Raw genomic sequence first — 41,369 nt, 5'->3', positions numbered from 1 at the left:
TAACCCTAGCGACAAATATACTCACACTGTGAAAAGCCGCGAGTCTTACGACTTGGGTCTGAACTACGAAAACTCTGGCTTCTTCGGTCGCTATGCTGGTTCTTATGCTAAACGTGCTGACTTGACTTCTGATTACTTGAAAGTATTCAACCGCAACACTACTTTGGCTGCTGGTACTTACAAAGATCACCAAGCTCACCGCCTGACTGCTGGTTACGATGCTAACAACCTGATGGTTGCTGTTGTAGGTCAATACGAAGGCTTCAAAGCTGACGTAGTTGGTGCTAAGAAAAACGAACGTACTGAAGTTGGTGCAACTGCTGCTTACCGCTTCGGTAACGTGACTCCTCGTGTTTCTTACGCTCACGGTTTCAAAGCTAAAGAAGAAGGCGTGAAAAAAGAGAACAGCGTGTACAACCAAGTTATCGTTGGTGCTGACTACGACTTCTCTAAACGTACTTCTGCCCTGTTGTCTGCTGGTTGGTTGAAAGAAGGTAAAGGCGACAACAAATACGAGAAAACTGCTGGTACTGTTGGCCTGCGTCACAAATTCTAATCTGATTTAAGATTAGTCTGAAAAAGGAGCCTGTTTTATACAGGCTCTTTTTGTTTTTATAGGGAATGTATTTTGTCATTGTAGGGGCAGGTTAAAGTATTTTCGATATTTTTTCAGACGGCCTATGGGAATCTAAGTCAGATTATATTCTATTAAATATATGCTAAATAAAATATTGGAAATTGTTTTGAGTATTATTATAAATAAGTTAACAATATAAAGATGGTCATTGGACTAAGTTGATTTTCCTATATTTCATGTCTACTAATAAAAGATTTATTTTTATAGTTCTAAAGTATTATTAGCATGTAGAATTTGGTTTTAAGATTTGTAAATTTGATTTTAATCAAATTATTGCCGATAGATGATTCATATAATATAAGTGTTTAGAGTATCGATATATCGGGAATAACCATGTCCTGTCTTAAAATGAAGTGCTTAAGTGGCATTTGGAAACGAATCCTTGTGCTGTTTGCTGTATTTTCTATGATGATAGTAAGCCTACCTGCTTACGCAGAGCGCTTGCCTGATTTTTTGGCAAAAATTCAGCCTTCTGAAATTTTTCCTGGTGCTGATCGCTACGGCAAACCGGAAGGTAAGCCTTTGGTTGCTCGTGTATATAAAGGCGAAGAGCAACTTGGCTTGGTTTATATCACGACTGATGTGGTTAATACGCGCGGTTATTCGAGTAAGCCGATTGATACGATGGTTGCATTGGCCAATGATGGCACTATTGCCGGAGCAAAATTGGTTGAGCATCATGAACCAATTATGCTGATTGGTATTCCGCAATCCCGTGTTGATAAATTCATTGATAAATATATTGGCTTAAATTTTATTAAAAATCCTCCGCAGCCTGGCGTGGCTCCTGGTGATATCATCAGTGGTGCGACTGTAACGTTAATGGTGATTAACGACAGTATTCAGCGTTCTGTCAAATCGGTTATTCATCAATATCATTTGGGTACGGATAAAGCGACTCAAGCCGGTGCTGCTGCCGCTTCTGGTGAACAAGCTGCAAATGAGCCTGCGGTTCAAACCCGTCCCCGTCGTGCTGTGAATTCTGATAAACAAGATATTCAGTCTTGGAATGCACTGTTAGAACAAAAAGCTGTTGGTCATCTGCATATTTCTGTTGACGATATCAACAAATTGTTTGAAAAAGGCGGTAAAGCAGGTGTTACAGACCATGCAGAGCAGGGCGATGGTAACGATACATTCGTTGATTTATATGTTGCTTTGGTCAGCCAACCTTCTATCGGTAAAAGCCTTTTGGGTGAAGCCGGTTGGAATAATCTGCAAAAACGTTTGCAACCAGGTCAACAGGCTATTATGGTTGCCGGTGAAGGTCGATACTCTTGGAAAGGCTCAGGCTATGTGCGTGGCGGTATCTTCGACCGTATCGAAATGATTCAGGGCGATACCAGCTTCCGTTTTACCGATGCACAACATGAGCGTGTAGTTGCTTTGGCAGCGGAAGGTGCACCTGCATTTAAAGAGGTCTCTTGGTTTACCATCCCGGAAGGTGTGGAATTTGATGCTGCCGAGCCATGGCGTTTACAACTGATGATTCAACGTGTGTTGAGCGTTAACGATAAAGCTTTTGTGAATGCAGATTTGGATTACGAATTGCCAAAAGGCTACTATGTCGATGATCCAAAAGCGCCACCTGTTGAAATCAGCGCGCCGGTTGAGCAAGTTGCGGCTGCAGCTTCAGTTCCTGAAAGTACGGGTATTGCCGAAGATGCGACTGCTGGTGATGATGGTGTTTCCAACCAACTTTGGAAACAGGTTTGGAAAGCCAAGCAAGGTCAAATTATTGTTGTCGGTATTGCTTTGACAATTCTTCTGTTGGTATTCCTGTTCCAAGACTGGATTGTACGTTACGAAAAATGGTATGACCGTTTCCGCCTCTGCTTCCTGACATTTACCCTGGTTTATATTGGTTGGTATGCGCAAGCGCAATTATCGGTTGTCAATACGCTGACCTTATTCTCCGCAGTTTTGACTGAATTCCACTGGGAATTCTTCCTGATGGATCCGCTGGTGTTCATCCTGTGGCTCTTTACAGCGGCGACCATGCTGTTGTGGAACAGGGGTACGTTCTGCGGCTGGCTGTGTCCTTTCGGTTCATTGCAGGAATTGACCAATCGTGTTGCTAAAAAATTGGGCGTAAAACAAATTACTGTGCCACATTTATTGCATACGCGCCTGACAGCCATTAAATATGTTATCTTCTTCGGTTTGTTGGCTATTTCCCTGTACGATTTGGGCACAGCTGAAAAATTTGCAGAAGTTGAACCTTTCAAAACCGCAATCATTCTGAAGTTTATGCGCGAATGGTGGTTTGTATTGTTTGCTGCAGCTTTGTTGATTGCCGGTTTGTTTATCGAACGTTTCTTCTGTCGTTATCTGTGTCCTTTGGGTGCGGGTATCGCATTGCCGGGTCGCTTCCGTGTGTTTGACTGGCTACGTCGCTATAAAATGTGTGGCAACCCTTGTCAGATTTGTACACATGAATGTCCGGTACAGGCCATTGCGCCAGAAGGTGATATTCATCCGAACGAATGTATCCAATGCCTGCACTGCCAGGTAATGTATCACCACGATACGCGTTGTCCTCAAGTAGTGGCAACGAATAAGAAAAAACAAAGACAAGCGGCGGCAAAATCTGAGCAGCACGATGCGGTAGCAACGCAAAATGCTCAAGAACAAGTTGTTCGGTTTGTTAAAAAAGAATCAGCAATTAGTGTTGATAAGTAGTTATTTATAAAATAAAAGAGGGCTGTATCGGCAGCCCGACTTAGAAATTTTTTCATCGGCAGGCCGTCTGAAAAAATCGGCCGCCGGATTTTATCCAAGGAGTGTCGTATGTCAGACGAAAAATTAGAACAAAACGGCTTAAGCCGTCGTTCATTCTTAGGTACTGCCGCTGCTTCCGGTGCAGGTATTGCCGGTGCCGGTTTGTTGGGCTTGGCCGGTTGCTCTAACGGTGAGGGTGATAAAGCTGCCGCTTCTGGCGCAGCTCCTGCTGAAAAAGCAGCTGCTCATTCTGCCGAGCCGGGCAAAATGACTTCCGAAGTGGGGCCAGGTGAACTTGACCAATACTACGGTTTCCTGTCAGGCGGTCAATCAGGCGAAATGCGTTTGATCGGTTTGCCATCTATGCGCGAACTGATGCGTATCCCTGTATTCAATATGGACAGCGCTACCGGTTGGGGTCGTACCAACGAGAGCCTGAGCGTTTTGAACGGAAACATTACGCCGGAAACCCGTAAATTCTTGCAAGACAGCGGTCTGCGTTGCTACCCTAACGGCGACTTGCACCACCCACACTTGTCTTTCACCGACCAAACTTACGATGGTCGTTATGCTTACGCCAACGATAAAGCGAACACCCGTGTTTGCCGCGTCCGCTTGGATGTAATGAAAACCGATAAAATCATCGATATTCCTAATGCTTCCGGTATCCACGGTCTGCGTCCGCAACGTTATCCGAAAACCGGTTACGTTTTTGCCAACGGCGAACACATTGTTCCAGTTGACGGCGTAGGTAAATGGGATGATGCGAAAACTTGGAATGCCGTTTATACCGCAATTGACGGCGAAACCATGGAAATCGCATGGCAAGTTTTGGTAGACGGTAACTTGGACAACGGCGATGCCGACTACCAAGGTAAATACTCTTTCTCTACCTGCTATAACTCTGAACGCGCTCTGACTGTACAAGGTGCTTCTTCCAACGAGCAAGACTGGTGTGTAGTATTTAACCTGGCCGCCATCGAAGAAGGCATCAAAAAAGGCGACTTCAAAGAAGTTAACGGCGTGAAAATGTTGGACGGCCGTGCAGAAGCCAACTCTCCATACACCCGCTACATCCCTGTGCCTAACTCTCCTCACGGTTGTAACGCAAGCCCTGACGGCAAATACATCATGCTCAACGGTAAACTGTCTCCAACCGTTACCGTATTGGATGTCAGCAAACTGGACGATTTGTTTGCAGGCAAAATCAAAGAGCGCGATGTTGTTGTAGCCGAGCCTCAACTGGGTCTTGGCCCATTACACACTGCATTTGACGGTCGCGGCAATGCTTATACGACATTGTTTATCGACAGCCAAATGGTGAAATGGAACATCGACGATGCGATCAAAGCCTACAAAGGCGAGAAAATTGATCCGATCAAACAAAAACTGGACGTTCACTATCAACCTGGCCACAACCACACTACCATGGGCGAAACCAAAGAGGCCGACGGTAAATGGTTGGTGTCTTTGAACAAATTCTCCAAAGACCGTTTCCTGAACGCAGGTCCTCTGAAACCTGAGTGTGACCAATTGATCGACATCTCCGGCGACGAAATGCGTCTGGTTCACGACAACCCGACTTTTGCAGAACCACATGACTTCTGTCTGGTTTCCGCTTCCAAAGTGAACCCAAGCAAAACTTGGGACCGCAAAGACCCATGGTTCTGGAAAGATGCTTTGGAACAAGCGCAAAAAGACGGTGTTGAGCTGGAAAAAGCCGCTAAAGTCGTACGCGAAGGCAACAAAGTACGCGTGTACATGACTGCCGTTGCGCCTGCATTCAGTATCCCTCAATTTGAAGTGAACCAAGGTGACGAAGTGACCGTATACGTAACCAACGTTGAGACCATTGAGGACTTGACTCACGGCTTCACTTTGGAAGGCTACGGTATCGCTATGGAGATTGGCCCGCAAGCGACATCTTCTGTAACCTTCAAAGCAGTCCGTCCAGGCGTACACTGGTACTACTGCCAATGGTTCTGCCACGCATTGCATATGGAAATGTCTGGCCAAATGATTGTTAAACCAAAATAATTTTGGTTTGATGATTTAATCCTCCAGGCCGTCTGAAAAGACATTCTTTCAGACGGCCTTTATAGCAAAGCTGTTTGACAGTCAGTATGGCAATGAGATATAAGCCATTATCAGACAGCTTTGCTATAACACCAAAATACCTGTTTCCGCATCGGTTTATCATGCGGCAAGCAGGCCGTCTGAAACAGAGATATGATTATGACGCACACACAAATCCATCGTTCCAAATGGCAACGTGCCGCACTCGTATTGCTGCTTGGCAGCATGGTTCAGACGGCCTTTGCCGCAGTCATTAACGTATCCGCACAAGACAATCTCAATGATGCTTTGGCGCGCGCCCAAGCCGGCGATACGCTCAAGCTTGCCTCCGGTACATACAAGACCAAACTCTATATCGACAAACCGATTACCATTGAAGGTCCGGCCGACCGCTCCGCCAAGATTGTTGGCGACAGGAGCGGGCGTACCATTGCCGTTCATGCGCCTGACGTGACTCTGCGCAATCTGACAGTTTCCAATTCAGGCTTGAGCCTGCCGGCCATGGATGCAGGGATTTACCTCGAGGAAACGGCTCCGCGTGCATTGGTTGAACACAATAATGTCTTGGACAACTCTGTCGGCGTGTACATCCATGGCGCGGCAGAATCGATGGTGCGCGAAAATAAGATTGTCGGAGAAGCCACATTGCGCGTGAATGAGCGCGGTAATGGCGTAACAGTTTGGAATGCGCCGGGTGCGCAAGTGGTCGATAACGATATTTCCAAAGGCCGTGACGGTATTTTTTCAAATACCAGTACCCATAATACCTACAAAGGCAACCGTTTTAGCGACTTACGCTTTGCCGTCCATTATATGTACACCAATGACAGCGAAGTCAGCAACAATATCTCCGTCGGCAACAACATGGGTTATGTGCTGATGTTTTCCGAACGCCTGAAAGTGTATGGCAACATTGCCGTTGGCAGCCGCGACCAAGGCATTATGCTCAACTACGTCAATTATTCCGAAATTCACGATAATGTGATCAACAAGGCAGGCAAATGCGTGTTTGCCTACAATGCCAACTACAATAAAATTTTCGACAACCATTTTGAAAACTGTCAAATCGGTATTCACTTTACCGCGGCCATTGAAGGCACAAGCCTGTCCAATAATTCGTTTATCAACAACGAAAGCCAAGTCAAATACGTCAGCACCCGTTTCCTTGATTGGGGAGAGGGCGGCCGAGGCAATTATTGGAGCGACAACAGCACATTCGACCTTGATGGCGATGGTTTTGGCGACAATGCCTATCGACCGAACGGTATTATCGACCAAATTATTTGGCGCGCCCCCGTGTCCCGTCTGTTGATGAACAGTCCTGCTGTCAGCATTGTCAAATGGGCGCAATCGCAGTTCCCCGCTATTTTGCCGGGCGGCGTCATCGACAGTAAGCCATTGATGAAACCGATCAGCAACAAAACAAGCACCAAATACGAAGCCATGAAGGATGAGCTGTTGCACGAAGCCAGTACGCGCCAATCCGATTGGAGCGATGCCGAAAACGGATCTTTGAATTAAACATGTTTTCAGACGGCCTTTTGAATGAGGCCGTCTGAAACAGCACAAAGGAATTATTCATGACCAACCACGTCGAATTAAGAAACGTGACCAAACAATTCGGCAGTCAAAAAGCCGTCAACCAAGTCGATTTAGTCCTCAAAGCAGGCGAAAGCGTCGGCATGGCAGGGCATAACGGTGCAGGCAAATCCACCATCATGAAGCTGATACTCGGCCTGATTACACCGACCGAAGGCGAAGTCATGTTGCTGGGCGAGCGTACCGGCAGCAAGGCAGGCGCACTGCTTCGCAGCCAAATCGGTTACCTGCCTGAAACCGTCGCGCTTCATCCTTCATTGACCGGCATTGAAACCATGGATTTCTATGCCAAGCTGAAAAAACAGCCCTTGAGTAAAAACCGTGAGTTGTTGGAACGCGTCGGCATTTCTCAAGCGGCACGCCGCCGTGTCGGCACTTACTCCAAAGGTATGCGCCAGCGTCTCGCTTTGGCACAAGCCTTGTTGGGCGAGCCTAAAGTCTTATTGTTTGACGAACCGACCACAGGCCTTGACCCGGCTTCACGCCAAATGTTTTACGAAGTCGTGCGCGAGCTGAATGGACGCGGTGCAACCGTATTGCTCAGCACGCACGCGCTTGCAGAACTCGATGGCCACGCCGACCGCATTATCGTCATGAAAAACGGTGTGAAAGTTGCCGATGGCAGCATGGATGAGTTGCATGTTCAAAGTGGTTTGCCGTTGACCGTCAATGTCCGTTTGAAAGAAGCGCGTCCGTTGAGCGAGCGTTGGCAGCCGCTTTCAGACGGCCTGTCGTATAAAGCGCAATGTAAAGCCGAAGAGCGTATGGGACTTTTGAGCGAATTGGGTGATTTGGGCAACCTTGCCTATATCGATATCCATACCCCGACACTTGACGATATGTACGCACAATTCTTAAAAAGGGAAGACGTATGAACCCCGTTTGGATTATTACCGGCAAAGAAGTCCGCGACAGCCTGCGCAACCGTTGGGTACTCGCTGCCGCGCTCCTGCTTGCCGCGCTTGCCCTGTCATTGGGTTTCCTGGGCAGCTCGCCCACCGGTACTGTCAAAGTCGATCCGTTGACCGTTACCGTTGTCAGCCTCTCCAGCCTATCGATTTTCCTGATTCCGCTGATTGCGATGTTGCTCTCTTATGATGCATTGATTGGCGAAATCGAACGCGGTACGATGGCACTGTTGTTGAGCTATCCGATTTCGCGTAACCAAATCCTTGCCGGCAAATTTATCGGCCATCTCATCATCCTTGCCCTTGCCACCACGGCAGGCTACGGATTGGCCGGCATTACCCTCCAGCTTGCCAACGGCGGCTTTGACCTTACCGCATGGAAACCTTTCGCCCTTCTGATTGTTGCTAGTGTGATTCTTGGCGCAGCCTTTTTGTCTATGGGATATTTGATCAGCGCGAAAGTCAAAGAACGCGGTACTGCCGCCGGTATCGCCATCGGCGTATGGCTGTTTTTTGTGGTGATTTTCGATATGGCGCTTTTGGGTGTTTTGGTTGCCGATACCGAACAAGTCATTACCGCGCCTGTCGTAGAAACCATTCTCTTGTTCAATCCTTCCGACATTTACCGTCTGCTCAACCTGACCGGTTATGAAAACACCGCGATGTACGCAGGTATGGCCGGTTTGAGCGATCAAATCAGCCTGACTATGCCGGTTTTGCTGACGGCGCAGGTATTATGGGTTATCATTCCTTTGGTCTTAGCCGCCTGGATTTTCGGAAAGAGACAAATATGAGAAAAATATTATTTACAGCATTCACCATCCTTGCTTTATCTGCTTGTAGCAGAGAGGAAAATACTCCTCCGCCTACGCCCCAACGAATCAGCGACAGCGCAGTCGGTCATTACTGCAGCATGAATTTGACTGAACATAACGGCCCTAAAGCGCAAATCTTCTTGAACGGCAAACCTGACAAACCGGTTTGGTTTTCCACCATCAAGCAGATGTTCGGCTACACTAAACTGCCTGAAGAGCCCAAAGGCATTCATGCTATCTATGTTACCGATATGGGCAAAGTCAAAGATTGGGAAAAACCCAATGCCGACGCCGAATGGATAGATGCGAAAAAAGCCTATTACGTCATCGAAAGTAGCTTTATCGGCGGCATGGGTGCGGAAGACGCGCTTCCGTTTGCCGACAAGGCTCAGGCTGAAAAATTCGCCAAAGAGAAAGGCGGCAGAGTAGTCGGTTTTGCAGAGATGCCCGACGAATACATTTTTAAATAAAACAACCAATAAAGGCCGTCTGAAACAGTTTCAGACGGCCTTTGTGTTGGAAGCACCGATTGCTGATTTAATGAATGCGGCTTTCAATATAAAGATAAAAAATCTAAGGAATACTTTATGTCCACCCTTTTAACGCGCCGCCGTTTCCTTGCCATCGCCGCCACACTTGCCGCAGGTGTCGGCATTCCCTTTGCCATCAGCCGCAAAACCAATCAACCGACTCATCCGGCCAGCCAGAATCAAGAAGAGCAGCCAGTTATTTGGAGAGGCATTGCTTTGGGTTCGGGTGCGGAATTGCGGTTGTTCGGCATTGAGCGCAAGCAGGCGGAAATATTGGTCAACAAAGTATTGGCGGAAGTCTCACGATTGGAAAAAATCTTCAGCCTGTATCGTGACGACAGCCTGATCAGCCGTTTAAACCGAGAAGGCCGTCTGAAAAATCCACCATCCGATTTTTTGCAGCTGCTCAGCATCAGCCGAGATATCCATCAGCTAACGCAGGGTGCATTTGATCCCAGCATTCAGCCTTTGTGGAATCTGTATGCCGACCATTTTAGACGAAACCCCAAAACCGAAACGCCGCCATCCGAACGCAGTATCAAAGACACGCTCAAATTAGTGGATTTCAACAAAGTCGATTTTGATACCAAAGAAATCCGTTTTGCCCAAAAAGGCATGGGCTTGTCGCTCAACGGCATTGCGCAGGGCTATATCACTGATAAAGTAGTCGAATTGTTGAAGCAGCAAGGCATTACCCAGGCATTGATTGATATGGGGGAGATTTACGGCTTTGATAATGCCAACCGGCGCGAGTGGAATGTCAGCATTCGCAATCCCGACCAAGAAGACCAAATCCTGACCACCATTGCCATGAAAAACCAAGCCTTTGCCACATCGGGCGGCTACGGCACGGTAATGGACGAAGCTGGCAAATTTACCCATCTTTTTGATCCGCGTACAGGCGGAAGCCAGCCGCGTTATAAAAGCATGAGCGTCATGGCGGAGAGTGCGGCGGTTGCCGATGCCTTTTCTACCGCATTCTCCATTATGGATGAAGCAGCCATCCGTACTGCGGCTCAAGTTAAAAAGGCACAGGTTTGGCTGGTGATGCCGAATAATGAATTGAAGAAGATTGGAAGTTGAGGAGAAGGGCAGCCTTGCCTGTGATTTTGACTATGTGCATAGGGCAGGGAAGGTTCGATTACTGAAATAATGGAGGATAAAAAAAGAAGGGCTGCCCAAGGGGGCAACCCTGAAACTCTTGCAGCTGGGAGTAATTAGCAAGAGATTACGACACTTAAAACAAAAATTCACTCATTTCAAAGCATGAAGCTTTAATATCTAAGCAATACGGTTTCAACCGCTCAAACCCCTTCGATACGGAGAAACACAACATACATGGGAAAATCCGACAAAGTGGTTTGAAGCAATTCAGATGAACGGTCTGTAATGCAGATAACCGGATGTCTTTAGATGAACGGTATAATATCAGGATAAACGGAACATTACTAGTGAATATTATAAAAAATTAGAATAATTCATTTAGTAATTGATTTTATTGAATAAAAATATGACTTTTTATTGAACTTTTTTACAACATATTGATTTGGTTTTAAAAAGGGAATTATGTAAGTATTTGGCGTTAATCAAAAAACTTGTTTTGAGCTTTGGGAATAGATAATCAATAGAAAAAGGCCGTCTGAATGTTCAGACGGCCTTTTTTCAAAAAGTTACTTATTTGGTTGCAGAAGCAGTAGAAGCAGCTTCGGCTTGAGCGCCTGCAGCTGCGTTTTCACCCCATGCAGCAGGATATTTGTAACCGGCAAAGCGTTTTTGTGAGTAAGCTTTGAACTCGTCAGAGTTGTAGGCTTCAGTTACATCTTTCAGCCATTGGCTGTCTTTATCGGCAGTGCGGACGGCAGACCAGTTAACGTAGGCAAAGCTTGGCTCTTGGAACAGGGCTTCAGTCAGTTTCATGCCGCTGCTCATGGCGTAGTTGCCGTTAACGACGGCAAAGTCAACGTCGGCACGGCTGCGTGGCAGTTGGGCGGCTTCAAGTTCTACGATTTGGATGTTTTTTGGATTTTCGGCAATATCGTTTTTAGAAGCAGTCAGCGGATCAACGTCGGCTTTCAGTTTAATCCAGCCCAATTCGTTCAACATAACCAATGCACGGGCAAAGTTGGACGGGTCGTTAGGTGCAGAAACGCTGACGCCGTCTTTCACTTCGTCCAAAGATTTCAGTTTGCCAGGGTACAGGCCCAAAGGTGCGGTCGGTACTTGGAAGGCTTCAACGATGTCCAGCTTGTGTTCTTTTTTGAAGTCATCCAGATAAGGTTTGTGTTGGAAGATGTTGATGTCCAACTCGCCTTCAGCCAAAGCAAGGTTAGGGCGCACATAGTCGGTGAACTCGATCAGTTTGACTTTATAGCCTTTTTTCTCCAAAGCCGGTTGGATTTGGTCTTTTACCATATCGCCGAAGTCACCGACGGTTGTACCGAAGACGATTTCTTTTTTCTCTGCACCGTTGTCGGCAGAAGAAGCGGCAGAAGCAGCAGGCGCGCTGTCTTTTTGACCGCCGCAGGCAGCCAGTACGATAGCTAGCGCAGCGGCTGAAAGGGTTTTGAAGAATGTGTTGATTTGCATATTTTGCTCCTGATGGATGATAAAACGGTTTCAGACGGCCTCAAGCTGCCGCCGTCAAAAAAGAGGGATTGTAAATCTATTTTGGAAATATGAGGACGTTTTTTGTAAATTTATTTGGAATATATGCCCTAAATAGATAACAGGCCGTCTGAAAAATAGTAAGTCCATTTCAGACGGCCTGGTTTGTTTAACGTTTATCCAGTTTGCGTGCCAATCTGTTGCCGATACCTTGAATCAGGATAACGAGTAAAACCAGGATGGCGACGATGAAGATGATGACTTCCATTTGATAGCGGTAGTAGCCGTAACGGATGGCAAGGTCGCCCAAGCCGCCGCCGCCAATCATACCTGCCGCCGCGCTGTACGATAGAAGGCCGATAGCCAGTACGGTAATGCTGGAAACCATACCTGCGCGCGCTTCATTCAAAAGCACTTTGCAGATGATGCTCATGGGTGAGGCTCCCATTGCGGAGGCTGCTTCAATCACGCCTCTGGGTACTTCGCGCAGGTTTTGCTCGACCAGACGGGCGAAGTAGAACAAGCCGGATACGCTCAGTACCAATGAGGCGGCAACCGGGCCGATGGTCGTGCCGATGATGGCGCGTGTAATAGGAATCATGGCAATCATCAGGATGACGAAAGGGAATGCGCGCATCAGGTTGACCAGATTGTCCAAAAACAAATTCAGCTGTTTGTTGTAGTGCAACTGATGACTTGACGTCACAAACAGCAATACGCCCAAAATCGTACCGAAGATAACGGCGAAAGTAGTCGATAGGCCGACCATAATAAAGGTTTCGCCCAAGGCTTGGATAATTTCGCCCTTCATGCTGACGATGGTCTCAACAGCACTTTCAAATGTTAAATCTGTCATATTAGTCCTCTCGAATCAGCTCTTGCCCAATTTCGGATTGGGCATGGATTTGGTTGCCGTGTACTTCAACGATTTCCAGCAGACGGCCTTTATCCAAGAGGGCGGCACGGTCACACAGGCGGCGGATAACGCTCATTTCGTGGGTAACGATGACGATGGTTACGTTGAAACGTCGGTTGATGTCTTCCAAACACTTCAAAACGCTGCGCGTAGTGGCAGGGTCGAGGGCGGAAGTGGGTTCGTCGGCGAGGATGACTTGAGGTTGCGGCGCTAACGCACGGGCAATGCCGACACGTTGTTTTTGACCGCCGGAAAGTTGGGACGGGTAATGGTTGGCGCGGTCTTGCAAGTCGACGATTTCCAAACATTCTTCAACACGCGCTTGGATTTTTTTAGACGGCCATTTGGCAATTTCTAAAGGAAAAGCGACGTTTTCGGCAACGGTACGGTTGCTCAATAGGTTGAACTGTTGGAATACCATGCCGATGTTTTGTCTGGCGTGGCGCAGTTGCGTGGCGTTGAGCGCGGTCAGCTCTTGGCCGTATACGCTGACGGTACCTGTATCCGGACGTTCCAATAAGTTAATCAGACGCAGTAGGGTGGATTTGCCTGCACCGGAGTAGCCCATCAGGCCAAAGATTTCACCCTGTTTGATTTCGAGGCTGGTCGGCTCGACAGCGACAAAGTCTTTTTTGTCGCGTGTTTGATAGTGTTTGGAGACGTGATCCAGAATAATCATGGTTTATCCGTGTTTTCTTTAATTCGTGTGGCCATCAGGGTGTGCAGACGGCGGTTGTCGGCGCGTGCGACGGTAAATTGCAGGCTGCCGATGATGACTTTTTCGCCGCGTACGGGCAGGTGCCCCAATTCTTGAATGACCAGGCCACCGATGGTGTCGGCTTCTTCGCTGCTATATTCCGTGCCGAAAAAGGCGTTGATGTCTTCGATTTCGGTTGCGGCGTGGATGCGCCAGCGTTCGGAAGAAACGGCGTGGATATTGTCGGCGCTGTCGTCTTCGTCAAACTCGTCTTCGATGTCGCCGACGATTTGCTCGATGATGTCTTCAAAGGTTACCAGGCCGGATGTGCCGCCGTATTCGTCAATGACAATCGCCATGTGGTTGCGTTGTTCGCGGAACTCTTTTAAAAGGGCGGTTAAAGATTTGCCTTCGGGTACGAAAACGGCAGGGCGCAAGACGGATTTCAGGTGGAACTGCTCGGGGTTGAACATATATTTGAGCAGGTCTTTGGCGTGCAAAATGCCCAAAACTTCGTCTTTGTCTTCGCCGATGACGGGGAAACGCGAATGGGCGGTTTCGATGATGTAGGCCGTGATGCGCTCGATGCTGTCGTTTTCTTTCAATACGTTCATGCGGCTGCGCGTAATCATGGCATCGCGCACTTCCAGCTCGGCAAAGTCCAATACTTTTTCCAGCCGGGTCAGTGTGTCGGCATCAAAAACTTCCTGCTCGTGCGCTTGGCGCAGCAGGGTCAATACGTCTTCGGCGGAATCGGGCTCGCCGGCAAGTCGGGAGATTAGGCGTTCGAAAAACTTGGGTTTCGACTGCGTACCGTCCATTTTAATATTCGTCCTCTTGGTAGGGGTTGGGGAAGCCTGCCGCCAGCATCAGGCGGATTTCTTCGGCTTCCATTATTTCGGCTTCATCGTCTTCGATGTGGTCGTAGCCCATCAGGTGTAAAGTACCGTGTATGGTCAGGTGGGCAAAATGCTGCTTGGGTGTTTTGCCTTGTTCGGCGGCTTCTTTTAAAACCACTTGCGGGCAAATTACTAAATCGCCATACAGGCCGTCTGAAAACTGGTCGGGCAGGATTTCACCTTCGTTGAGCGCAAAACTCAATACATTGGTGGCGTAATCTTTGCCGCGGTAGTCGCGGTTGTAGGCGCGGGCTTCTTCTTCGTCCAGAAGAATCAGGCTGATGTCAGCGCGGCGGTATTCGTTTTTCAAAGCAGACCACGCCCAGCGGTAAAAATCGCGTTCGCTCGGAAGGTTGGCGGCGGAAGAGGCGTTTTCAAAGTTCAGATGAAAACGTTGCCGCTGTAAGGATAAAAAAGGATATTGTTTGGCGCGTTTCATGTTGTCCGGAAAATTTGGTTTTTAGGCGTAAATATAACATATTCACCCCCATGCCGTCTGAAAAACCGCCCAAAATATGATAGACTTCATGCCGTTTTCCATCTTTCAGGCAACCATTATGAACCCGAAAAAACTCGTTATCGCCAGTCGCGAAAGCCTGCTTGCCATGTGGCAGGCAAAACATATCCAAGGCCGTCTGAAAGCCCTGTATCCCGATTGCGAAGTCGAGATTTTGGGCATGACCACGCGCGGCGACCAGATTTTGGACAGAACTTTGTCAAAAGTCGGCGGTAAAGGCTTGTTTGTCAAAGAGTTGGAACAGGCTTTGTATGACGGTCGGGCCGACTTGGCCGTGCATTCTATTAAAGACGTACCGATGGATTTGCCTGAAGGTTTTGCGCTTGCAGCCATCGGCGAACGCGCCAATCCGTTTGACGCGTTTGTGTCCAACCAATACGCGCGTTTGGAAGAAATGCCCAAAGGCGCCATCGTTGGTACATCCAGCCTGCGCCGCGAAGCCCAGTTGCGTGCGCGCTATCCGCATTTGGTTATCAAACCTTTGCGCGGCAATGTGCAAACCCGTTTGTCCAAACTCGATAACGGCGAATACGATGCGATTATCTTGGCCGCCGCCGGTTTGCAGCGTCTGGAATTGGACGAACGCATCCGCATGATTTTGTCGGAATCCGACAGCCTGCCTGCCGCCGGACAAGGCGCATTGGGTATTGAAATTGCAGCGCATCGCGAAGATTTGTACGAAGTCTTAAAGCCGTTAAACCACGATACCACACACGCCTGCGTTACGGCCGAACGTGCGTTGGCGCGCGCTTTGGGTGGAAGCTGCCAAGTGCCGCTGGCCGCATATTGTACTGAAGAAAACGGCTTACTGACCTTGCGCGGCTTGGTCGGTCATCCTGACGGTTCAGTCATTTTGCAGGCAGACGCGCAAGCCCCTGCCGAATACGCCGATGCCTTGGGTCGCGCTGTCGCCAAAAAACTGGCAGATGATGGTGCGGAAGAATTGATTGCCGCCGTATTGCAAGAACAGGCTTAAAACAGCATAGATTATTTAAAAAGGCCGTCTGAAACTTTCAGACGGCCTTTGTTTTGTTGATGCTTAAGGATTCATAATCCGCGCAACCAAAGCTTTTTCTTTGCCCTGCATGTTGGGGATTTTGACTTGAATGCCGTTGCCTGGGGCAACATCGACAGGCTGGCCTTTGCGGGTCATTTGTTCCAATTTGATGGTTTGGTTGCCGCTCGGGTGGATGATTTCGAGTGAATCGCCGATAGCAAAGCGGTTTTTGACTTCGATGGTCGCCCAGCCATTTTCATCGATTTCGGTAACGTGGCCGACATATTGGCTTTGTTTGGCGATGGAGTGGCCGGTCAGGTAGTTTTGGTAATCCTGAGTTTGGTGGCGCTCGAGGAAGCCGCTGGTGTAGCCGCGGTTGGCAAGGCCTTCGAGTTCGCTCAACAGACTGTAATCAAACGGACGGCCTGCAACGGCATCATCAATTGCTTTGCGGTAGGACTGGGCCACGCGTGCAACATAATAGAGCGACTTGGTACGGCCTTCGACTTTGAGGCTGTCCACGCCGATTTTGGCCAGTTTTTCAACCACTTCAATGCCGCGAAGGTCTTTGGAGTTCATGATGTAGGTGCCGTGCTCGTCTTCCATAATCGGCATCATTTCGCCGGGGCGGTTGGACTCTTCAATCAGGAAAACTTTGTCGGCGTAGGGGTGGCGTTTTTGACCATTGATGCCTTCAAAGTTTTGGTTGGCTTCTTCTTGGGCTTTTTCAAAGTTAAAACCTTGCAGAAGCTGGGCATCGCCTGCATCGCTTTCAGTGGCGTTGTGAACCTTGTAATCCCAACGGCAGGAGTTGGTGCAGGTGCCTTGGTTGGGGTCGCGGTGGTTAAAATAGCCGGAGAGCAGGCAACGGCCGGAGTAGGCGATGCACAATGCGCCGTGAATGAAGACTTCGAGTTCGATATCGGGGCATTCTTGGCGGATTTCGGCAATTTCTTCCATGCTCAATTCGCGCGACAGAATAATGCGTTCGACACCGATGTTTTGCCAGAATTTTACGCCCCAGTAGTTGGTGGTGTTTGCTTGAACGGATAGGTGGATCGGCATTTCCGGCCATTTTTCGCGCACGGTCATGATCAAACCCGGATCCGCCATAATCAGCGCGTCAGGTTTCATGGCAATCAAGGGCTCCATATCGGAAACGAAGGTTTTGAGTTTGGAGTTGTGCGGTAGCGTATTGACGGTCAGGAAGAATTTTTTGTTGCGCTCGTGCGCTTCTTTAATGCCTTGCTCGAGAACGTCGAGTTTGGCAAATTCGTTGTTGCGGGCGCGCAGGGAGTAACGCGGGCTGCCGGCGTAAACGGCGTCTGCGCCGTAGTCGTAGGCGGCGCGCATACGTTCGAGGCCACCTGCAGGCAATAAGAGTTCGGGTGCTTTCATGTTTTATGCTTTTTAAAATGTTTTCAGACGGCCCTCAAGGAAAGAGGGAAGGCCGTCTGAAAGATGTTTGAAGAATGGGCGGATTATCCGCTGTTTTTGTGTTTCGGTCAATTTTGTGTCGGGTTTGCGCTTTGTTTTTTATACGGAAAATGTCCTATCAGAGAATAACTAATGGCAGACGGTAAAAGATGTTAGCATTAAGGCTAAGAAGTTGAATGCATATAACTTAACGGTTGAAAATGACCATACTTACTTCATTAAAGGAGCTAATAGTGATTCGGATGGAGTATGGGTGCATAATGATTGCTGGCATGCTTTGCCAGATGGTGTTCAACGAATAGGCGGAATTGAAGGTTATCATGCTTATAAGTTTAAAAATCAGGATGGAAAAGAAATTACTGTGATCAAAAAAGACTTAAATCGTTTTGAAACAGTGAATCATAACGCAGGAACAGATCCTCATTTTAATAGACTATCTCAACGAATTGATGAGCAAACAGGACGTTATTTATCGACAGATAAACCTGTAGATCAATTTTATAATCGCTCCTATCTTCGTTCTGATACCATGAAGAAAATCTTTGAACAATACGAGGCTCTACCTAATGGTGATTACCGAGATAAGATTACTCGTGCGATAATCAAAGGACCAATCGATATAGGACATGCATATGGCTGGGAGCATAGACGATTATCTCTTGCAGCTAAAGAATTAAATTGGAGTCAAAAACAATTTAATGATTATGTAAATGCAAGACCTAATAAATTTAGGTTAGAAAATATGTCTGAAAATCGGAGTCATAGAAATGAGATGCCGGGAAATGGTGATATTCAAAAAATTAAAGAGGATATGAAATTGTTTTTACACAAAAGAGGAAACTAATATGACAAATTTATATGAAGAATATAAAGATGACCCTAAGATGCTTGTTGCGATATCAGATAGAGAAGGAAATATCGCAATGCTGGAGGATATTTTCTTTATAAGTAAAAAGTTAGATATTCACTATGTATCGGTAGACAAATGGAATTGGCTACACCAGTGTAATTTAATTTTTGCGGCTCCATTGTCGGTTGTGGAGTTTTATATAAAACATGGAGTGGAGATTAATGCGCAAGATATGTACGGAATGACTCCTTTGCATTATGCATTACGAAGTAAAAATGCTGAGGCGGCGATAGCGTTGCTCAAAGCAGGAGCAAATCCTAATTTACCCAACCAAGATGGTTTAATCCCTTTATCTATGATTGGATATATCCCAGAGAGATTGGATGTTTTAGAGCTTATGCTTCAAAAAGGGGCAAATGTGCATTACTTAGTAAATGAGGATGAAACCATTCTTGAAAGTTATAAACCTACAGCTAATGAGCCTCAATTAAAACCAATTTATGAATTGATGAAAAAATATTTGTAGTGTTAAATATTGAGTCTATCGGAAGTATCAAGTTCGGTTAATTTTTAGTGAGTTTAAAAACTTCTTAGAAATTAACCGCACTTTGTTTTCAGCCATTTAGCTTAAGTTTTTTGCGATTTTTGTCAAAATATGCTAATTTTTACTATGATGAAAGGTAAAAAGTGGCTGCAATACGTTGGAAATGTAAAAAAGCAGGGTTGGGTGGATTAATTTAACAAAAAACCGTTCAAGCAATGTATTTTCTTGTAAAATATCAAGCTTCATTTTAAAAAATATTCGGATTAGTTACCGATTTTGACCGACGGAATGGTTATGGATTTTCGTTTTGACATTATTTATGAATACCGCTGGATGTTTTTATACGGCGTATTGACGACGCTGGGGCTGACGGTGGTTGCAACGGCAGGCGGCTCGATTTTGGGTTTGCTGCTGGCATTGGCGCGTTTGATCAATCCGGAAAAAGCCGGTGTGCCGATGCGTGCCTTGGCTTGGGTGTTGCGTAAGATTTCTTTTTGGTATGTTACGCTGTTTCGCGGTACGCCATTGTTTGTACAAATTGTGATTTGGGCTTATGTTTGGTTCCCATTTTTCGTTCATCCGGCCGACGGTGTATTGATTAGCGGCGAAGCAGCCATTGATTTGCGCCGTTCTTATGGTGCGTTGATTGCCGGTTCTTTGGCGTTGATTGCGAACTCGGGTGCGTATATTTGTGAGATTTTCCGTGCCGGTATCCAGTCGATTGATAAGGGCCAAATGGAAGCTGCGCGTTCTTTGGGTCTGACCTATACTCAGGCGATGCGTTATGTGATTTTGCCGCAAGCTTTGCGCCGTATGTTGCCGCCATTGGCCAGTGAATTTATTACTTTGTTGAAAGACAGCTCATTATTGTCCGTCATCGGCGTGGCTGAGTTGGCTTATGTACAAAGCACGATTACCGGCCGCTATTCTGTCTATGAAGAACCGCTTTATACAATCGCGCTGATTTATTTGGTGCTGACAAGCTTTTTGGGCTGGGTATTCCTGCGATTGGAAAGCCGTTACAATCCGCAACACCGCTAATCGGTTTAAATAAAAAAAGGAAGACTTTTCAAGTCTTCCTTTTTTTATTTGCCGTCAATGTTTCAGACGGCCTTGAATCAGAATGCTTCGCCGACTTTGACACCGCCTGCGATGTCTTTAGGCGTTGCCAGTTTGGCGGTTGCCTGTTGGGCGGCTTGAAATTCTTCGGTTGCCATGATGTCGGCAGTTTCTTGTACGGTCAATGTGTTGGCCATGTATTGCCAACGTGCTGCCAAGTCGGCGTTTGCCGGTGCGTGAAAACCGTCTCGCAATTCATCTACCAAGTCAGGGCGGTTGCACACTAGTACAATGTCGCAGCCCGCTTCAAAAGAAAGTCGGGCGCGTTCTTTAATACCGCCGACACCACATGCACCTTCCATGGTCAGGTCGTCTGAAAAGATAACGCCGTTAAATCCGATTTCTTGGCGCAGGATTTGTTTCAGCCATTTTTCGGAGAAGCCGGCAGGTTGACTGTCGATTTGCGGGTATACGACGTGGGCAGGCATGACTGCGGCCATGCCTGCTTGGCTCAATGCTCGGAATGGGATAAGGTCGGCGGCTTCGAGCCCTTCGCGGCTGCGTTCGTCGCAAGGCAGGACGTGATGGCTGTCGCCTTCGACAAAGCCGTGGCCGGGGAAGTGTTTGCCGCAAGATTTCATGCCGCCTTTGTTCAGGCCTTTTTGCAGGGCAAGGGCAAGCTGGGTCACGATGTTGGCGTCGCGGTGGAAACTGCGGTTGCCGATGACGGCGCATTGCCCCCAGTCTAAATCCAATACAGGCGTAAAGGATAGGTCGATACCGCAGGCGGAGAGTTCGGTTGCCAAAACCCAGCCGACTTGTTCTGCTTGGGCGCAGGCGGCTTCTTTGCCTTCGTTGTCCCAAATTTCGCCCAATACGTTCATGGCCGGCAGGCGGGTGAAGCCGTCAATAAAACGTTGAACCCGTCCGCCTTCGTGGTCAACGGCGATGATGAGTTCAGGTGTACGGACGGCTTTGATTTCTTGAACCAAAGCTTTGAGTTGGGAGACGTTTTCAAAGTTGCGGCGGAACAAAATAACGCCACCGACGGCAGGGTCGAGCAGGCGTTGTTTTTCTTCTTCGGTCAGATGATAGGCAGCGACGTCGGCCATGACTGGGCCGCGTGGAAGATGGGGCGTATTCATTGTTTTGTCCTGAATAATGTATATATGGGTAATTGCAATATTCAGACGGCCTGAGCGTGTCGGAATATCTCAGGCCGTCTGAATATTGGTTTTGAATTAGGCAGTTGCTTTTTTCTTGTCTTTTAAGATGAAAATCAACACAACCATTACGATGCCGGTTACCACAAAACCTAAAGGCGCAGAGCCGGTCATGCCTAAAATCAGGTAGCCGATAGCGGCAGAGGCGGCAACGGTTAGTGCGTAAGGGAATTGCGAGGTAACGTGGTCGATGTGGTTACAGTGTGCGCCGGTAGAAGAGAGGATGGTGGTGTCGGAAATCGGCGAGCAGTGGTCGCCAAATACGGCACCGGCCATGACGGCGGACATGCAAGGGATAATCAGCGAAGGTTCGACTTTGACGGCCATGGCGGCGGCAATCGGCAACATGATGCCGAATGTGCCCCAACTTGTGCCGGTAGCGAAGGCCATCACGCCTGCGAGCAGAAACAAAATCACGGGTAGGAAGCCTGCGTGGATATTGCCTGCCACCAAAGTGGAGAGGTATTCGCCGGTGTGCATCTCGCTGACAACGGTGCTGATGATCCATGCCAAAATCAAGATGGTAATGGCACCGCGCATAGAGATGATGCCCTGCCAAATGGCTTTAGGGTAATCGTTGGTTTTGATGGTGCCGATGGTGCAGAGGATGACGGCCAATACACCGCAAGTACCGCCGAATACGAGGGAAGTGTTCACATCGGTATTTTCAAACGCGCTGAGCAAAGAGAAGGTTTCAGAAGCTTGTGCGCCAGTGTAAATCATAGCGGAAACAGTGGCGATGATCAGTACTAAAACCGGCACAATCAGCGCGAATACGCGGCCGTTAGGATGGCCTGTTTCAATGGTTTCATCATGAGTTTCGTTCAAAGCGGCGCGTTCCAAACGAGCCATAGAGCCGATGTCGAAGGAGAACCAAGCAACGACAAACACCATAATTAATGCGAAGACGGCGTAGTAATTCATCAGGCTCATGGCCACGAATGCGCCCATTGGTGTGTAGTCTGTGATGTTGTAAGTCACCAAAAGGCCTGCCAAAGTAGCAATAATCGACGCCCCCCAGCTGGATACAGGCATCAAAACGCACATCGGCGCGGCAGTGGAGTCAAGGATATAAGCCAGTTTGGCGCGGGAAACTTTGAATTTGTCGGTTACAGGGCGGGCAATCGCACCGACGGCAAGGCTGTGGAAATAGTCGTCAATAAAGGTAACGAATACCAGACAGGCGGTCAGCAGCTTCGCCCCGCGACGGCCTTTGATGTGCTGTTTTGCCCAATCGGCAAATGCTTGGTTGCTGCCGGAATGCGTCAGCAGGGAAGTGAAAATCCCCAAAAGCACCAAGAAGAGTAGGATTTTGGGTTTGCCCAAGGACCAATCGCCGTCCGCCCAAGTCAGGCTGACTGCCATGTCTTTTAAGTGAACCAAGGCATCAAGTGGATTACTGCCTACCAGCAAGAATGAGCCTACGATAATGCCGACACCTAAGGACAGCAATACACGGCGCGTTGCAATGGCCAAGGCGAGCGCGATGGCTGCCGGGACGATAGATAAAATAGAATTCGAATAATTAATAAGTTGCATAATTATATTGTGTATAAGCGGTGAAATATTTTCAGAAGGCCTAAATTGGAAGACGGATAACAAAATACCCACTGCCTCTGACATATGGGTATTTTATCATCTAACACATCATCATGCCGTCTGAAAAATCGGACTACTGCAGATTTAGCGCGAGGAACAAAGTATTGCCGTCGCGTTGTACCAAAAGCGGTACGTTTTTGCCTGAGCTTTCCAATGCGCTACGGAAAGTGGATTCGTCATTGACGCTGATTTGGCTGACGGCAATGATTTCGTCGCCGCGTTTGAGGCCGGCACGTTCGGCCGCACCGCTAACGCGCAGAACGATTAAGCGCTGTTTGCCGTCTGCGTTTTCAACCTGCAGGGTAACACCCGCATTTTCAACGGTAAATCCATCATGGCCGCCGTCGTGTTGCGGGTGTTCGGCTTCTTTTGCAGAAGTTTCCGTTTGTTCGGCTGCGCTGCCAAGTTTGACTTTGACATCGGTTTGTTTGCCGCTGCGCCAAATGCTCAAAGTTACTTCTTTGCCCGGCATAATCGAGCCGACCATAACTGGCAAATCGCTGGAAGCGCGGACTTCTTCGCCGTTCACTTTGCGTACGATGTCGCCAACCTGCAAGCCTGCTTGTTGTGCCGCGCTGTTTGGCATGATTTTTGCAATTAGTGCGCCACTTGCTTTGTCCAAACCGAAAGATTTGGCCAAATCATAAGAAACTTCTTGAATAACCACGCCTAATTGGCCGCGTTGGACTTTGCCGTTGGCTTTTAATTGATCGGCCACATTCATGGCAACATCAATCGGAATAGCAAACGAAATACCCATGAAACCGCCGCTGCGGCTGTAAATTTGCGAGTTGATGCCGACTACTTGGCCGCGGAGGTTGAATAACGGGCCGCCTGAGTTGCCGGGGTTGATGGCAACGTCGGTTTGGATGAACGGCGTGTAGTTTTCATTTGGCAGGCTGCGGCCTTTGGCGGAGACGATGCCGGAGGTTACACTGTTGTCAAAGCCGAAAGGCGCGCCGATGGCGGCTACCCATTCGCCCGGTTTCAAATCTTTCGGATTGCCGATTTTGACAACCGGCAAGTCTTCTTGTGGCTCGATTTTTAAGAGGGCAACGTCGGATTGGGCGTCTGAGCCGACCAGTTTGGCCGTGTATTCGCGTTTGTCGTTGAGCAGGACTTTGATATTGCCCATGCCGGCAACCACGTGGGTATTGGTCAGGATATAGCCGTCTTTGCTGATGATGAAGCCGGAACCGAAATTCAAAGCGTCGCTTTCGGTATCTTCTTGCGGCATGTCGGGCATATTGGGAACAAGGCGCTTGAAGAACTCGTAAAACGGATCATTGTCGGGGAATTGGCTCAGGTCCATGCTGTGGTCGTCATCCGGTGTCGCAGTGCGTTTTGCCGGTGTCGCTTGAATATTGACGACGGCCTGTCCTTCGTTTTGCACCAGTTGGGCGAAGTCGGGCAACAACATACCGACTTTCCCGTCATCGGTATTGGTTTCTATGCGTTGGACGAGTTCTTTGTTTTCGTCTTTGCCGAAAAAGGTGCTAACTTTGTCGCAACCTGAAAGAAGGGAAGCTGAGAGGACAGCAAGGGCCAGATATGTGTTTGTTTTAATATTCACGAAAGTTCCTTTTGCCGGTGCCTATCGTATTGTCGGTATGCGTTTGAGCCGGCAGGCAGTTTTATTGTTTGAATGCTGTTTAAATGTATAAGGTAGGATTTTTACACCTTAACGGTTTTTTTTCAAGCATTTCATTTTAAATGAAAAAATGATAATTGGGATTTTATTGTTTTAAGGCCGTCTGAAAGCTTTGGAATATGACCTGTCCGTCGGTTCGCTTCTTTCAGACGGCCTTTAAATTGAGGTCAGTCGTGTTGATCCAAATGGTAGATCTGCGCCACGGCATCGATTAATTCGCTGTTGTCCGAGCCCGCTTTATTGAGCGTGCGTGTCGGAGAGTGGAGCAGTTTGTTGGTCAACTGGATGGAGAGGCGTTCGAGGACATCCTCGGCGGATACGCCTTTTGCCAGTTGCTTCATGGCATTTTCCAATACTTGGCGGCGTGCACGTTCACCTTCGTCGCGCAAAGCGCGGATAAGCGGAACGCTTTGGCGGTTTTTCTGTAGGCGGATAAATTCGCTGACTTTTTCTTCCACCATGCTTTCAGCCGCCGCCGCTGCTTTTTTGCGTGCATCTTTACCGCTTTGGACAATGTCCATCATGTCGTCTACGGTATAGAGATATGCGTCTTCCAATTCGCCGACTTCGGCTTCGATATCGCGCGGAACAGCCAAATCCAGCAGGAAAACAGGCATGTTGTGGCGTTTTTTCAATGCGCGTTCGACCATGCCTTTGCCGACGAGGGGCAGTTGGCTGGCGGTGGAAGAAACAACCACGTCATAATCGTGCAAAATATCGGGCAATTCATTCAGCAGACAGGCTTCGGCGTTGACACCGAGTTTGTCGCACAATTCCTGCGCGCGCTGGTGTGTACGGTTGGCAACGGTAATGAGCTTGGGATTTTTGGCAGCAAAATAAGTGGCCACCAGTTCAATCATTTCGCCTGCGCCGATAAAGAGGACATTCAGATCGGAAATGGAAGGGAAAATTTGCTCTGCCATTTTGACCGATGCAGAAGCCATGGATACGGAGTTTTCGCCGACGGCAGTGTCGGTACGCACTTCTTTGGCAACGGCAAAGGTTTTTTGAAACAGGGCGTTTAAGTGGGTATTGATGCTTTCCTGTTCTTGAGCAACGCGGACGGCATCTTTGATTTGACCGAGAATTTGCGGTTCTCCCAAGACCATGGAATCTAAACCACAGGCGACGCGGAAGGCGTGGCGGACGGTTTCATTGTTATCCAAGGTATAGAGGTAAGGGCGGATTTCTTCGGCAGACAGGTCGTGATATTGCGCCAACCAGTCGATGATTTTTTCGGTTTCACCGACGCAGTAAAGCTCGGTACGGTTGCAGGTAGAAAGAATGACTGCTTCTTCCGCCGCCTCACTGCGCGCGAGGTTGGACACGGCATCCGGCAGATTTGCAGCTGCAAATGCCAGTTTTTCGCGTATGCTCAAGGGCGCGGTTTGGTGATTGAGTCCGACGACGGTAAGTTGCATGGTTATGGTATGACTGGGTAGTGTGTGTGGTGGGTATTATAGCTTAAGTGGGCTTTAAAATGAATGTGTTGGGGGAGAAGATACAATGAGGTTTGTCATCGAAAAGGCCGTCTGAAAAGATTCAGACGGCCTTTTATCAAGAAAGGCTTAAACGGCTTCAGCTTCTTCTGCCAAGAAACCGCGCAATTTTTGCATGGCTTTGGCTTCGATTTGGCGGATGCGTTCGGCAGATACGCCGTATTCGGCAGCCAATTCGTGCAGGGTCAAACCGCCATCGTCTTGCAACCAGCGGCTTTCAACGATGCGGCGGCTGCGGTCGTCCAGTTGCGCCAAGGCATTTTGCAGACCTTCGGTTTGCAGGGCGTAGTGGGCTTGTTTGGACAACTGACGGCTAGGCTCTGCATCGTGGTCGGCCAACCAGTCGATAGGGGCAAAGTTGTCCTCGTCATCGTTGTTTTCTGCCATGATGCCGATATCGTGACCGGTCATGCGTTGCTCCATTTCCAAGACTTCGGACAATTTGACGCCCAAATCGTCGGCGATTTCTTGCGCTTCTTTTGGAGACAAGGCATTCAGGTTTTTACGCATGCTGCGCAGATTGAAGAACAGTTTGCGTTGCGGTTTGGTGGTGGCAACGCGGACCAAACGCCAGTTGCGCAAAATGAATTCGTGGATTTCGGCTTTAATCCAATGCACGGCAAACGAAAACAGGCGCGCGCCGCGGCTCGGTTCGTAGCGTTTGACGGCTTTCATCAGGCCGATATTGCCTTCTTGAATCAGGTCGGCTTGGTTGAGGCCGTAGCCATCGTAGCCGCGTGCGATGGATACGACGACGCGAAGATGAGACAGAATAAGCTGTTTGGCGGCGTTGAGATCGCCTTTTTGCTGACGTTCGGCCAGTTGTGTTTCTTCTTCGGCAGTCAGCATGGGAATGCTGTTGACAGTATGAATGTATTGCTCGAGGCTACCGTTGCCGCTGTGGATAACGGGTAATGCAAAAGCTTTATTCATAAAGGATGCTCTCCTTGATTGGGCCGTCTGAAAACGGCTTTTTGTTTATTGTGTGACAAGCAGTATAACACTGCCTGTGGTTTGTTTTGTTATGGGTTGGATTTTTTCTGTAAATTAACGATAGATTCAATAGTTTTTACTGTTTAAATCGCAAGGGTTGATTGTCTTAGAAAATTTGAGTGATTTACTTGGTTTTGATTAAGTATATTACAAACATTTCTGTATGTAAATAGTTTTAGTGATAAAAAAGACCTTGTATAACAAGGTCTTAAAAATTTTTTATTCTGATTTCTTCCGGCCAATCAGGATAAGGAATACGCCGATAACGGCCAAAATGCTGATAAGCCATGTTGAGCCGCCTGCTTTCATATAAGGCGTTTCACCGATGTAGCCTTTGACGTGGCCTTCGAGGACGGTTTCTGTATCCGGTTGGGCTTCGGCAACAATCGTGCCTTTAGGGGAAATAATGGCGGTCGCGCCGGTATTGGTGGCGCGAACCATGTAGCGGCCCAGTTCCATTGCACGCGCTTGGGATTGTTGAAGCTGCTGATACATGGCATTCGATTTGCCGTACCACGCCATATTGCTGATGTTGGCAAGCAGTGTGGAGCGTTTCGCCGTTGCGATGAGTTCGTCGCCGAAACCGTCTTCATAGCAGATATTGAAGGCGACTTTTTGATCTTTCATCACCAAAGGCGCTTGGTTGTCGCCGCCTTTTTGAAAGTCGGCCAAAGGCATATCCATCATTTTATAGAGACGCTCGGTAATGGCGGGCAAGGGTTTGTATTCGCCAAATGGAACGAGGTGGTTCTTGGCGTAGTAGGGGATGACATTAGAAGTGCTGTTGTGATATTCGCTCAAATTGATGACTGCATTTTCATAGCCGTTGCCGTCGGGCGTATATTGGCTGATACCGATGGCCAACGCGCTGCCGTTGCTTTGCGCCTGTTCGGCGAATTGTTCCAAGATGCCTTCGGGCAGGTCTTGGCGCATCAGCGGCAGGGCGGTTTCAGGCAGGATGACGATGTCGGCACTGGTTTTGCTGATTTGTTCGTAGTATTTCTGAATGGTCGGAATGATTTGTTCTTCTTTCCATTTCAGATTTTGCTCGATATTGCCTTGAATCAGGGCAACCGTGCTGGTGCTGCCGTCAGGGCGGGTGTATTCGGTTTGTTGGGAAATGTAGCCGACGGAGCAGAGTGCAACGATAAGGAATAAGGGCAGCAGGCGGTGTTTCAGACGGCCATAATTGTCAATCAGCAACACCAGCCATGCGCTGAGGAAAGCGGTTGCCAGCGTGACCATATGAATGCCGCCCAAAGGCGCGAAGCCTGCCAACGGGCTGTCTTTGATGATTTGGGAATAGCCGATGGCACCCCAGCCGAATCCGGTCAGGAAACGTTCGCGGGCAAATTCTGCCAGCGTCCACAAAATCGGCAGCAGGAGGCCGGTTTTGGCCCAGCGTGACAGGTTGCATTTTCTCCACACCCAAAAACAGATGGCCGGATAAAGCGCAAGAAATGCCGGCAGCAGGAAGGTGAGGGGGATGGCGTATGAATCCGGCAAACCCGAAACGTCATGCAAGGCAGTGTGTATCCAATAAAACTGCGCCGTATAACCGATTAATCCGAACAGATAGGCAGTCATGACGGCAAAGCGTGGACGCAATTCAATCAGGCGTATCAGCGCTCCAAACAACAGCGGCATCAGCCAGAAATGATAATACGGGGCGAAAGTGAACGGTGTCGCAGCGGCAATCAAGATAACCAGCGGCCAGTACAGCAGCGGATGTTGCCAATATTGTTCGAGTTTACGGAAAATATTCATGCTTTAAATGGTATTGAGGCCGTCTGAAAAGTTTTCAGACGGCAGGGAAACAAAATCAGTCTTTTTGAAACAATTTCATTGCAGGCAGGACGATTGCGCAAGCCAAGGCACCGGCGGCTACTCCGACCACCAAGTTGGCGATATGTTCCATCATGCCGCTGCCCCAATGTTGCGCGTGGAGGAAATCGTGCAAAAAGCCAAGGTTGTGGGCGATCAGTCCGCCGCCGACCAAGAACATCGCCAGCGTGCCGACAATGCTCAAGCCGCGCATAAACCAAGGCATAAATGAAATCAAACCGCGTCCGATACCTTGCACGGCGGCGCTTTTTTGGCGCATCAACATCATGCCGAGGTCGTCAAGTTTGACGATAATGCCGACCAAACCATAGACCAATGCCGTCATGCCGACACCGATGGCGGCCATAACCAAAGAACGCGTCATCAGGTCATATTTTTCAACAACGCCCAGCGCGATAATAATAATTTCGGCGGAGAGGATGAAATCTGTGCGGACCGCGCCTTTCACTTTTGTTTTTTCGTCTGTGACTTCAGGCTCGGTATCGTGTCCGTCTTCGTGTTCATTGCGGTGCAGAAATTTGTGCAACAGTTTTTCCACGCCTTCAAAACACAAATACACACCGCCGATCATCAGCAAGGGCGTAATCAGCGCAGGTAGGAAAGCGGAAAGCAACAGCGCAAGCGGCACCAGAATCAGCTTGTTGACCAGAGAGCCTTTTGCCACCGCCCAAATAATCGGCAATTCGCGCTCGGCGGATACGCCGGTTACCTGATTGGCGTTGAGCGCCAAATCGTCACCAACCACGCCGGCGGTTTTTTTGGCGGCGACTTTGGTCATCATCGCTACATCGTCCAAAACGGCGGTGATGTCGTCCAAAAGCGTAAAGAGAGAGGCGAAGGCCATAATGTTGTCCGGATAAAATCAAATAAACGCGCGATTATATATGAAAATTCAGTTGCTTGAATGGTTTCAGACGGCCTTTGACGGAAATTAACCAAAGGCCGTCTGAAAATGCTATTTCGGTGTATAACGTCCCGCCATGGCTTTGTACACCATATTTTCGTATTTTAAAGCTTCATAGCGTTGGTTCAGCAGGTTTTGAGCCGAGCTGTATTCCGTATTCAAAGCTTCCAGCCAGTCTTTCAGCTCGTTTTTACCATGCTGGTAGCGTACTTGATAGTAATGGCTGTTTTTCTTGTCCAACTGATAACGTTGTTCCTGATTGGCAAGGCTGGCCTGCGCGTTTTTGTAGGCAAGGTAGTTGGTGTTGACCTCGTTAAGTGCGGTGGTCAGGGCTTTTTCAAAATTCAGCTTGGCACTGTCCATCTCTGCCTGTACGGTTTTGTCTTTCCATTTCATGGTCTGCCAATTAAGGAAAGGCAGATTAATGGTGGCCGAGCCGCCTAACATGGGGATATTGAACGTGCTTTTCGCTTTATCGGAAGAGGTACTCAGACTTGCACCCAAAGTAATCGACGGATACCAACTGCGTTTTTGCGCGTTGACCGATTGTTGCGACGCTTGCAGGCGGTATTCGGCGGCGCGCAGGTCGGGGCGGTTGGCCAAAACGGTAATCGGTACGTCCAAGTTCACGCCTTTGACCGGCAACAGGCGGAATTGTGCCGGATCGGCGGCCATGTTTTCAGACGGCCTTAAATTCAACAAATTACGCAAAACCTGTTTTTGCGTATCCAAATTGTTTTGTAAAGACAACAGGCTGTTTTCTGCGCTCAGCAATGACTGTTTGGCTTGGGTTGGCTGGCTTGAGTCGGCACGACCGTAGCGGAACTTGGCATTCGCAATGCGGTTGATTTCCTGATATTGCTTCAGCGATTTTTGCGCCAACTCGATGGCTTCGTTCAGGTAGGCGATATTGAAATACGCATCGGCGACATTATTAATCAAAGTCAGGCGTGTGTTGGCCATGTCTTCATGCGTGGCTTGGTATTCCCATACCTGCGCATCGGCAGTGGCACTGAGTTTGCGCCACAGATCCAATTCGTAGCTCAAACCAAGCTGGCTGCTGAAGGTATTGCCGTGGCTGCCGGTTTTCAGGTTTTTAGAAGCGTTTGCGCCCAATGAGCCGCTGAACGAAGGCACCAAATCCGCGCCCAAAATATTGGCTTGATACAAAGCTTTGTTGACGCTGATGGCCGCCTGTTTCAAATCGACATTGTTGGCCAACGCTTGCTCCATCAGCGCATTAAGCTGCTGGCTTTGGTAAATTTCCCACCAGTTGCCGTTTACATCGTAGCGTTCGGCAGTTTCGGCTGCGCTCATGACTTGGCCGGTTGCTTCCAGCGTCAGGTTCGGATTGGCTTTAGGTGCGGCGCACGCACTTAGGGCAAGGGCAACAGCCAATGATAAGGCTGCTTGGGAAAAAGGTTTCGTCTTCATAAAAAATCTTTCGGGTAACAGCATTTCAGACGGCCTTAAGATAATAGGTCGTCTGAAACATAATCAATCCTGAGCCAGCGCATCAATCGGGTTGAGCTTGGAAGCCTTGTTGGCAGGCATAAAGCCGAATGCGACGCCGATGGCGGTGGAGCAGACAACTGCGCCGATGACGGAAGTCATGGAAATGCTCATCGGGAAGTCGGTGACAAAGTAGTTGAACACCAGGCTGATGCTTGCAGACAACAATACGCCTGATAGGCCGCCGATGATACAAATTAAGACGGCCTCAATCAGAAACTGTTGCAAAATATTGTTGCGGCGTGCGCCGATTGCCATGCGGACGCCGATTTCTTTGGTGCGCTCGGTAACGGAGACCAGCATGATGTTCATCACGCCGATACCGCCGACCACCAAAGAGATGACCGCGATGGAAGAAATCAGCAGCGTCATGGTGCCGGTTGTGCTTTCAACCATTTCTTTGATGCTGTCGCTGTTGTTCATAAAGAAGTCTTCTGTACCGTGGCGTGCTTTCAGCAGCTCGGTCAGGCTTTTTTCGGCAACTTGCGTGTTGGCATCGTCTTTGATTTTGACAACGATGGAGTTGGTATAGCTCTCGCCGGTAATTTGGTGCATGACCGTTGTATACGGCGACCAAAGCATCAGCGAGTCGGAATTGCCGAACGAGTTGTCATCCTTTTTCATAATGCCGATGACGGTCAACGGGCGTTTTTTGAAAAGGATGGTTTTGCCTAAAGGATTGACGCCTTCTCCGAAGAGTTTGGTTTTGGTGTTTTGGTCGATAACGACGACTTGGGCATCGGTTTTTACATCGTCATCATCAAACAGACGGCCTTCTTCCAATTTCAAACCGCGCACGTCGAAATATTGTTCGCCTACGCCGTAAAGCGAGGCGGTCAGGTCGGTGTTGCGGTAGGTCAAGGTGCCGCCGGAGTTGGTTTGAGGGGTGGCAGAGGCGACGTAGCTTTGTTGGCTGATGGCTTTTGCGTCATTAATTGTCAGTGTCTTGATTCGTCCGCTGCGGCGGTCGCCAAAACCACGGCCGGGGAAGATGCTGATGGTGTTTGTGCCCATCGAGTTGATGTCTTCCAGGATTTTTTGTTGCGAGCCATTACCTAAGGCTACTACCGATACTACCGAAGCAATACCGATAATAATCCCCAGCATGGTCAGCAGCGAACGCATTTTGTGCGCCATAATCGCCTGTACCGACATTTTAAATGCTTCCATAAATTGATCGTAATAAAACGACCAGGAAGCTTTTTCTTTAATCCTCTCCACTTTGCTTGGCGGGATATCGGGATTTTTAGACGTATCCGAAATAATCTGACCGTCGCGGATTTCGATGACGCGGTTTGCGTTTGCCGCAATGCCCGGATCGTGGGTGACCATAATCACGGTATGCCCGTCTTCGTGCAGCTTATGGATGATTTCCATCACGTTTTTACCGCTGGCGGTATCCAATGCGCCGGTCGGCTCGTCGGCAAAGATGATTTCACCGCCATTCATCAACGCGCGGGCAATCGAAACGCGTTGTTGCTGACCGCCGGAAAGTTCGCTGGGTTTGTTGCCTTCTTTATTTTGCAAACCCAAATCGCCCAACAGTTTTTCCGCACGTTCCGCACGCTCTTTACTGTCCATGCCCATATACACGGCAGGCAGGGCGACGTTGTCTCGGGCGGTCAGCGAGCTTAACAGGTTGTAACGCTGGAAAATAAAGCCGAAACGCTCACGGCGCAAAGCCGCCAGCTCATCCGGCTGCATTTGCGATGTTTCGATGCCGTCGATTTGATAAGAGCCGGAAGTGGCGGTATCCAGACAGCCCAAGATATTCATCAGCGTAGATTTGCCTGAACCGGACTGGCCGATAATCGCCACAAAGTCGCCTTTCTCAATAGAAAGGCTGACATCTTTCAATACGTGCACACGGTTTTCACCGTTACCGAAAAAACGGTTGATATTCTTACATTCGATTAAACTCATAATCTTTCCGGGCGAAAAATAGAAATACAGGAACTAAGGCCGTCTGAAACACAGCCAAACCTTTCAGACGGCCTTAATCAATCAGCGAGGAGGGCCGCCACCCATCATCGCGCGTTCGCTGCTCTTATTCTTTTCATCTGCGCTCATTTCAGAAACGATCACTTTTTCGCCTTCTTTCAAGCCGCTTTTGATTTCGGTATTCATACTGTCTTTCAAACCGACGGTTACTTCGCGTTCTACCGCTTTATTGTCTGCGCCCAAAATGCTGACATAGGATTTGCCGTTATGTTTTTTCACGGTCAGCGTCGGTACCAGTAAAACATTCTTCACGCCGTTGATTTCGATCGTGTTTTGAGTGGTCATACCGATAGAAAGTTTGCCTTCGGGATTCGGTACAAGTGCGCGGGCATAGTAGTAAATCGCATTGGAAGTCGTGTCCGTGCTGCTGGTGTAGTTGCCCAAAGACATGGTGGTCAGGCCGGGGTCGACACTGTCTAATTTCGCTTTAATCGGGGTGTCCGGCTCGGACAAAATGGTGAATGAAATATCCTGACCGGCTTTGACTTTCGTGATGTCGCCCTCTGCAATCTGCATTTTGTTTAACATGGTTTCCAGATTTGCCAGCTGGATAATGGTCGGCGTAGATTGCGCCGCATTGACGGATTGGCCTTCTTCAACAGGAATGGCGACCACGGTGCCGTCCATGGTGGCGGTAATCCGCGTGTGGCCCAGTTCGGATTCGGCTGTATTAATTGAGATTTTTGATTGTTTGATGGAGGCCTTCAGTTCGGCAACATTGGCTTTGGCTGCGGCTAAAGAGTCTTGTGCAGATTCCAAGTCTTCCTTGGAAGTTGCCTGTTCTTTCCATAAGGCAAGTTCGCGTTTATATTTTTTCTCCGCACTGGAAAGCGCGATTTCGGCAGAAACCAATTTTGCCTGATAGGTTTCCAGTTTGGATTTTTCGGTATTTAAGGTATTGATCTGATTGGTTGAGTTGATTTCCGCAATCAGATCGCCTTTTTTCACTTGTTGGCCCAGTTTCACATACAGTTTTTTAATCTGACCTGAAGCTTCCGCGCCTACGGATACCAAATTGGAAGGTGAGATTTCGCCGGTTGCCGACACGGTTTGACGGATATCGCCGCGTTTGACCACTTCTGTAATAAAAGAAGACTGAGGCTCAGGCTTCATCAAAGACCAGCCGCCGAAAGCCGCTGCTACTACAACAGCCGTACCGGCCGCCCACTTGAAAACTTTAGACATATAAAAGGAACCAATTCAATAAAATAACGTTGCAGACAAGCAATAAATGTATTGATAGAAACAAAAAAACAACTGGATTTTACTGTAAAGACCAAGGCCGACCAAGAGACGGTCGGCTTAAATTGAAGTTTAACTTATTGAAATAAAAAATAAAGGGCAGTAAACATTTTTCAGAACTTGCACCTCATTTACATAAATTCCCAAACTCCCTCCGAATCTGAACATTTAAGCCGCAAGAAAACGACTATAATATTCATGTCTTATTCTAATTATTTACGACATAAATACAATGAAACATCAACAAGGCTTCACGCTTATCGAGCTGCTGATAGTCGTTTTGATTGCAGCCATTCTTGCTACCATCGCATATCCGTCTTATCAAAACTACATCCGCCAAACGCGTCTCGCATCCGTCCGCACACAGATGCTGCATAATGCCCAACAACTTGAACGCTACTATACTCAAAAAAGTACATTTGTAGGGTTTCCTGATGGAAATTTGCAGCAGAATCAATATTTCGATATTAGTTTTTCCAAAGATACGGCTTCTGCGCCTAATCCTTCCGAAAATGCGGCTTCTATGCCTAATCCTTCCGATTCAGGTTATATTTTGAAGGCAGAACCCAACCAAGAAACTAACGCAAATGAAACCTGTACCGTTTATTACAACGACAGCGGTATTACCTGGGCAAAAAACAGCAATAAACAAAACTGTCCCGGCTATGAAACGCTCACAGATGAGAAATAAACAAAGGCCGTCTGAATTTCAGACGGCCTTTTTGATGGTTTGGCTGTATAAGCACATTAGCTTATACAGGGCAAAGATTGGTAATCCTGACCCAATGTGAAGTCAATCTTAGCCTTTGCGGCGCGGTTCGTCAGGGCGGATGCGGGAAGCCAGCTGGTCGAGGATGCCGTTGACGAATTTATGGCCGTCGGTGCCGCCGAAAGTTTTGGTAACTTCGATGGCTTCGTTGATGATGACAGGATAGGGGGTTTCAGGCATGGTGCTCAGCTCATGGCAAGCAACCAGCAAAACAGCGCGTTCGATAGGGCTGAGGTCTTTCTCGTCGCGGTCAAGCAGGGGGCTGATTTTTTCCATGTATTCTTCGGCATGGGTTTGTGCGCCGAAAAACAGTTTGTTGAACAGCTCTTCATCCATATTGGGCGCTTGGGACAGTTCGCGGATGTTTTTGGCGATTTCGGGAGCGGCTGTTTTGTTGATGCCTGCTTGATAAATGGCTTGTACGGCAAGCTCGCGTGCGCGGCGGCGTGGGCTTTTCATGGGTATTCCTTGTGAAGAGGGTGCCGATGGTTGTCGGCTGAATATTGAATGATTCAGACGGCCTCAATGTCATGATTGAGAGGCCGTCTGAAAATATGCGGTATTCAATACGGGGAGAAGCTTATTCTTCGTCGTCTTCGTATTGTTCTGACAAAAGATGGTTGACCAAGTTGGCACATTCTACGGCAACTTTGGCGGCATCGGAGGCTTTTTCTTCGATACGTGCGACGGCCTGTTCGTCGTTTTCAGTTGTCAGGATGGCGTTGGCAATCGGGATGTTGTAATCAAGAGCAACGCGGCTGACGCCTGCGCCGGATTCATTGGATACCAATTCAAAGTGGTAGGTTTCGCCGCGAATGACAACGCCGATGGCAATCAGGGCATCGAATTGTTCGGATGAAGCGAGGTTCATCAGCGCGATAGGTACTTCAAGCGCGCCAGGAACGGTGGCAAGTGTGATGTTGTCTTCGGCTACGCCCAATTCTTTTAAGGTGCGGCAACAAACTTTGACCATTTCGCTGCCGATTTCGTTGGTGAAGCGGGCCTGAACGATGCCGATGCGCAAGTTGGTACCGTCGAGGCGGGGTTCGATAATGTTCATGATGATTCCTTCAATATTGGTGAAATAGGGATTCGGCTCGGTTTCAGACGGCCTTGTTATAGGGAAGGCCGTCTGAAACGAAATGAGGATGGATTATTCTTGCGGCTGCCAATCGGCAACGGCTTGGAACTCGCCGTCTTCGTTCAATTCCCACGCGCTGCCTTCTGCCTGAGTCAGCAGGGGCGCGATGTCGGGATTGTCTGCGGTAATGGCGGAGAGGCTGACAATGCTGAAATTGTCGGGATTGTCGGTGTATTCGTCGGTTTCGTCGCCGCTGAAAATACGCCAGCCACTGTCGTTTTCAAATACGGGGGCTTCGCGGTAGAGGAAGCCGACAGGCTCGCCTTGTTCGGCGACGGTGTTGGTGACGATGCAGCGGTCGAGCGCTGCGGCCAATGCTTGGGCAAATTTGTTCATGGAGTTGACAAAGAGATGATTTGGCATGATTTTACACGATTCGCCGCTTTTCCGCACGGATGTGTGCAGGGGCGGTTTGATGGTACAATGTCGGTAAGTGCCGTCAGGTTTGAACATGACGGCTTTTGATTGTTTATCGGCTTGAGGGACGCAAGAAACAATGAGCCAAAATAAAAAAGTTGCCGGTGTAGCCTTTTTATTTTGTTTCACTGCGGATGAGGCGTATTTTCGGGCTGTTTTTTGAAAGTATGGAATGAAACCTGATTTGCTCAAACAGCAGGCGCATCGAGCGATTCAAAAGCGTCTGGGCTATGAGTTCCGCAATATGGAGCTGCTTCAGCAGGCTTTGACCCACCGCAGCTACAATGCCAAACACAATGAGCGTTTTGAATTTGTCGGCGATTCGATTTTGAACTATTCCGTGGCGAGGATGTTGTTTGACGCGTTTCCGAAATTGTCGGAAGGCGAGTTGTCGCGGATGCGAGCGGCTTTGGTGAATGAAGGTGTATTGGCTGAAATCGCGTTGGAAATGAATGTCGGCGACGGTTTGTATTTGGGTGCCGGCGAGTTGAAGAGCGGCGGTTTCAGACGGCCTTCGATTTTGGCAGACGCGATGGAGGCGATGTTTGCGGCGGTCAGTTTTGATGCTGATTTTTCTGCGGCGGAAAAAGTGGTTCGCCATTTGTTTGCGGAACGCGTGAAACGTGCGGATTTGAATATCGGCAAGAAAGACAGTAAAACTGCTTTGCAGGAAGCCTTGCAGGCACGCCGCTTTGCTCTGCCGAAATACCGAATCGAAGAGCAGGCGGAGCAGACGGCTGATGCGATGTTTGTGATTTCCTGCGATTTGGGCGAACTCGGTTTCATCTGCAATGCACGCGGCAGCAGTCGGAAAGTGGCCGAGCAAAAAGCGGCATGTGAAGCCTTAGAATGGTTGGAACAGAAGTTTCCTTTGAAAAAATCTAAAAAATAATATTTCAGACGGCCTTTGAGAAAATGCAAAGGCCGTCTGAAACAATCAAGAAAGTCATATATAAATGGATATCGAAACCTTTTTGCAAAATGAGTCGCAACACCCGACCGATTATCGTTGCGGCTTTGTGGCCATCGTGGGTCGTCCGAATGTCGGTAAATCCACGCTGATGAACCATTTAATCGGTCAGAAAATCAGTATTACCAGTAAAAAAGCACAAACCACGCGCAACCGTGTAACCGGTATTTACACCGACGACACGGCGCAATTTGTGTTTGTCGATACGCCGGGTTTTCAAACCAATCACCGCAATGCCTTGAATGACCGTCTTAATCAAAACGTAACCGAAGCGCTGAGCGGCGTGGATGTGGTGGTTTTTGTGGTGGAAGCCATGCGCTTTACCGATGCCGATCGCGTGGTGCTGAAGCAGTTACCTAAGCATACGCCTGTGGTATTGGTGGTCAATAAAATTGATAAAGACAAAGCCAAAGACAAATTTGCACTTGAGGCGTTTATCAATGAAGTACGCCAAGAGTTTGAGTTTGCCGCCAGCGAGGCAGTCAGCGCAAAACATGGCCTGCGTATTGCCAATCTGTTGGAACTGCTCAAGCCTTATCTGCCGGAAAGTATCCCGATGTATCCGGAAGATATGGTGACGGATAAATCCAGCCGATTCCTGGCGATGGAAATTGTGCGCGAAAAATTGTTCCGCTATTTGGGCGAAGAGTTGCCGTATGCGATGAATGTTGAAGTGGAGCAGTTTGAGGAAGAGGAAAGCGGACTGTTCCGCATTTATATCGCGGTGTTGGTCGATAAAGACAGCCAAAAGGCGATTTTGATTGGCAAGGGTGGGGAGAAATTGAAGAAAATTTCTACTGAAGCACGCCTTGATATGGAAAAATTGTTTGATACCAAAGTCTTTTTGAAGATTTGGGTGAAAGTAAAATCCGGTTGGGCAGACGATATTCGTTTTCTGCGTGAATTGGGTTTGTAATGTAATGTGTTTGAACAAAGGCCGTCTGAAAAATTTTCAGACGGCCTTTTGTTTTGTTTGATTAAGCCAATAATTCAGCCAGGCGTTTGACGATTTCATCTGCTGCTTGGCGTTTGGATGTTTCTGGAAATGAGGTTTCGGCAAGGTCATCAATAATGGTGATTTGATTGGTTGGCTTACCCATGGAAACGGAAACTTGGTTGGCCACCAGCATCGGTACGTTTTTGCGCAAACGTTTTGCCCGTGCAAATTCCAAAACCTGATGGCTTTCTGCAGCAAAGCCGACGCAGAATGGTGGAGAAGGCAAGGCTGCAACGGATGCGAGAATATCCGGATTTTCCGTCAGTTCGATAACCGGGGGCTGATTGCCGTTTTTCTTCAGTTTCTCGTTGCTGCTGTTTTTGACTTTATAGTCTGCAACGGCTGCGACGGAAATAAAGACATCTTGTTTCGGAATATGGCGATGAACCGCCTGATACATGGCTTCTGCGCTGACAGCCTGTTCAGAATGAGTTAAGCCTGCGGGCAAGGCCGTCTGAATTTGACCGTAAATCAGCGTGACCTCCGCTCCGGCAGCACGGCAGGCACGCGCTAAAGCCATACCCATTTGTCCGCTGGAAATATTGGTAATGCCGCGAACAGGATCGATGGCTTCAAACGTTGCGCCGGCTGTAATCAGAACTTTTTTACCGCTCAGTAGCTTGGGTATCCATAAATCCTCTAGCAAATCTGCCAGATCGACCGCTTCGACCATTCTGCCTGTACCTGTTTCGCCGCAAGCCTGTTCGCCATTGTTTGGGTAAAACACGGTAATGCCGTCTGAAACCAGTTGCTCAATATTGCGCAGGTTGGAAGGGTTATTCCACATTTCGACATTCATTGCAGGCGCAACGGCCAAAGGACATTTTCTGGCTGCGGCCAAAGTAGTCAGCAGGTTGTCGGCCAATCCGTTGGCAATTTTGGCAATCGTATTGGCAGTTGCAGGTGCAATAAGAAATGCATCGGCTTCGCGCGTCAGATTGATGTGCGCCATGCCATTATTGGAAGCGCCTGAATAGGTATCCGATAAAACAGGATTGCCGGTTAAAGCTTGGAAAGTCAGCGGGGAGACAAATTCTGTCGCAGAATCTGTCATCACCACTGATACAGAATATCCTTGCTTTTTCAGCAGTCTGACCAGTTCGCAAGATTTATACGCCGCAATACCGCCGGTAATGCCGAGGAGAATGTGTTTGCTCATAAATAACGGGTTCATGAAATGAGATATAGGAATCAAATCAAATTAGATTTGTTCGATGTTGATTCTGGCCAGTTTTGCTTTAATCGCATTACCATATCTCTTTGGTAAGAATGCTGAAACCGCTCCATTTTTCACTTCAGTCACATAACTGCAGACTTTAAATTCAGGAACAACATTGAGCGAGTAGTCCGGATTGACTAAAGGTGAAGCACTGGAGTACAGCGTCCATCTTGCCAGACTGCCGTCTTCATAATCAGTCGTTGCATTAAAGCTGGTAACCCCTTCGCTGAAAGCGATTTGATAATTAGAGTAGAACTCGCCGGGAATTTCGTGTGCATTACAGAAATCAAATAATCTGTCATGTGCAAACAGATTCTGACGGATATAGGCCCACAATTCTTTTTCTAGAAAATCTTGGTCGGCAAAATGTCTGGAAGGATAGCCCTCGTCGACAAAGTTTTGAATCCTTTCCTGCATATCTGGGACTGCGCCCGCTTTAGCGCCCCACATACCCGCAAGAATTAGGGCAGTATGCGAGCCTGAGTCGCGAATAGTGTGGAATAGTGTGCCACTTTTTATCCATTCGGATACGGCCGCTGCATCACGATAACAAATAATAGAATCTGCATCACGGAAAATAACGTATTCAACCTCGGGATCATTAATGGCAAGAAAGCGCCACATCGTACCCGGCCAGTTGTCCAACGGTGCGCCAACTTTAATCACTTCTGCTCCGTTATTTATAAATCGTTGAATAGCTTCAGCCGATACAGAATCGTCGACATAAAAACGACATGTCCAACCGGGGAAAAGTACAGGAGCAAGCTGGGTATTTAAGACGGCAGGCTCAATATATTTGGAATTATTGCCAAATAAAGAAAAGGAGATAATCCGTTTGCCGTTTTTTGGAGCTGGTGTCGGAATGATTTCATGTTCTAGGTCTGGGATGGCTTTATCTTTTAGAACCAAAGCTTGATGACCGTAAAACCCGGTTTTTTCCCAATTATCTAGAGCGCCGTAAGCATGGGCAAGTAAATCCAAAGCAGGAATATAGGTGCTATCCAGCTCTAGCGTTTTCATTTCAGCCTCAATGGCTTTTTCCCATTTCAATTGCTTCAGATAGGCATAAGCAACTTTATGATGAAATTCGACAGATTGGGGATTGAGAAGGCAAAGAATCTCGGCACGTTTTAGCGCTTCCTCGTAATTTTCCTCTTCGATAAAAGAGTGATATGCTTGTTCAAATTTTTGTTGAATCTTTTCGTTACTCATAATAGGGACTATTCTAAATTTATGATTGTTTTATTGGAGAAAGTAGAGATTGTAAGAGTAGATAGGGCTAAAGCGCCAGTAATATAGAGATAAGAATGCTGAATGTGGCAAATTAAGAGCAAAGCCGCAGGACTATTTATCTTAGGATATCTGTTTTATCTATCGAACGATAAAATCCAATAAATTTTAAATCATTTAAATACAGATAGTTGTGAAAAATTTTTAATTTTTTTTGAAATTGGGTGTTGACTGGTTTCGTTGTGAGGCGTATAGTTCGGTTCTTCGCTGCTGACGCGGTGAAGAAAACGAAGCAGACAGTATAACACAGTTAGTTAAAATTTTCGATAATTTTAGTTGACATTTGCTAAA

General features: G+C 48.1%; 36 protein-coding genes and 1 pseudogene. 16 read left to right on the top strand and 21 right to left on the bottom strand.

Translation table 11 applies throughout. The annotated features are described in order from the left end of the window. The 8 genes from ACTHTJ_RS09360 to ACTHTJ_RS09325 form a co-directional block, all read left to right on the top strand. Nucleotides 1-556 (top strand): porin (locus ACTHTJ_RS09360; RefSeq protein WP_440360926.1); only part of this gene is annotated, 556 nt, incomplete at its 5' end. 414 nt (nt 557-970) lie between these two features. After that, nucleotides 971-3,319, top strand: a complete 2,349-nt coding sequence (locus tag ACTHTJ_RS09355) for a 4Fe-4S binding protein (RefSeq protein WP_440360927.1) — start codon at nt 971-973, stop codon at nt 3,317-3,319. A gap of 108 nt (nt 3,320-3,427) precedes the next feature. Beyond that, nucleotides 3,428-5,395: a TAT-dependent nitrous-oxide reductase gene (nosZ, locus tag ACTHTJ_RS09350; RefSeq protein ID WP_070583437.1), complete on the top strand. Its 1,968-nt coding sequence runs from the start codon at nt 3,428-3,430 to the stop codon at nt 5,393-5,395. Between the two features lie 198 nt (nt 5,396-5,593). Beyond that, a complete protein-coding gene (locus tag ACTHTJ_RS09345) occupies nt 5,594-6,955 on the top strand; it encodes a nitrous oxide reductase family maturation protein NosD (protein WP_440360928.1) in 1,362 nt (453 codons plus the stop codon). 59 nt (nt 6,956-7,014) lie between these two features. Beyond that, a complete protein-coding gene (locus ACTHTJ_RS09340) occupies nt 7,015-7,908 on the top strand; it encodes an ABC transporter ATP-binding protein (RefSeq protein ID WP_003684436.1) in 894 nt (297 codons plus the stop codon). Continuing rightward, the gene (locus ACTHTJ_RS09335; protein WP_070583442.1) at nt 7,905-8,735 is read left to right on the top strand and encodes an ABC transporter permease; all 831 of its coding nucleotides are present in this window, start codon (nt 7,905-7,907) and stop codon (nt 8,733-8,735) included. Before ACTHTJ_RS09340 ends, ACTHTJ_RS09335 begins: the two co-directional genes overlap by 4 nt. Continuing rightward, entirely contained in the window at nt 8,732-9,226 is a 495-nt protein-coding gene (locus tag ACTHTJ_RS09330; protein WP_070583444.1) for a nitrous oxide reductase accessory protein NosL, read from the top strand. The genes ACTHTJ_RS09335 and ACTHTJ_RS09330 overlap by 4 nt, the downstream gene beginning before the upstream one ends. 117 nt (nt 9,227-9,343) lie before the next feature. Further along, the gene (locus ACTHTJ_RS09325) at nt 9,344-10,369 is read left to right on the top strand and encodes an FAD:protein FMN transferase (RefSeq protein ID WP_070583446.1); all 1,026 of its coding nucleotides are present in this window, start codon (nt 9,344-9,346) and stop codon (nt 10,367-10,369) included. 591 nt (nt 10,370-10,960) lie between these two features. Here ACTHTJ_RS09325 and ACTHTJ_RS09320 read toward each other — a convergent pair. The 5 genes from ACTHTJ_RS09320 to ybeY all read right to left on the bottom strand — a co-directional run bounded on the left by ACTHTJ_RS09320 (nt 10,961) and on the right by ybeY (nt 14,841). Further along, nucleotides 10,961-11,872 carry a MetQ/NlpA family ABC transporter substrate-binding protein gene (locus tag ACTHTJ_RS09320; protein ID WP_003684378.1) on the bottom strand — a complete coding sequence of 304 codons (912 nt, stop codon included), beginning with the start codon at nt 11,870-11,872 and terminating at the stop codon, nt 10,961-10,963. Nucleotides 11,873-12,059: 187 nt separating this feature from the next. Then, a complete protein-coding gene (locus ACTHTJ_RS09315) occupies nt 12,060-12,746 on the bottom strand; it encodes a methionine ABC transporter permease (protein WP_070583448.1) in 687 nt (228 codons plus the stop codon). A 1-nt stretch (nt 12,747) separates the two neighbouring features. Beyond that, entirely contained in the window at nt 12,748-13,485 is a 738-nt protein-coding gene (locus tag ACTHTJ_RS09310) for a methionine ABC transporter ATP-binding protein (RefSeq protein WP_070583450.1), read from the bottom strand. After that, a complete protein-coding gene (locus ACTHTJ_RS09305) occupies nt 13,482-14,324 on the bottom strand; it encodes an HlyC/CorC family transporter (protein WP_070583453.1) in 843 nt (280 codons plus the stop codon). Before ACTHTJ_RS09305 ends, ACTHTJ_RS09310 begins: the two co-directional genes overlap by 4 nt. A 1-nt stretch (nt 14,325) precedes the next feature. Continuing rightward, nucleotides 14,326-14,841: an rRNA maturation RNase YbeY gene (gene ybeY, locus ACTHTJ_RS09300; protein WP_070583455.1), complete on the bottom strand. Its 516-nt coding sequence runs from the start codon at nt 14,839-14,841 to the stop codon at nt 14,326-14,328. Nucleotides 14,842-14,959: 118 nt separating this feature from the next. Between ybeY and hemC the strand changes: the two genes are divergently transcribed. Continuing rightward, nucleotides 14,960-15,895: a hydroxymethylbilane synthase gene (gene hemC, locus ACTHTJ_RS09295; protein ID WP_141745143.1), complete on the top strand. Its 936-nt coding sequence runs from the start codon at nt 14,960-14,962 to the stop codon at nt 15,893-15,895. 63 nt (nt 15,896-15,958) lie between these two features. On the opposite strand, the gene trhP is transcribed toward hemC, so the two are convergent. Beyond that, complete coding sequence (gene trhP / locus ACTHTJ_RS09290) at nt 15,959-17,314, bottom strand: prephenate-dependent tRNA uridine(34) hydroxylase TrhP (protein WP_003679384.1); 1,356 nt, start codon at nt 17,312-17,314, stop codon at nt 15,959-15,961. A gap of 187 nt (nt 17,315-17,501) precedes the next feature. Here trhP and ACTHTJ_RS09285 point away from each other — a divergent pair. The 4 genes and pseudogenes from ACTHTJ_RS09285 to ACTHTJ_RS09270 all read left to right on the top strand — a co-directional run. Further along, nucleotides 17,502-17,606, top strand: a pseudogene (locus ACTHTJ_RS09285) (polymorphic toxin-type HINT domain-containing protein); the annotation flags it as partial. Nucleotides 17,607-17,882: 276 nt separating this feature from the next. Continuing rightward, a complete protein-coding gene (locus ACTHTJ_RS09280; protein ID WP_283120559.1) occupies nt 17,883-18,197 on the top strand; it encodes a GH-E family nuclease in 315 nt (104 codons plus the stop codon). Nucleotide 18,198: 1 nt separating this feature from the next. Then, a complete protein-coding gene (locus tag ACTHTJ_RS09275) occupies nt 18,199-18,729 on the top strand; it encodes an ankyrin repeat domain-containing protein (protein WP_070583460.1) in 531 nt (176 codons plus the stop codon). A gap of 312 nt (nt 18,730-19,041) precedes the next feature. Next, a complete protein-coding gene (locus tag ACTHTJ_RS09270) occupies nt 19,042-19,788 on the top strand; it encodes an amino acid ABC transporter permease (protein ID WP_003684370.1) in 747 nt (248 codons plus the stop codon). A gap of 77 nt (nt 19,789-19,865) precedes the next feature. Here the strand turns inward: ACTHTJ_RS09270 and nagZ are convergent, their stop codons facing one another. The 10 genes from nagZ to ACTHTJ_RS09220 all read right to left on the bottom strand — a co-directional run bounded on the left by nagZ (nt 19,866) and on the right by ACTHTJ_RS09220 (nt 34,218). After that, nucleotides 19,866-20,951 (bottom strand): beta-N-acetylhexosaminidase, encoded by a 1,086-nt coding sequence (gene nagZ, locus ACTHTJ_RS09265; protein ID WP_070583463.1) that lies wholly within the window; start codon nt 20,949-20,951, stop codon nt 19,866-19,868. 96 nt (nt 20,952-21,047) lie between these two features. Further along, nucleotides 21,048-22,568 carry a Na+/H+ antiporter NhaC family protein gene (locus ACTHTJ_RS09260; protein WP_070459304.1) on the bottom strand — a complete coding sequence of 507 codons (1,521 nt, stop codon included), beginning with the start codon at nt 22,566-22,568 and terminating at the stop codon, nt 21,048-21,050. A gap of 133 nt (nt 22,569-22,701) precedes the next feature. Continuing rightward, on the bottom strand, nt 22,702-24,201 hold the full coding sequence (locus ACTHTJ_RS09255; protein WP_070583465.1) for a DegQ family serine endoprotease: 1,500 nt from the start codon (nt 24,199-24,201) through the stop codon (nt 22,702-22,704). Between the two features lie 245 nt (nt 24,202-24,446). Continuing rightward, on the bottom strand, nt 24,447-25,700 hold the full coding sequence (gene hemA, locus ACTHTJ_RS09250; RefSeq protein WP_003679373.1) for a glutamyl-tRNA reductase: 1,254 nt from the start codon (nt 25,698-25,700) through the stop codon (nt 24,447-24,449). Nucleotides 25,701-25,847: 147 nt separating this feature from the next. Next, on the bottom strand, nt 25,848-26,711 hold the full coding sequence (gene rpoH / locus ACTHTJ_RS09245; protein WP_004519690.1) for an RNA polymerase sigma factor RpoH: 864 nt from the start codon (nt 26,709-26,711) through the stop codon (nt 25,848-25,850). 279 nt (nt 26,712-26,990) lie between these two features. Next, on the bottom strand, nt 26,991-28,538 hold the full coding sequence (gene lnt / locus ACTHTJ_RS09240) for an apolipoprotein N-acyltransferase (protein WP_070583466.1): 1,548 nt from the start codon (nt 28,536-28,538) through the stop codon (nt 26,991-26,993). Between the two features lie 55 nt (nt 28,539-28,593). Then, the gene (locus ACTHTJ_RS09235; protein ID WP_070583468.1) at nt 28,594-29,460 is read right to left on the bottom strand and encodes a DUF808 domain-containing protein; all 867 of its coding nucleotides are present in this window, start codon (nt 29,458-29,460) and stop codon (nt 28,594-28,596) included. A 111-nt stretch (nt 29,461-29,571) separates the two neighbouring features. Beyond that, complete coding sequence (locus ACTHTJ_RS09230; RefSeq protein ID WP_070583482.1) at nt 29,572-30,954, bottom strand: TolC family protein; 1,383 nt, start codon at nt 30,952-30,954, stop codon at nt 29,572-29,574. 63 nt (nt 30,955-31,017) lie between these two features. Beyond that, nucleotides 31,018-32,955 carry a MacB family efflux pump subunit gene (locus ACTHTJ_RS09225; protein ID WP_070583470.1) on the bottom strand — a complete coding sequence of 646 codons (1,938 nt, stop codon included), beginning with the start codon at nt 32,953-32,955 and terminating at the stop codon, nt 31,018-31,020. 81 nt (nt 32,956-33,036) lie between these two features. Then, nucleotides 33,037-34,218 carry an efflux RND transporter periplasmic adaptor subunit gene (locus ACTHTJ_RS09220; protein ID WP_070583472.1) on the bottom strand — a complete coding sequence of 394 codons (1,182 nt, stop codon included), beginning with the start codon at nt 34,216-34,218 and terminating at the stop codon, nt 33,037-33,039. 289 nt (nt 34,219-34,507) lie between these two features. Between ACTHTJ_RS09220 and ACTHTJ_RS09215 the strand changes: the two genes are divergently transcribed. Next, nucleotides 34,508-34,966 (top strand): type IV pilin protein, encoded by a 459-nt coding sequence (locus ACTHTJ_RS09215; RefSeq protein ID WP_070583474.1) that lies wholly within the window; start codon nt 34,508-34,510, stop codon nt 34,964-34,966. 108 nt (nt 34,967-35,074) lie between these two features. Here ACTHTJ_RS09215 and nusB read toward each other — a convergent pair whose 3' ends face one another. From nusB to ACTHTJ_RS09200, 3 genes are all read right to left on the bottom strand, one after another. Next, nucleotides 35,075-35,503 (bottom strand): transcription antitermination factor NusB, encoded by a 429-nt coding sequence (gene nusB, locus ACTHTJ_RS09210; protein WP_004519698.1) that lies wholly within the window; start codon nt 35,501-35,503, stop codon nt 35,075-35,077. 121 nt (nt 35,504-35,624) lie between these two features. Continuing rightward, nucleotides 35,625-36,104: a 6,7-dimethyl-8-ribityllumazine synthase gene (gene ribH / locus ACTHTJ_RS09205; protein ID WP_003748562.1), complete on the bottom strand. Its 480-nt coding sequence runs from the start codon at nt 36,102-36,104 to the stop codon at nt 35,625-35,627. A 93-nt stretch (nt 36,105-36,197) separates the two neighbouring features. Next, a complete protein-coding gene (locus ACTHTJ_RS09200) occupies nt 36,198-36,521 on the bottom strand; it encodes a DUF2185 domain-containing protein (protein WP_003748560.1) in 324 nt (107 codons plus the stop codon). 253 nt (nt 36,522-36,774) lie between these two features. On the opposite strand from ACTHTJ_RS09200, the gene rnc reads away from it, so the two are divergent. Next, the gene (gene rnc, locus ACTHTJ_RS09195) at nt 36,775-37,494 is read left to right on the top strand and encodes a ribonuclease III (RefSeq protein WP_003748556.1); all 720 of its coding nucleotides are present in this window, start codon (nt 36,775-36,777) and stop codon (nt 37,492-37,494) included. Nucleotides 37,495-37,558: 64 nt separating this feature from the next. Beyond that, entirely contained in the window at nt 37,559-38,488 is a 930-nt protein-coding gene (gene era / locus ACTHTJ_RS09190) for a GTPase Era (RefSeq protein ID WP_036493257.1), read from the top strand. Between the two features lie 61 nt (nt 38,489-38,549). Here the strand turns inward: era and coaBC are convergent, their stop codons facing one another. Continuing rightward, the gene (gene coaBC / locus ACTHTJ_RS09185; RefSeq protein WP_070583476.1) at nt 38,550-39,728 is read right to left on the bottom strand and encodes a bifunctional phosphopantothenoylcysteine decarboxylase/phosphopantothenate--cysteine ligase CoaBC; all 1,179 of its coding nucleotides are present in this window, start codon (nt 39,726-39,728) and stop codon (nt 38,550-38,552) included. Between the two features lie 42 nt (nt 39,729-39,770). Beyond that, nucleotides 39,771-41,000 (bottom strand): tetratricopeptide repeat protein, encoded by a 1,230-nt coding sequence (locus tag ACTHTJ_RS09180; RefSeq protein WP_070583478.1) that lies wholly within the window; start codon nt 40,998-41,000, stop codon nt 39,771-39,773. Between the last annotated feature and the right edge of the window lie 369 nt (nt 41,001-41,369).

The sequence above is a fragment of the Neisseria sp. P0018.S001 genome (assembly GCF_051957355.1).
Lineage (GTDB): Bacteria > Pseudomonadota > Gammaproteobacteria > Burkholderiales > Neisseriaceae > Neisseria > Neisseria subflava_A.
This window is presented reverse-complemented; position numbering and strand designations above follow the sequence as displayed.

Bases quoted from the DNA above. Each gene is read 5' to 3' on its own strand.
- nusB (WP_004519698.1), bottom strand. From the start codon at position 35,503: ATGAAAAGCCCACGCCGCCGCGCACGCGAGCTTGCCGTACAAGCCATT.
- ybeY (WP_070583455.1), bottom strand. From the start codon at position 14,841: ATGAAACGCGCCAAACAATATCCTTTTTTATCCTTACAGCGGCAACGT.
- ACTHTJ_RS09320 (WP_003684378.1), bottom strand. From the start codon at position 11,872: ATGCAAATCAACACATTCTTCAAAACCCTTTCAGCCGCTGCGCTAGCT.
- ACTHTJ_RS09270 (WP_003684370.1), top strand. From the start codon at position 19,042: ATGGATTTTCGTTTTGACATTATTTATGAATACCGCTGGATGTTTTTA.
- ACTHTJ_RS09200 (WP_003748560.1), bottom strand. From the start codon at position 36,521: ATGAACAAATTTGCCCAAGCATTGGCCGCAGCGCTCGACCGCTGCATC.
- nagZ (WP_070583463.1), bottom strand. From the start codon at position 20,951: ATGAATACGCCCCATCTTCCACGCGGCCCAGTCATGGCCGACGTCGCT.
- ACTHTJ_RS09225 (WP_070583470.1), bottom strand. From the start codon at position 32,955: ATGAGTTTAATCGAATGTAAGAATATCAACCGTTTTTTCGGTAACGGT.
- ACTHTJ_RS09235 (WP_070583468.1), bottom strand. From the start codon at position 29,460: ATGGCCTTCGCCTCTCTCTTTACGCTTTTGGACGACATCACCGCCGTT.
- ACTHTJ_RS09180 (WP_070583478.1), bottom strand. From the start codon at position 41,000: ATGAGTAACGAAAAGATTCAACAAAAATTTGAACAAGCATATCACTCT.
- ACTHTJ_RS09260 (WP_070459304.1), bottom strand. From the start codon at position 22,568: ATGCAACTTATTAATTATTCGAATTCTATTTTATCTATCGTCCCGGCA.
- ACTHTJ_RS09335 (WP_070583442.1), top strand. From the start codon at position 7,905: ATGAACCCCGTTTGGATTATTACCGGCAAAGAAGTCCGCGACAGCCTG.
- ACTHTJ_RS09340 (WP_003684436.1), top strand. From the start codon at position 7,015: ATGACCAACCACGTCGAATTAAGAAACGTGACCAAACAATTCGGCAGT.
- ACTHTJ_RS09220 (WP_070583472.1), bottom strand. From the start codon at position 34,218: ATGTCTAAAGTTTTCAAGTGGGCGGCCGGTACGGCTGTTGTAGTAGCA.
- ACTHTJ_RS09275 (WP_070583460.1), top strand. From the start codon at position 18,199: ATGACAAATTTATATGAAGAATATAAAGATGACCCTAAGATGCTTGTT.
- ACTHTJ_RS09325 (WP_070583446.1), top strand. From the start codon at position 9,344: ATGTCCACCCTTTTAACGCGCCGCCGTTTCCTTGCCATCGCCGCCACA.
- ACTHTJ_RS09315 (WP_070583448.1), bottom strand. From the start codon at position 12,746: ATGACAGATTTAACATTTGAAAGTGCTGTTGAGACCATCGTCAGCATG.
- hemC (WP_141745143.1), top strand. From the start codon at position 14,960: ATGAACCCGAAAAAACTCGTTATCGCCAGTCGCGAAAGCCTGCTTGCC.
- era (WP_036493257.1), top strand. From the start codon at position 37,559: ATGGATATCGAAACCTTTTTGCAAAATGAGTCGCAACACCCGACCGAT.
- coaBC (WP_070583476.1), bottom strand. From the start codon at position 39,728: ATGAGCAAACACATTCTCCTCGGCATTACCGGCGGTATTGCGGCGTAT.
- ACTHTJ_RS09345 (WP_440360928.1), top strand. From the start codon at position 5,594: ATGACGCACACACAAATCCATCGTTCCAAATGGCAACGTGCCGCACTC.
- nosZ (WP_070583437.1), top strand. From the start codon at position 3,428: ATGTCAGACGAAAAATTAGAACAAAACGGCTTAAGCCGTCGTTCATTC.
- ribH (WP_003748562.1), bottom strand. From the start codon at position 36,104: ATGAACATTATCGAACCCCGCCTCGACGGTACCAACTTGCGCATCGGC.
- ACTHTJ_RS09305 (WP_070583453.1), bottom strand. From the start codon at position 14,324: ATGGACGGTACGCAGTCGAAACCCAAGTTTTTCGAACGCCTAATCTCC.
- ACTHTJ_RS09310 (WP_070583450.1), bottom strand. From the start codon at position 13,485: ATGATTATTCTGGATCACGTCTCCAAACACTATCAAACACGCGACAAA.
- ACTHTJ_RS09330 (WP_070583444.1), top strand. From the start codon at position 8,732: ATGAGAAAAATATTATTTACAGCATTCACCATCCTTGCTTTATCTGCT.
- trhP (WP_003679384.1), bottom strand. From the start codon at position 17,314: ATGAAAGCACCCGAACTCTTATTGCCTGCAGGTGGCCTCGAACGTATG.
- ACTHTJ_RS09230 (WP_070583482.1), bottom strand. From the start codon at position 30,954: ATGAAGACGAAACCTTTTTCCCAAGCAGCCTTATCATTGGCTGTTGCC.
- hemA (WP_003679373.1), bottom strand. From the start codon at position 25,700: ATGCAACTTACCGTCGTCGGACTCAATCACCAAACCGCGCCCTTGAGC.
- ACTHTJ_RS09355 (WP_440360927.1), top strand. From the start codon at position 971: ATGTCCTGTCTTAAAATGAAGTGCTTAAGTGGCATTTGGAAACGAATC.
- lnt (WP_070583466.1), bottom strand. From the start codon at position 28,538: ATGAATATTTTCCGTAAACTCGAACAATATTGGCAACATCCGCTGCTG.
- rnc (WP_003748556.1), top strand. From the start codon at position 36,775: ATGAAACCTGATTTGCTCAAACAGCAGGCGCATCGAGCGATTCAAAAG.
- ACTHTJ_RS09280 (WP_283120559.1), top strand. From the start codon at position 17,883: ATGAAGAAAATCTTTGAACAATACGAGGCTCTACCTAATGGTGATTAC.
- ACTHTJ_RS09215 (WP_070583474.1), top strand. From the start codon at position 34,508: ATGAAACATCAACAAGGCTTCACGCTTATCGAGCTGCTGATAGTCGTT.
- rpoH (WP_004519690.1), bottom strand. From the start codon at position 26,711: ATGAATAAAGCTTTTGCATTACCCGTTATCCACAGCGGCAACGGTAGC.